General features: G+C 36.4%; 48 protein-coding genes and 1 pseudogene (1 of these 49 running past the window's edge). 32 read left to right on the forward strand and 17 right to left on the reverse strand.

What is annotated here, in order from left to right; all coding sequences use genetic code 11:
- Window positions 1–1,898: polymer-forming cytoskeletal protein (locus tag M4Z11_RS00490; protein WP_249674321.1), on the reverse strand; the 1,898-nt coding region annotated here is incomplete at its 3' end.
- Window positions 1,899–2,302: 404 nt separating this feature from the next.
- Here M4Z11_RS00490 and tsaD point away from each other — a divergent pair.
- Both tsaD and M4Z11_RS00500 read left to right on the forward strand, forming a co-directional pair.
- Window positions 2,303–3,397 (forward strand): tRNA (adenosine(37)-N6)-threonylcarbamoyltransferase complex transferase subunit TsaD, encoded by a 1,095-nt coding sequence (tsaD, locus tag M4Z11_RS00495; protein ID WP_249674323.1) that lies wholly within the window; start codon window positions 2,303–2,305, stop codon window positions 3,395–3,397.
- A gap of 37 nt (window positions 3,398–3,434) precedes the next feature.
- Window positions 3,435–3,863 (forward strand): EVE domain-containing protein, encoded by a 429-nt coding sequence (locus tag M4Z11_RS00500; protein ID WP_249674325.1) that lies wholly within the window; start codon window positions 3,435–3,437, stop codon window positions 3,861–3,863.
- Here M4Z11_RS00500 and M4Z11_RS00505 read toward each other — a convergent pair.
- A complete protein-coding gene (locus tag M4Z11_RS00505) occupies window positions 3,860–4,423 on the reverse strand; it encodes a L,D-transpeptidase family protein (protein ID WP_249674327.1) in 564 nt (187 codons plus the stop codon). The genes M4Z11_RS00500 and M4Z11_RS00505 overlap by 4 nt on opposite strands.
- Window positions 4,424–4,490: 67 nt before the next feature.
- Between M4Z11_RS00505 and M4Z11_RS00510 the strand changes: the two genes are divergently transcribed.
- The gene (locus tag M4Z11_RS00510; protein ID WP_249674332.1) at window positions 4,491–5,174 is read left to right on the forward strand and encodes a response regulator transcription factor; all 684 of its coding nucleotides are present in this window, start codon (window positions 4,491–4,493) and stop codon (window positions 5,172–5,174) included.
- A 64-nt stretch (window positions 5,175–5,238) separates the two neighbouring features.
- Here the strand turns inward: M4Z11_RS00510 and M4Z11_RS00515 are convergent, their stop codons facing one another.
- From M4Z11_RS00515 to argH, 5 genes and pseudogenes are all read right to left on the reverse strand, one after another.
- Entirely contained in the window at window positions 5,239–6,003 is a 765-nt protein-coding gene (locus M4Z11_RS00515) for a class I SAM-dependent methyltransferase (RefSeq protein WP_249674336.1), read from the reverse strand.
- Between the two features lie 232 nt (window positions 6,004–6,235).
- A complete protein-coding gene (locus M4Z11_RS00520; RefSeq protein ID WP_249674340.1) occupies window positions 6,236–8,653 on the reverse strand; it encodes a TIGR02302 family protein in 2,418 nt (805 codons plus the stop codon).
- Between the two features lie 116 nt (window positions 8,654–8,769).
- A complete protein-coding gene (gene lysA / locus M4Z11_RS00525) occupies window positions 8,770–10,044 on the reverse strand; it encodes a diaminopimelate decarboxylase (RefSeq protein ID WP_249674344.1) in 1,275 nt (424 codons plus the stop codon).
- Between the two features lie 9 nt (window positions 10,045–10,053).
- Window positions 10,054–10,233 (reverse strand): hypothetical protein, encoded by a 180-nt coding sequence (locus tag M4Z11_RS00530; protein WP_249674348.1) that lies wholly within the window; start codon window positions 10,231–10,233, stop codon window positions 10,054–10,056.
- Between the two features lie 13 nt (window positions 10,234–10,246).
- Window positions 10,247–11,686, reverse strand: a pseudogene (argH, locus tag M4Z11_RS00535) (argininosuccinate lyase).
- A gap of 60 nt (window positions 11,687–11,746) precedes the next feature.
- On the opposite strand from argH, the gene M4Z11_RS00540 reads away from it, so the two are divergent.
- Window positions 11,747–12,445 carry a TlpA family protein disulfide reductase gene (locus tag M4Z11_RS00540; RefSeq protein WP_249674351.1) on the forward strand — a complete coding sequence of 233 codons (699 nt, stop codon included), beginning with the start codon at window positions 11,747–11,749 and terminating at the stop codon, window positions 12,443–12,445.
- Window positions 12,446–12,935: 490 nt separating this feature from the next.
- Here M4Z11_RS00540 and M4Z11_RS00545 read toward each other — a convergent pair whose 3' ends face one another.
- Entirely contained in the window at window positions 12,936–13,793 is an 858-nt protein-coding gene (locus M4Z11_RS00545; RefSeq protein WP_409337876.1) for a YihY/virulence factor BrkB family protein, read from the reverse strand.
- A gap of 682 nt (window positions 13,794–14,475) precedes the next feature.
- Between M4Z11_RS00545 and M4Z11_RS00550 the strand changes: the two genes are divergently transcribed.
- The 3 genes from M4Z11_RS00550 to M4Z11_RS00560 all read left to right on the forward strand — a co-directional run bounded on the left by M4Z11_RS00550 (window position 14,476) and on the right by M4Z11_RS00560 (window position 18,079).
- A complete protein-coding gene (locus M4Z11_RS00550) occupies window positions 14,476–15,648 on the forward strand; it encodes a COG4223 family protein (protein ID WP_249674357.1) in 1,173 nt (390 codons plus the stop codon).
- 12 nt (window positions 15,649–15,660) lie between these two features.
- The gene (locus M4Z11_RS00555; protein WP_249674360.1) at window positions 15,661–17,205 is read left to right on the forward strand and encodes a heme biosynthesis protein HemY; all 1,545 of its coding nucleotides are present in this window, start codon (window positions 15,661–15,663) and stop codon (window positions 17,203–17,205) included.
- A gap of 88 nt (window positions 17,206–17,293) precedes the next feature.
- On the forward strand, window positions 17,294–18,079 hold the full coding sequence (locus tag M4Z11_RS00560) for a glutamine amidotransferase (protein WP_249674363.1): 786 nt from the start codon (window positions 17,294–17,296) through the stop codon (window positions 18,077–18,079).
- A gap of 309 nt (window positions 18,080–18,388) precedes the next feature.
- Here M4Z11_RS00560 and M4Z11_RS00565 read toward each other — a convergent pair whose 3' ends face one another.
- Window positions 18,389–23,104 carry an NAD-glutamate dehydrogenase gene (locus M4Z11_RS00565; protein ID WP_249674365.1) on the reverse strand — a complete coding sequence of 1,572 codons (4,716 nt, stop codon included), beginning with the start codon at window positions 23,102–23,104 and terminating at the stop codon, window positions 18,389–18,391.
- Between the two features lie 256 nt (window positions 23,105–23,360).
- On the opposite strand from M4Z11_RS00565, the gene M4Z11_RS00570 reads away from it, so the two are divergent.
- From M4Z11_RS00570 to rpsP, 4 genes are all read left to right on the forward strand, one after another.
- A complete protein-coding gene (locus M4Z11_RS00570; protein ID WP_249674368.1) occupies window positions 23,361–24,041 on the forward strand; it encodes a carbonic anhydrase in 681 nt (226 codons plus the stop codon).
- 226 nt (window positions 24,042–24,267) lie between these two features.
- Window positions 24,268–25,827: a signal recognition particle protein gene (gene ffh / locus M4Z11_RS00575; protein ID WP_249674371.1), complete on the forward strand. Its 1,560-nt coding sequence runs from the start codon at window positions 24,268–24,270 to the stop codon at window positions 25,825–25,827.
- Window positions 25,828–25,852: 25 nt separating this feature from the next.
- Window positions 25,853–26,128: a chorismate mutase family protein gene (locus M4Z11_RS00580; RefSeq protein WP_249674373.1), complete on the forward strand. Its 276-nt coding sequence runs from the start codon at window positions 25,853–25,855 to the stop codon at window positions 26,126–26,128.
- A 67-nt stretch (window positions 26,129–26,195) separates the two neighbouring features.
- Window positions 26,196–26,564, forward strand: coding sequence for a 30S ribosomal protein S16 (rpsP, locus tag M4Z11_RS00585; protein WP_249674375.1), 369 nt, complete (start codon window positions 26,196–26,198; stop codon window positions 26,562–26,564).
- A 129-nt stretch (window positions 26,565–26,693) separates the two neighbouring features.
- Here rpsP and M4Z11_RS00590 read toward each other — a convergent pair whose 3' ends face one another.
- Window positions 26,694–26,909 (reverse strand): DUF1674 domain-containing protein, encoded by a 216-nt coding sequence (locus tag M4Z11_RS00590; RefSeq protein ID WP_249674377.1) that lies wholly within the window; start codon window positions 26,907–26,909, stop codon window positions 26,694–26,696.
- Window positions 26,910–26,990: 81 nt separating this feature from the next.
- On the opposite strand from M4Z11_RS00590, the gene htpX reads away from it, so the two are divergent.
- The 5 genes from htpX (at window position 26,991) to M4Z11_RS00615 (ending at window position 33,303) form a co-directional block, all read left to right on the forward strand.
- Complete coding sequence (htpX, locus tag M4Z11_RS00595; RefSeq protein ID WP_249674380.1) at window positions 26,991–28,052, forward strand: zinc metalloprotease HtpX; 1,062 nt, start codon at window positions 26,991–26,993, stop codon at window positions 28,050–28,052.
- A gap of 36 nt (window positions 28,053–28,088) precedes the next feature.
- Window positions 28,089–29,456, forward strand: a complete 1,368-nt coding sequence (locus M4Z11_RS00600; RefSeq protein WP_249674382.1) for an RsmB/NOP family class I SAM-dependent RNA methyltransferase — start codon at window positions 28,089–28,091, stop codon at window positions 29,454–29,456.
- 57 nt (window positions 29,457–29,513) lie between these two features.
- Window positions 29,514–31,226: a heparinase II/III family protein gene (locus M4Z11_RS00605; RefSeq protein WP_249674384.1), complete on the forward strand. Its 1,713-nt coding sequence runs from the start codon at window positions 29,514–29,516 to the stop codon at window positions 31,224–31,226.
- A 151-nt stretch (window positions 31,227–31,377) separates the two neighbouring features.
- On the forward strand, window positions 31,378–32,994 hold the full coding sequence (gene purH, locus M4Z11_RS00610; protein WP_249674387.1) for a bifunctional phosphoribosylaminoimidazolecarboxamide formyltransferase/IMP cyclohydrolase: 1,617 nt from the start codon (window positions 31,378–31,380) through the stop codon (window positions 32,992–32,994).
- Window positions 32,995–33,150: 156 nt separating this feature from the next.
- Window positions 33,151–33,303 carry a DUF1127 domain-containing protein gene (locus M4Z11_RS00615; protein ID WP_249674389.1) on the forward strand — a complete coding sequence of 51 codons (153 nt, stop codon included), beginning with the start codon at window positions 33,151–33,153 and terminating at the stop codon, window positions 33,301–33,303.
- A 277-nt stretch (window positions 33,304–33,580) separates the two neighbouring features.
- On the opposite strand, the gene M4Z11_RS00620 is transcribed toward M4Z11_RS00615, so the two are convergent.
- The gene (locus M4Z11_RS00620) at window positions 33,581–34,357 is read right to left on the reverse strand and encodes an SURF1 family protein (protein WP_457851383.1); all 777 of its coding nucleotides are present in this window, start codon (window positions 34,355–34,357) and stop codon (window positions 33,581–33,583) included.
- A 250-nt stretch (window positions 34,358–34,607) separates the two neighbouring features.
- On the opposite strand from M4Z11_RS00620, the gene rpmB reads away from it, so the two are divergent.
- Both rpmB and M4Z11_RS00630 read left to right on the forward strand, forming a co-directional pair.
- On the forward strand, window positions 34,608–34,901 hold the full coding sequence (gene rpmB, locus M4Z11_RS00625) for a 50S ribosomal protein L28 (protein WP_249674395.1): 294 nt from the start codon (window positions 34,608–34,610) through the stop codon (window positions 34,899–34,901).
- A gap of 106 nt (window positions 34,902–35,007) precedes the next feature.
- Window positions 35,008–35,661 carry a queuosine precursor transporter gene (locus tag M4Z11_RS00630; RefSeq protein ID WP_249674399.1) on the forward strand — a complete coding sequence of 218 codons (654 nt, stop codon included), beginning with the start codon at window positions 35,008–35,010 and terminating at the stop codon, window positions 35,659–35,661.
- 168 nt (window positions 35,662–35,829) lie between these two features.
- On the opposite strand, the gene cobT is transcribed toward M4Z11_RS00630, so the two are convergent.
- The 3 genes from cobT to M4Z11_RS00645 form a co-directional block, all read right to left on the reverse strand.
- A complete protein-coding gene (gene cobT, locus M4Z11_RS00635) occupies window positions 35,830–37,707 on the reverse strand; it encodes a cobaltochelatase subunit CobT (protein ID WP_249674402.1) in 1,878 nt (625 codons plus the stop codon).
- 14 nt (window positions 37,708–37,721) lie between these two features.
- Complete coding sequence (gene cobS / locus M4Z11_RS00640; protein WP_249674993.1) at window positions 37,722–38,708, reverse strand: cobaltochelatase subunit CobS; 987 nt, start codon at window positions 38,706–38,708, stop codon at window positions 37,722–37,724.
- A gap of 187 nt (window positions 38,709–38,895) precedes the next feature.
- Window positions 38,896–39,516: a J domain-containing protein gene (locus M4Z11_RS00645; protein WP_249674405.1), complete on the reverse strand. Its 621-nt coding sequence runs from the start codon at window positions 39,514–39,516 to the stop codon at window positions 38,896–38,898.
- Between the two features lie 131 nt (window positions 39,517–39,647).
- Here M4Z11_RS00645 and M4Z11_RS00650 point away from each other — a divergent pair, with 131 nt between their 5' ends.
- A complete protein-coding gene (locus M4Z11_RS00650) occupies window positions 39,648–39,926 on the forward strand; it encodes a BolA family protein (protein ID WP_249674408.1) in 279 nt (92 codons plus the stop codon).
- Window positions 39,927–39,952: 26 nt separating this feature from the next.
- Here the strand turns inward: M4Z11_RS00650 and M4Z11_RS00655 are convergent, their stop codons facing one another.
- Window positions 39,953–40,918 carry a tyrosine recombinase XerC gene (locus M4Z11_RS00655; RefSeq protein WP_249674412.1) on the reverse strand — a complete coding sequence of 322 codons (966 nt, stop codon included), beginning with the start codon at window positions 40,916–40,918 and terminating at the stop codon, window positions 39,953–39,955.
- Between the two features lie 2 nt (window positions 40,919–40,920).
- Window positions 40,921–41,715, reverse strand: coding sequence for a SapC family protein (locus tag M4Z11_RS00660; RefSeq protein WP_249674415.1), 795 nt, complete (start codon window positions 41,713–41,715; stop codon window positions 40,921–40,923).
- 179 nt (window positions 41,716–41,894) lie between these two features.
- On the opposite strand from M4Z11_RS00660, the gene rimM reads away from it, so the two are divergent.
- The 7 genes from rimM to M4Z11_RS00695 all read left to right on the forward strand — a co-directional run bounded on the left by rimM (window position 41,895) and on the right by M4Z11_RS00695 (window position 47,975).
- Complete coding sequence (gene rimM / locus M4Z11_RS00665; RefSeq protein ID WP_249674417.1) at window positions 41,895–42,410, forward strand: ribosome maturation factor RimM; 516 nt, start codon at window positions 41,895–41,897, stop codon at window positions 42,408–42,410.
- Window positions 42,411–42,446: 36 nt separating this feature from the next.
- The gene (gene trmD / locus M4Z11_RS00670; RefSeq protein ID WP_249674420.1) at window positions 42,447–43,145 is read left to right on the forward strand and encodes a tRNA (guanosine(37)-N1)-methyltransferase TrmD; all 699 of its coding nucleotides are present in this window, start codon (window positions 42,447–42,449) and stop codon (window positions 43,143–43,145) included.
- A 201-nt stretch (window positions 43,146–43,346) separates the two neighbouring features.
- Window positions 43,347–43,784: a 50S ribosomal protein L19 gene (gene rplS / locus M4Z11_RS00675; RefSeq protein WP_249674422.1), complete on the forward strand. Its 438-nt coding sequence runs from the start codon at window positions 43,347–43,349 to the stop codon at window positions 43,782–43,784.
- 744 nt (window positions 43,785–44,528) lie between these two features.
- Window positions 44,529–44,930 (forward strand): succinate dehydrogenase, cytochrome b556 subunit, encoded by a 402-nt coding sequence (sdhC, locus tag M4Z11_RS00680; protein ID WP_249674426.1) that lies wholly within the window; start codon window positions 44,529–44,531, stop codon window positions 44,928–44,930.
- 15 nt (window positions 44,931–44,945) lie between these two features.
- Entirely contained in the window at window positions 44,946–45,332 is a 387-nt protein-coding gene (gene sdhD / locus M4Z11_RS00685; protein WP_249674428.1) for a succinate dehydrogenase, hydrophobic membrane anchor protein, read from the forward strand.
- A 4-nt stretch (window positions 45,333–45,336) separates the two neighbouring features.
- On the forward strand, window positions 45,337–47,181 hold the full coding sequence (gene sdhA, locus M4Z11_RS00690; protein WP_249674431.1) for a succinate dehydrogenase flavoprotein subunit: 1,845 nt from the start codon (window positions 45,337–45,339) through the stop codon (window positions 47,179–47,181).
- Window positions 47,182–47,195: 14 nt separating this feature from the next.
- Window positions 47,196–47,975: a succinate dehydrogenase iron-sulfur subunit gene (locus M4Z11_RS00695; protein WP_249674433.1), complete on the forward strand. Its 780-nt coding sequence runs from the start codon at window positions 47,196–47,198 to the stop codon at window positions 47,973–47,975.
- A 1,164-nt stretch (window positions 47,976–49,139) separates the two neighbouring features.
- Here M4Z11_RS00695 and M4Z11_RS00700 read toward each other — a convergent pair.
- Complete coding sequence (locus tag M4Z11_RS00700; RefSeq protein WP_249674435.1) at window positions 49,140–50,384, reverse strand: ubiquinone biosynthesis hydroxylase; 1,245 nt, start codon at window positions 50,382–50,384, stop codon at window positions 49,140–49,142.
- 190 nt (window positions 50,385–50,574) lie between these two features.
- Between M4Z11_RS00700 and M4Z11_RS00705 the strand changes: the two genes are divergently transcribed.
- The 6 genes from M4Z11_RS00705 to M4Z11_RS00730 form a co-directional block, all read left to right on the forward strand.
- Complete coding sequence (locus tag M4Z11_RS00705; RefSeq protein ID WP_249674438.1) at window positions 50,575–52,998, forward strand: FtsK/SpoIIIE family DNA translocase; 2,424 nt, start codon at window positions 50,575–50,577, stop codon at window positions 52,996–52,998.
- 90 nt (window positions 52,999–53,088) lie between these two features.
- On the forward strand, window positions 53,089–53,709 hold the full coding sequence (locus tag M4Z11_RS00710) for a LolA family protein (protein ID WP_249674440.1): 621 nt from the start codon (window positions 53,089–53,091) through the stop codon (window positions 53,707–53,709).
- 6 nt (window positions 53,710–53,715) lie between these two features.
- Window positions 53,716–54,534, forward strand: a complete 819-nt coding sequence (locus M4Z11_RS00715) for an exodeoxyribonuclease III (protein WP_249674443.1) — start codon at window positions 53,716–53,718, stop codon at window positions 54,532–54,534.
- A gap of 53 nt (window positions 54,535–54,587) precedes the next feature.
- Window positions 54,588–56,072: an efflux transporter outer membrane subunit gene (locus M4Z11_RS00720; RefSeq protein ID WP_249674445.1), complete on the forward strand. Its 1,485-nt coding sequence runs from the start codon at window positions 54,588–54,590 to the stop codon at window positions 56,070–56,072.
- Complete coding sequence (locus M4Z11_RS00725) at window positions 56,069–57,292, forward strand: efflux RND transporter periplasmic adaptor subunit (RefSeq protein ID WP_249674447.1); 1,224 nt, start codon at window positions 56,069–56,071, stop codon at window positions 57,290–57,292. The genes M4Z11_RS00720 and M4Z11_RS00725 overlap by 4 nt, the downstream gene beginning before the upstream one ends.
- Before the next feature lie 3 nt (window positions 57,293–57,295).
- Window positions 57,296–57,671 carry the beginning of a MacB family efflux pump subunit gene (locus tag M4Z11_RS00730; RefSeq protein ID WP_249674449.1) on the forward strand. The gene runs 1,607 nt beyond the window's last position, so the window shows 376 of its 1,983 coding nt (coding positions 1–376); the start codon lies at window positions 57,296–57,298; its stop codon lies beyond the right edge, outside the window.

The raw sequence follows: 57,671 nt of genomic DNA on the forward strand, positions 1-57,671 counted from the left end.
CGAGAAGGCTTAATACGAGGAGAAACTTTGGACACACTAAGGTCCTTGTTATCATTATTAATATTATTAGCTACATGAATCTCCTTAACTGTATGAACCTCGCCGCCTGCTTCAACCTTATAAACTACAACCTTTCTATCATTAAGATCTTCAACTTCAAGTACACTTTCATTAAAAGTTTTAGTTATGCTTCTATTAAAAGCTCGAATCTTTTTTGCATGAAAAGCGTTCTCTTCTTGTTTATGAAAAATTTCAATTTGTTTCTTATCAATAATTTCCATGTTGTGATCAAAAATAACATCTGTCGTGTAAATTGTTTCAAAACCAGAAAGCCGCGTATTATTAACTTCAGCATCACCGAAGATTTTGACTTGACCAGCAATTATGGAGCTACCTAAAATTTTTGCATCACCGAAAACTCGGGCACATCCATGAATTGTAGCATGACCATAAATTTTAGCATTTTCAGTCACTGCAGCAATTTCATAAACTTTTGCATCATTAGATATCTCACTATTACCGAAAACCTGAGCTTTTCCAAAAACAGAAGCATTTCCACTAATTTGGGCAGCATCCCAAATTTCTGCAGCTTCATAAATTTTGGCATATTGATAAACTTTGACTGCACCAGAAATTTTGGCATTATCGAAAACTTTAGCATTTCCGAAACATTTAACTTGCTCATTAATTATAGCATTTCCATAAACTTCAGCCCTATCATATACTTCAGCGTTTCCTCCAATTATAGATTTCCCAAAAATTCGAGCATCGTTATAAATTAAAGCGTGATTGCAAATTTGAGCACGGTTATAAATCTTGGCATCATCAAAAACTACACTGTAACCATGAACTTTGGCATTTCCCCAAATTTTCGCATTGCCTTTAATATGAGCATTTTGAAAAATCTTGGCTTTGTCATTAACTTTGGCGTTTCCATAAACCCGAGCACTATCATAAACGCTGGCTTTACCCGAAATTGTTGCAGTTTCATAAATCTTGGCGTTTCCATAAATCTTGGGGTCATCACGAATTTCTATATTACCCATAATTTCTGCGTTGCCGTAAATCTTACCACCAGAAATTATAGCATTTTGGTAAATATGAGAATTGCCGTAAATCTTGCAATTTCCATAAACCTTGGCATTATCATAAACGCTGGCAGAATCATAAACCCGGCTTTTGCCACGAATGTCACTGTTCCCACTAATATTAGCACTACCATAAACTACAGCGTGCTCATGAATTTTGCTTTTTCCATTAATATAAGCATTTCCAAAAATCCTAGCATTGCCAAAAATCTTGACGTTGCTAGTAATCTGAGCTCTTCCATAAACCTTTGCATTATCATAAATTTGTGCATTTCCATAGACATCGACGTATCCACACACTTCTGCTCTACCGCGAACTTTAACATTACCACTAATATGACACTTGCCATAAACTTTAGCATGATTATAAATTTCAACGCTTCCAGAAACCAGAGCTTTGCCATAAACTTGGGCATGTCCGTGAATCCTGACACTATCCTGAATCCTAGCATTCCCATAAACTCTGGCGTTTCCAAGAACCTCAGCGGCACCATAAATCCAACAATCACCCTCTTGCGATAAATTTTCTTCATTTTCAACAAAACCACCCCAATCACCTTCTGTTACATCTGCAAAGGATCTAATTGCTTTAATACGATAAGGTGCAGGACTTTTTCCTGTTAATACACAGACATATTTCAATTTTGAGGGATCTTTTAGTAGTAGCAAATTCTTTGTTAATTTTGGTATGAGAACCTTCTTTTGGTGTTCTGGTAAAGAAATTTCATTTTTTTGTCTTTTTGAAAGGACTGTACTTTTCAATTGTTTTAAAACTTCATTTGTAAAAAAATACTTTAAATCCTTAGGCATATCTCATTCTCCATGCCCCGCGGTAAATTCTAAGTTATTTAAATAATGAATTTTTTCAAGAATGAGTATATTAATTTTTTTTAATTTTTACTTATTGTGTTATTTAAGACACGTAATAATAAATGATTAATAGTCCATAATCAATAAAATAACACTTTAGATATAATTTGTAATCAAAGTTGAAGATAATTTTCATGAATTATTTATTTGTTTTTATTGTTGCTAAACTGATAGTAATTCATTGAAATGGTTTTAACCCATAAGTTGTATTGCTAATTATTTCAATGGGATAATAAGTAAAATCATTAACGCTTCTACTTGCAAAGTGAAATTCTTTGCATCTTTGTTTATTCATGATACATGTGTCTTTTAAAGATATTCTATAATGTAAGATTTGACCTAAGATGCGTTTGTTGGGAATAGAAACAAGTTGTGATGAAACTGCCGTCGCTGTTATTGAGCGCAATAATGAAGGAAAAAGCCGTATTCTTTCCAATATTATTTGGAGCCAAATTGATCACCATGCACCTTATGGTGGTGTTGTTCCTGAAATTGCTGCACGTGCTCACGTTGAAGTTCTTGATGGTTTGATTCTCCAAGCGCTTACAGAAGCCAATCTAAAACTTAAAGATATTGATGCCATTGCAGCAACAAGTGGTCCTGGTTTGATAGGAGGACTTTTAGTTGGACTCATGAGTGCAAAAGCATTAGCTTTTGCTACCAAAAAGCCTTTTATTGCAGTCAATCATTTAGAAGGACATGCTTTGACAGCTGTGTTAACGCATAATGTTAATTTTCCTTATTTATTACTCTTAGTTTCAGGTGGTCATACCCAAACAGTTCTTGTTCATAATGTGGGTCATTATCAGCGTTTAGGAAGCACTATTGATGATGCATTAGGAGAGGCCTTTGATAAAACCGCAAAACTCTTAGGTCTTTCCTATCCTGGTGGTCCAGCACTTGAAAAAGCTGCTTTATTGGGGGATAAAAATCGTATTTCCCTTCCACGACCTTTGAAGGGTGATAAGCGATTGGATTTTTCCTTCTCTGGCCTTAAAACTGCTGTTCGACAAGTTGCAACAGCTATGGCACCCTTGACAGAGAGTGATGTTTCCGACATTGCTGCAAGTTTTCAAGCAGCTGTTATCGATATATTGCAGGATCGGGTTAGTTTATCGTTGCAACAATTTATCTATCATTATCCTTTTTATCATCATGAAGCATCCACTCTTCCTGCTTTAGTAGTTGCTGGAGGAGTCGCTGCTAATCAGGCTATTCGTTCCAGTTTGCAAAAGCTTGCTCATAAACACGGCTTTGAATTTATTGCTCCACCTCTTTCTTTATGTACAGATAATGCTGCAATGATTGCTTTTGCTGGCGCTGAACGTTTAGCACGGGGACAAGTAAGTTCTCTTGATGTCGGACCTCGTTCACGCTGGCCATTAGATGAAAAATCTCTTCCTTTAATCGGGACAGGGCGTCGTGGAGTAAAAGTATAAACCTGTAAACTCATTAAAATTTATAAAAGGAGACTTCATGGCTTATTGGCTTTTCAAATCTGAACCGCATAAATGGTCATGGGACATGCAAAAACAAAAAGGAGGTGATGGTGAACAATGGGATGGTGTGCGCAATTATCAAGCGCGCAATAATATGCGGGCTATGAAATGTGGTGATAAAGGTTTTTTTTATCATTCAAATCAAGGATTAGAAATAGTTGGTATTGTAGAAGTATGTGCTGAAGCACATCCTGATTCTACTAGTTTAGATCCACGCTGGGAATGTGTAGATATTCGTGCTATTTGTGATATACCAAATCCCGTTTCATTAAAACAAATTAAAGCTAATCCAAGATTAAAAAATATGATGCTGGTTAAGGCTATGCGTTTATCGGTACAAGCAGTTACAGAAGATGAATGGAAAGAAATCTGTTCTATGGGAGGATTGAAACTAGCATATCTTTAACCTAAAATGATAATTTTAGTTTGCTGATTAATGTAAGGCAAGATACGTTGCATATCACGATATGAAAGTGCAATACATCCTTCTGTTGGCATATAATTGTTTCGTGCTAAATGTATAAAAATAGCACTTCCTTTTGCCATCTTTCGTTCTCTAATATTCCAATCCAGAATAAGTCCCATATCATAAAGGCCATCTTCACGTTGCATCTTTTCAGCACTTTTGGGATAAGGAAGACGTACCAAACGATTATAATTAGCATCTCCACTTGCATCACACCAACCATCGTGTGCTTGAATATGACGGATTGCTAAATTTGAACGTGGGAAATAACGGTAAAAATTATTGCGAAATCCCCCTAAACAACGCATATTTGCTAAAGGAGTAGCACCGTCGCCTTCACGTTTAAAAGCAGAAATACCAGCTCGCCCTAAAGCACAAAAAAAACGATGCTGACCGATACAAAAAATACCCCGTGTTTGCATACCTGTTTGTCGACGGATGACAATAGAAGAAACGGAAGTTTGTTTTATATATATTTTCTTTTTTAATGCCACTTGCATGCAATCCTATTTTTATGAAATTATTCTCTACCCAATTTTATTGTAAATATACCTTATAGGGAAAAAAATGAAGGACTATACCCTTTTAATCGTTGAGGATGATAATGATCTTCGTTCCATTCTTGTAGAACAATTGCAAATTCATAAAGAATTTGAAGTGCTTCAAGCAGAAACTGCTGAAATAGGGGTTACAGTAGCTCAAAAAGAAAATGTTGATCTAGCTATTTTTGATGTAAAACTTCCTGACCTTGACGGTCGTGAAGCCGTAAAAAAATTACGTTTCCAAGGATTTCGCGCTCCTATTATTATGATTACTAATTGTGATACAGATTGCGATACTATTTTAGGTTTTAAAATGGGTGTTAATGATTACGTGACAAAACCTTTTCGTTTTTCAGTGTTGTTAGCTCGTATTCGCGCCCAATTACGGCAATATGAATATAATGAAAATGTAATTTTTTATATTGGCCCTTACATTTTTAAACCTAGGGAAAAATTCCTTATTGATAAACAGAACGATAAAATCCACCTCACAGAAAAAGAAACAGCAATTCTTCAATATCTTTATGATAACAGAAATAAAATTGTAAATCGTGAAACATTATTGGAATACATTTGGGGCTATAACGCAGATATTATCACTCATACATTAGAAACTCATATTTATCGTTTGCGTAAAAAAATTGAAAAAGATCCTTCTAAAGCAAAAATTCTTGTTACAGATCATAATGGATATCGTTTGAATCTTTAATTGTTCTACACGCGCACTATTTAAATACAGTTTGGAGAACATTTCCTCTAAAATAAAAATCAGATTATTGTGATTTGTCTCTTTCACATGCTTGTGGTGTTAACGTAGGAATAAAAACGCGTCGCGACTGACGACGCTGCACAAAAGAACCTTGATAGACATGTTTTTCTGCTGAGCACACTAAAAGCCCACCAAAATAAGGAAAAATATGACTTGCTAATGATTCATAAAAGAATGAAAATAACCGCGATACATAGCTTAAAGAAGGCGTATAATGTAGAATTTCTTGTACTGGTCCATTAATAAAATTGGCTTCTTTAAATAAACGAACTACTTGTTGTCGACTATAAGATTCTCCATAGCCAAAAGGTGTGTGATCATTACGTGCCCATAATCCACAACGATTGGGAACAATAACAATAAGGCGGCCATTAGGAATCAAAACACGCCATATTTCGTTTAGTGTTTCGTGTGAATTTTTTGTATATTCAAGTGCATGCACCAATAAAACGCAATCAATCGAAGCATCAGGAAGAGGCAATTCTTCTTCAAAAACAAGCGCTGTAGCGACCTTATCAAGATAAGGCCAAGGTGATGCTCCTTGACTAGCAGGCATAAAAGCATAACATTGCTTCGCACGTTTACGCAATACAGAAAGATAAGGAAGTGCATAACCAAGGCCCATAACTCGTTTATCTATAAGATCAGGCCAAAAGATATTTAATTGATCACAAACTGTCGTTTGTACACGCATACCAAGCGTAGAAGTATAAAAATCTTTTAATGTAATTATGTCCAATTTTAAATACCGTTTAGAAGCAAATTTCAAGTATCGCAAGTTTTTACATACTTAAATTTATATGGAATTCTGCTTTTTTGTCTCAAGAAGAAAAATCTTAATCTTTAATTTTCTTCATGCGAATGATCTTAAAAGCACAGGAAAAAAGTTATTTTATAGTCTCCTTCATTATAAATAATTCACTTTATTATTATTTGTAGTGCTTTTCTTCCCATAATTATTTGCAATATATTTTTCAAAGGAGTAGCGAATAAATTATTCTTCAATTAAAATGAAGTAATCTTTCAAGATAATTCTTTTCTTCTTCTGAAATATGCTCATTGCTAAGGCGTTTGCGAATTTCATCCAAAATTTGCCGTGCGCGCATCTTATCATTTTCTTTTGGTTCAATTACACCTTCTTGTTTTTTGTTAATTTCTGAGGAAAGTGGACGCCCTAACGGATCTTTACGATTATGAATGGCATTCTGATTATTTTCTGCTTTGTTGAGAATTTCACGCATCTTTTTTAACACATTTTGTGCGCCTTGTCGTAAAGCTTCTAAAGCATCTGATTGATTTTGTATTGACAGCTCATGATCTTGTTTATCAAGAGCATCTCTTGCAGAATTCATTTTCTCTTCTGCTTCTTTCAGGGCATCACTTGGTTCAAATCCTTCTGCTGTCAATTCTTTTTTCAATATTGATAATTCAGATTGCAATTCATTTTGGCGTTTTTTCAAGGTTTCACTCTGTACTTTGGGCGTAATGTTTCCATGTCGCTGATCTGTTTCTAAATTGTGGGTATCATTAAGAATTTCTTGCTGACGGCGCATTAAATCACCAAGTTGATCTATTTTTTCTTTCATTTGTGTCGTTTGGTTCTTATTTTGCTCATTTGTTTGATGATTTTTTCGTATTTGCAAATGATCAAGTGTTTGTTCAATTTCGGCTAAAAGCTGTTCAGCTGCAGAAGAAGAGCCCATTTTAGCCATTTCCTCAATCGAATTCAGTTTGTTTTGTAATACATCTGTAGAAAGATTAGCTTCTTTCGAATCGTTATTTTCTGGTGCTTTTTCAGCTAAAGCATTGATGTAATCACTTACAGCTTGTCGTAAGTCTGCCATAAGTCGCTCGATTTCAGTAGTAGAAGCACCATGCCGCAACGCGTCACGGAGAGCAGCTTGTGCTTGTTTTAATCTCTGTTGAGCAGACTCGAACTGATTATCTTCAATACCTAAAGCAATTTCCCATAAATGATCAATGACATTTCGCAATTGATCCTCTGTTTGTGCCATAGAAAGCCTTGTCCATGCGCTCTGTAAAAGAAGAAAATGAGTTATATTTTGAAGACCATTTTCTGGACATAAAAGCAGAGCAGAAAGCATATCAAGCACATACTCGCGTTTAGATGCGTTAAGAGCCAACAAACGACGTTGTTCATTGATGGCACGTGCAACAGGATTCGCAAAAATACGCTGTGGTAATGTCATGATAAAAGTTTTACTGCGCCCCTGTTGGCCAGCTCCATCTTTTACTACCAAAGTGATTTTTACTTCTGAACCAGCCCATGGATGGCTTGATAAATCTTGCACTGTCCGCATTTTACCTTTTCCACCACGTGCTAAAAGAAGCTTTATTTCAGGTGCTTTATAAAGGGGAGGGCTATTTTTTTTCTGATCAAAAAAAGGTTCTATTTCAACAAAAGCATTTGTAACTCCATAATCATCATCCATTTCATACTTTAATTCTAATGATCCAGATAAAATTCTCTCTGGTTTTTCTAACCAATGAATCGTCGGTAATTGATCTTTAATCATGTGTAAATGCCATTGTTGTTGCTTATGGCGCGACGATAAAGATAAATATATTGAACGCTCTAAATGTGTTTCAAAACGAATAATTGAATTATTTAAAGTCGGTTGTTCATTCTTCTTAGTAAGTGGAATTTTCTGTCCATCTTCTTCAGAGATTGCTGTTACTGTAATACCAGCACCATTGACAATACGTACAACAACCTCACTGCCTTCAGGAACTGTAAATTGTGTTGTTTCATTTTGCGTTAAATAAATGGGTGCAACTCCTGTATAAGCAGGCGGTGTAACCCAAGCATCAATTCGCATTGATGTTTCATCAACGGGAGGACGAAAATCAAATGCATCTGCTAAACGTCCACCTGATGAACCAAAAGAAAAACTGAAAGCACAAGCACAAAATAGAACAAATAAAGCTCTAAGAGCCATAGGATCGTAGGAAGCACTTTTGAGGTGAATTAATCCGATTCGCAAATGATGCAATTGTTCCGCCATACGACGCTGATGTTCGCGCCAAATATTTGTAGTTGTATCTTCTTCATCTTCAAAGTGTAAACGATCCGTTTGAACATTTAGAGGTTGGTGTTTGAGATTATTTGTTCGTTCGATATGGTCATTAATATCTTTAATTTTAGGCAAACGGAAACCGAAAAGCAGAGAAAGACTCCCTGCTGCTATAAAAAGCACTAGCCACAGAAGAAATAAATGCGCCCAATAACCAAGAGCATTGAAAATGCCAAACCAACTAAGCGACAATAAAAGGCTTAGAGCAAGAAAAAAAGGTAATAATCGTGGCCATATTCGCTCACAAAACAGAATACACCAAACAAGAATGCGCACAAACAAAAGCTTTAGTTCTGAAAAACTTTTGATGTTTTTATTTTTCATAGATAAACATTTACCCTCTTTTTATAGCAGCGCGTTAAAATCATAAGATTCATACAAAATAATTATCAGAAAATAAATTGTTTCATTAGAGTTGAGTGAAAATAAGACCAAGATATTTAAAAATTCTCAATCCAATTTGGAATTTGATCGAGACCTATTAATTGTGCATAATCAAGACGTGGGCGAATAACTGCATAATGCATGTCTTGAACTAAAACCTCTGGTATTAAAAGCCGACTATTATAAGTATTTGACATTACCGCGCCATAAGCCCCCGCTCCTGTAATTACTAAAAGATCTCCTGTTGACAATATAGGCAAAGAACGATTCAAGCCTAAATAATCACCCGTTTCACAAATAGGACCAACAATATCTGCATTGATAAGTAAAGCATCTATTGGTTTCTCTTGTACCAGTAGCACATTTTGCCAAGCTTCATAAAGTGTTGGGCGAATGAAATCATTCATTGCTGCATCAACAATAACAAAATTTCGCTCTTTTCCCCTTTTAAAATGTATAACAGATGTGACTAATATACCAGCTTCACCAACAATACTGCGTCCAGGCTCTAGGATAATATTGATCCCTAAAGGAGCAATATGTTTTCTAACGAGTGCAGCATAATCAAAAGGAGAAGGCACGGAGTAATGTTCAGAACCATAAGAAATGCCAAGTCCTCCTCCAATATCAACATGCGTTATAGCATAACCATCATCCCACAACTGACGGACAAAATCTGCTGTAATAAGAAAGGCATCTTCAAAGGGTGTTAAATCACAAATCTGACTGCCAATATGTATATCTACACCACAAACATGTAAACCAGGCAACTGAGCGGCTTTTTTATACACTTCTCGTGCTGATGAGAGTGGAATCCCGAATTTATTTTCAGATTTGCCTGTTGTGATTTTTTTATGAGTTTTTGCATCCACATCTGGATTAATTCGTAATGAAATGCGTGCTGTTGTCGAAAGTGCAACAGCACGTGCGGATAATTGTTCAAGTTCTGGTTCTGACTCAACATTAAAACAATGAATATTTTGTGTAAGAGCAAAATCGATCTCTTTAACTGTTTTACCAACACCAGAATAAACAATTTGGTGAGTAGGGATACCGGCTGCAAGTGCACGTCGCAGTTCACCTTCTGATACCACATCAGCCCCTGCTCCGCTTTGTGCTAAGAGCCGTAAAATCGCTTGATTAGAATTAGCTTTAACCGCATAAGCAATCAGATAAGGCATATCTTGAAATGCTTGCTGATAATTTTTAAAATTTGTAATAAGTGTACGAACTGAATAACAATAAAAAGGTGTTCCTACCTCTTGCGCGAGCATAGAAAGTGAAAGATCTTCAGCATGAAGTTCACCTTGATAATAAGAGAAGAAATGCATAAAAAAAACCTATTGTATCAGCTGATCGAGAATAAAAGGCTTATCTGCTTTGCTTTCAGAAATAAATGCTTCTTGCGAAGGATTTATTATCGTTGAAGATGGTAAATCTAGTATTTCTCTACGTCCACACCCAACTATGATAACATTGCAGAAAAGAATAATTATTAAATTTTTCACAATGGTTATCATATATCTTTTCCTATTATATGGATATTGTTTCTGTTTTATTTTTTGCATTAAAAAATAAAATCACTTGAGCGGCTATAAGGCGCTTTTTCCAATAAGCAATCTGACGCAGTACTTTTGAAGGTGCTGTTCCACCAAAATTTTTTCGGCTTTCAACAGATTTCTCAACTGTCAAAATATAAAAAATAGCTGTATTGATATTTGGATGTATCGTTTGAAGTTCAACTAATGATAACTCATTAAGAGTACACTGTTTTTTTTCTGCTAATGCCATAATACATCCAGTGATATGGTGTGCCTCACGGAAAGAAAGTTCTAATTCACGAACAAGCCAATCAGCTAAATCAGTCGCTGTTACATATCTAAAATGAGTTGCTTCTTTCATGGCTTCTTTATTAACTTTAAAATCACCAATAATTCTTGTCATTGCTGCTAGCGATAATTCCAAACTCAAAGCCCCATCGAACACATATTCTTTATCTTCTTGCATATCTTTTGAATAAGCAAGGGGTAAATTTTCATTACCGTTAATAGTCCAATCAAGGCAGCATTTAACTGGCCTGCTTTAGCACGTATAAGCTTAGCAGCATCGCGATTTCTCTTGTGTAGCATGATAGGGCATAATAGATGAATTCGTTGAAAAAGCATCTGATAAATGAATAAAATGAAATTGTGTACTCGACCAAAGAACAATTTCTTCTGCTAAGTGCGAAAGATGCATGGCACAAAGAGTTCCAATGCTTAAAAATTCTAATGCAAAATCATGATCCGAAACACTATCAATTGAATTGCGTGTTGGCTCACGCAAACACAATGCTTCTGCTGTCATAAAACGGTCAATCGAAAAACTTGTACCTGCTAAAGCAGCAGCCTATAAGGGGGATTCATCCATTCGTTTAATCGCATTACACATACGCGATAGATCTTGACTAAACATTTCAATGTAGGCCATCATATAGTGACCAAATGTGACGGGCTGTGCATTTTGTAAATGTGTAAACTCTGACATAAAAGTATCGACATGTTGTTCTGCGCGAATCAGTAATTGTTTTATCAGCCTTTTTAAAGCTTATACCATTTTTTGCATTTCTTCTCGTACCTACAAACAAAAATCAACAGCGACTTGATCATTTCGTGAACGTTCTATGTGTAAACGCTCTGCAATAGGGCCAATTAATTCATTCAGTCGTGCTTCAATATTCATATATATATATATATCTTCAAGTTTTCGTGAAAATGTGAATGCACCCATTTCAATTTCTTGACAAATTTTCTTTAAGCCATGGGCAATTTCTTTATAGTCCGATTGCGAAATGATCTTAGTTTACGCTAGCATTGCTACATGACAAAGTGAACCTTCAATATCTTGTTTATAAAGTTTTTGATCAAAATCAATTGAAACGTTAATTTCTTCCGTAATTGCAGCAGATCCTGCTTTAAATTGGCCGCTCCACATCTGGTTTTTTTATTCCTTATCTGTCATACTTTAAAATACTTCTTGAGAAGGACAAAAATTATGATCCATCAAATTTTTATTAGCCGAAAAAATAAAAATAAAAAAACACAATACTTCTTTGTGTTTTTTACCATTGTTTTAAGTTTATACATAACCATCAATCAAAATAACAACAGAAGAGCACTCTTTCCAAATTTTATTTCAGAGGCAAGAGCTCAAGCAACAGATATTAATAAAAAACAGACGGAAAAAGTAGAAAAAATTAAAAAAGCAGCAAAGGGCTTTTTTACATATATACGATTTGCTGATACTTCCTATGATATGAATCAATTTTCTTTTAAAGATATTGAGGGAAAAGATCATAAATTGTCTGAATTTATGGGAAAACCAATACTCGTTAATTTATGGGCTTTTTGGTGTACACCTTGCCGTGCAGAAATGCCAGAATTAGCACAATTAAAACGTGATATGGGGGGAAATAATTTCGATGTTATAGCTATTAACATTGATAAAAATACTTCTGCTGAAAAAATTAAAAAGTTTTTAAGTGATGCTCATGCTGATAATTTGGTTTATTATCGGGATAACACAATGAATATTTTCCAGGATATTAGAAAAAAAGGACTTGCTTTAGGTTTGCCTATCACATTTCTCATAGGTAAAAATGGTTATCTTATCGCTTCATTCAATGGAGCTGCTCCATGGGCTGATGATGATGCAAAAGCGCTTATAAAAGCCGTTATTGAAGAGGATTTATAGCTTTATAATTTTTTAAACATAGTGCGATTAAATCTAATAATAATGAATAAAAAAAGGTGTATTTTTGCAATAAAAAAGATAAGCTTCACCTGTTAGATGGCTTTATTCCTAAAAATCTTTCATAAAATTGTTCATTATTAACAGCTTGACCAATCACAATTTCGCAGAAGAAAATATCTCATTGGTAAAAGGTACATTCACTTAGATTGTGCAACTTGTATTTCACACTAAAAAAGAGACCCCATTTGTAAAAATGAAATTAGTTTCATGATTATAATTTAAATTTTGTTATCTATATCAAGAGTAACAGTTGCTTCTATAATAAGGGATTTTTAGGAGAGAACAAACAATTAGGTACAATAAATATTTAGAACTGATAAAAGTTTTATACTATGGTCAATTTCAGACTTTTAAAAACTTAGCGTCAATACTATCTCCAAAAGTGATATGAGTTTTTTGTGTTTTTCTTTTACTTTTAATCAATAGAAGATTACTTTAATTTATCTATGCGTTTTGAATGATTACGGTAAAATATAATTGCTGCATTTATTTCTCCTCCTAAAATAAAAATTGCACTTAATATGTACAGAAAAATAATTGCAACCATAATAGAGGTTAATCCTGCATAAGTAGAAGTATAATTAAACATTATTAAATATTGTGCGAAGGCAATAGAGGCTAAAAACCAAACAAATATTGTCACTAAAATACCTGGTAAAATATCTATTACTTTTCGTTGTCCTGCCGGCAACCATTTGTGAACAATTAAAAGACTCGTAAAAAGAACAATTATCGCAATTACATAACGCCATAAACGAATCATACTAATATATTCAGTGATGTGGGAAGGGTAGTTTTGCATAATTTTAATCAGCAAAGGTGCTAAAACCAATAAAAAACTAATAACAACAAGACCTACTGTCCCAATAATCACGAAAAACAAACTTTGAAAACGACAAAAAAACAAGCTGCGCTGATCAATAACGCGGTAAGCTTTATTTAATGCTGTACGCAAAGCGCTCACACCATTTGAAGCAAAATAAGCTGCTCCAATAACTGAAAGCGTTAATAAATCTCCTCGTTGTGTGGTTAGGACAGTAATGATTTCTTTAGAAAGAGGTTCTGCAATTGCATCCGGCAACAATTGCACAAGTGCTTCAATTTTTTGCGGCGTATATGTAAATGCTCCGAGAAAACTAGCAAGAGATGTCCCAAAAATAAAGAAAGGAAAAAATGCTAAAAGTCCAGAAAGTGCAACATGGCTCGCAAAGGCACTCCCATTATCACGTAAATAATGGCTTACTGCATTACAAAAAATACTGTAGCTATACCACAATGCCCTTTTTATCAAATTTAAATACCTTTGGATAATATCTTCACAATTAGCACAGTTTTCTCGTTAGGGGTATATAAAAATGGAAAACATTTGCACAACAGGAACTGTTTACCAGAATGTTCGTATACGCTAGAAACAACGATTGTATACTTCTATTTTAGAACATTTTTTACTGTGGGGAATATATCGAAAATAAAAGGGGAAAATCGATTTTAGAGCGTGATAAGGTTCTAATAATAAGAAACATTCATAAACGAAACTGAATTATTTTAAAAGTAATGAAGTTATGAAGAAAGTTTTAAAGAGTTTATATTGTTCAACTATACTCATAAAAATATTAGATAGCATTCAACCCAAGTATTTTCTCGTATGCACTATGGAGAGCATTCTTTAAATTAAAATTAGAGGAATAAGGCTGTTTGGATGTTTATATTTTTGTGGCTTGTAAGAGTTTCCATTCTAAACTATTTCCTGATTGTTCGTAAAATATTATAGGATTGAATATATTCATCATTCTTATTTTAAAAAAGGATCTTCAATAGGGAAAATTTTAAAAGATTTTTCTACATTTATCATATATTGTTCACAAAAAACACTATGCGACAAAGGGTATTATTCGAAAAACATTTAATTAAAGTTTTTTTCATTTTGTTATCGTATTGTAAAAAAGCATGTGATAAGAAAAGTGATCATTATGGTAAATTCTTCAAGATCGAAAGAAAAATTAAAAAATCATAAGGCGTCTGTTGTTCAATCTGAAATTATAGATCATGACTCAGAGCAAGAAGCACAACATTTAGCAGAGCCAATAACAACAAAGCAAAGCAGTGTCGAGAGAAAAAACATATGCGGTGTTGGTATTGCTTTGACTTCTTTAGTGGTTTCAGGGATTATTGGTGGTCTTATCACTGTAAGTTTTTGGGTAGGCATTCAAAAAGCAGGTTTTCTTCCTTCTTTTTTAGTAGTTGATCGTTTTGAGGAGGAAAAAAATCTTCAGATTACTATACGCGCAAAAGAAAAAGCAGAAGAAACAGAAAAACAGTTGAATCATGTGCTTCAACAGTTTGATACATTGAAGAAAGATTTTTCTTCTTTTTCATCACAACGGGTTGAAGCTTTTCAGGAAGATGAATCTTTTCAAAAGGAGAGAAGCAAAGTTTTTACAATCTTAGAGAAAAAAGTAGATGCTTTCGAAAAGTATGTCCAAGCTTTGACTGGAATATCAGAAGATATAAAGACAGCTTTATTTGTTGGGCAAAGTAATAAAAATGATATTATCATCTTAAAACAACGGTTAGATAATATACAAAAGGAAATAGCCACTCAAAATAACAAAAAAGATGGAATAAATACTGCGATGTTTGTTGCAGTAAGTGCATTAAAAAACGCTATAGATCGTGGTGGATCTTATATGCGTGAATTGGAAACAGTGCAACATTTTTCACCTTCTATTGCGGGATTTGATTTGTTACAGAAAACAGCAAGTACGGGTCTTCCAAGTCCTGCAAAGCTTTCAGCTGATTTTGCTTATGTTGCAGATAAAATTGTTGGTACGCAAAATAGTATTGTACCGAATGCTGATTTTTTAAAGAAGGTTAAGGTATGGATAAAAAGTCTTATTGTTTCGCGTCCAATTGGATATGTTGAAGGGACAACAGTGCCTGCAGTTGTGGCTCGGATGGAAGTTGCTATTCAAGCTGGAGATTATGAAAAAGCTTTAGCTGAATGGCAAACTTTACCTCAAAATGCTAAAGATATTTCGGTAGATTTTATTGATCAGCTTAAACAACATCTTGCTGTCCACCACGTTCTTCAACAGATGTTGATTGTTAGGCCAAAAAGATCTTCCGAAGCTGCAAAGATGTAAATAGGATCAAAAATGATACGTATTTTTATTTATATTTTTGCCGTTTGTGCAATCGGTGCAGTTTTTAGCTGGGGTGCCAATAATAATAACTTTTTGGTCATAACATTTTTGCAGATGCGGTTTACTGTCTCATTGCTTACGATTATTAGTGGGCTTGTTATACTGTTGACGATATTAGTGTTTTTATGGAAGTTTTTTGGAATTATTTTTTCCATTCCTGGAACTTTATACAGCTTTTTTTCTGGATGTTACCAAGAATATGGACGCAAAGCTCTTATAAAGGGTTTGCTTGCAGTTTCCGCAGGTGATTATATAGCTGCACAAAAAATGGAAATACGCGCATTAAAATACCTTGTAAAAGATTATGAACCGTTGATAAAGCTTTTAAGAGCTCAAATCTTATCTTTGCAAAAAGATTCTATGAAAGCTATTGCTCTTTATGAAGAAATGCAAAAAGAAGAACCGACAAAGCTTGCTGGGCTTTATGGTTTGTTTCATGAAGCTATAAATACAAAAGCTTATGATGTAGCACAGCACTATGCAGAAGAGGCACTAGCTTTGTCGCCAGCTCTTTCATGGGCTCAACAGTTTGTTCTCGATCGATTGAGTGCTGAGGGGCAATGGAATAAAGCACTTGATGTTTTTCATCGAGCGCAAAGAGTTTTGCCACATTCTGAGCATTATACTTCAGAACGTAAGTATACTCATGCTCTTTTATTAAGTGGGTTAGCACTTCATCTTATTGAGACACAACTCGTGGAAGCACGTAAAGCTATTTTAAAGGCCCATAAATTGATGCCTGATTTTGTACCAATAACGTTGATTATGGTAGATATCCTTTATCGATTAAAAGAAGTTCGCAAAGCTGATAAAATGATTATTAAAGCTTGGCAGAAAAATCCTCATCCTGATTTTGGTGCACTTTATCTTAGGCGAGAAGAAAGTGCAGTTGGGCGTTTGAAAAGAGCTAAAATACTTGCTTCTTATAATAAAGATATATTTGAGTCAGCTTTTATTGTTGCAAAAGCTGCTCTGGATGCAGGGGAATTGGAATTAGCAAGAGAGCACGCACAAAGAGCACTAACTTATCATCCGCGTGAAAGCGTTTATTTATTGTTGGCAGATATTGAAGAAGCACAAGGTAATGGTCAAGGGAGTCATCAATGGTTGTCTTTAGCATTACGTGCAGAACGTGATCCAGCATGGGCTTGTGATGGTTCTTTCTTTCCTTTTTGGTCGGCAGTTTCTCCAATCAGCGGTCGATTAGGTCGTTGTGAATGGAAAGTACCTCCCCGTTGTCCTCCTATAACATTAGAAATTGATAACATGGTGCTGAAAAAAGAAGACAAAAGAGGGATCGTAAATGAAAAAAAAGTTATTAAAGATAAATCCTTTGAAGAAAAGTCATTGGTAGGGCCTGATTTTTTATTAAAGTCGCATACAAAAAAACAGAATAGAAAAAAAGTTGATCAGATATCTTTAAATGCTGAAGATTTAGAGAGTAAGGAAGAAGAAAAAAGGATTTCTTTACCAAGAGAGAAATTTCAATTATTTTAGAGGTGTTGTAGATATTTTTGATAAAAATAACGCTCTTATTCATTACAAAATTAAATTAAATCTGGTTGTAAAAATGATTGGTTGAAGAATGTTTTTCGCGAAAACATGTCTTGATAAAAAACAAAGAAACAGTAAACTAAAAATTGCGGTAGTTTTGCATCATCAATCTCCGCAGACTGGTTTTTTAGGGAAATTTTTACAAAGAAATGGTTTTGTTCTTGATTTTTATTATCCTATTTTAGGGCAAAAACTTCCTAAAACATTGAAATATCACGCTGGTGTTGTCATTCTAGGTGGTCCGATGAGTGTGAATGATAAGGATGTCTATATTCATGAGGAAATTGATTGGGTTTCATTATCTTTGAAAGACAATAAGCCTTTTTTAGGAATTTGCCTTGGAGCACAGATGCTTGCAAAAAATTTAGGTGGGTGTGTTGCTGCAAAAAGCGATAAAAGTGTAGAAATCGGTTGGTATCCATTGGAAGCAACTTTGCAAGGAAAGGCACTTATGAATTGGCCAGAAATGGTTTATCATTTACATAATGAAGGAATCTATGATTTGCCTAAAGAAGCTATTCTTTTGGCAAGAGGTCAGACATATCCCACACAAGCTTTTTGTTATGGTAATAATGCATGGGGTTTACAATTTCATCCTGAATTAACGCGTACAATGATACAAGATTGGTTAATACACTCAGCTCAAGAATTAACTAAAAAAGGTGCTCAGTCTGCTTTTACACATTTAAAAGGTTATTCACTCTATGGTCAAAGTTTACGCGAATGGTTTGACAATGCATTACAACAAATTTTCGGTGTTCCCACTGTTTGTAATATGGGAATTGAGAATTATACCGATTCTGAAAATTATTATTAAAAAAGAATTTTAATTTAATAAGTTATGTTGAACAATGTAATATCAAAAAATCCAAACAGGCATGATCATTATTATTTTCGTAGAAGAAAAGAGAGCAATAAAGAATAAGATTGGCCGAATTGCTTATTGTGCTTATTCCACTCTTAGTATGATTTAATATTGGTTATATGCATGGATAAGAATAATGCTAATAATCTTTTATTCTTAATTTTGAATTCTCTTTTCTTTAAAGCAGACGATCCTGCTTTTTTTCTCGCAGATTATGTGTGAGAAGATAAATAAAATTTTCTAAAGTTGGTTTTAATGACTTTAGGTTTGGAAAGCAGTATTTTTAAGTTGGGCAATCATACTTGCTGTAAAAGTAAAGCGTGAAACATTGAGATCACCTTCAATCAAGGCACTAACGCGGTTGATAATATTGTAAATTTGGTCTTCACCAGATTTTAACCAAGCTGCTAGAGGATCGCTTTTTTCATTATAATTTTTAAAGATTTTTATAACGATTTGTCGCAAGCTTTCAGCAATACTTTCTTTAGCTTCACTTAAGGCCATACCATCATAATAATCAAGGATAGGAATTGCTTGGCTTGCTTCATTAATACGATTTATACGAATAATCTGAGCAAGTGAGAAATAGATTTTTGCAGTTTTCATAAGGTCACTTTTACTTTGTTTCGCAATCAAGGAAATATCACAGATCATTGGAGCGACGTCTAAAAGAGCTAATTGTGTTGCCAAAGTTTTTGGTGTTCCTTCTTCATTGTATTGCGCTGATTTTTCCTCAATTTTTTGATTGATATCTTGACTATTGGTGTGCATAAGCTTTTTTTCAATCAAGGTACGAGCTGTTTTTATTGTTTGCACAATTTCCTCTAATGGCACTGAGAGATCGATATTACGCAAGCCCCAATTGGTTGCTTCAAAAAGCATAGAAGTGATTGCGGCATAAAATTTATTTTGATTCAATCCCGGTATTTTATTATCGAGATTATCAACTTGTTTTGCAAGCTGAGGAATTTCAAAACTATCTCGGATAACAATGAAAACACGAATGATATTTTCAGTTTTTTGACCTGTTATATCTTGTAAGTGATTAACAAAAGTAGGTCCACCACGATTCACAATATCATTAGCAATGAGGGTTGCAATAATATCACGACGTAATTGGTGTTCAATGATTTCATTTTTAAAATTTTGATGAAGTTGGGTTGGAAAATAATTCAACAAGGTTGTGTCGAAATAACGATTATCAACAATAGGATTATTTGCAATTTCTTCTTGCAGAGTTAATTTAGCATAAGCTAAAATAACCGCGAGCTCTTGGCGTATAAGTCCTTGATTTTGGCTCATTCTTTGGCGTAAAGTTTGTTCATTAGGGAGAACTTCAACTTTACGATCTAGAAGTTTTCTCTGTTCTAAGTCGTGCATAAAACGTATTTGATAAGGTAAATCAATGACACTTCTGTTTTCAGCTAAAGAAAGCGAAAGAGTTTGCAAATAATTATTACGCAAGACTAATTGTTCAACTTGTGGGGTCATTTGTTTCAACAATTCATCACGGGCTTCACGAGTAAGTTTTTTGGCGCGTAGAGCTGAGGCAAGAACAATTTTAATATTAACTTCAAGGTCAGAACAATTAACACCTGCGGAATTATCAATGGCATCGGTATTACAGCGTCCACCGTTTAAAACATATTCAATCCGACCGCGTTGTGTAAGACCGAGGTTGGCTCCTTCACCAATAACTTTTGCACGAACTTGTTCACCAGTGATGCGGATGGAATCATTGGTGCGATCGCCTACTTGAGTATCAGTTTCGGTTGTTGCACGAATATAGGTTCCAATGCCGCCAAACCATAAAAGATCTACAGGGGCTGTTAAAATGGCTGAAATAATTTCAAAAGGTGTTCCTGTTTGTTTTTCAAAACCAATAGCTTGTGCTGCTTCAGGAGAAAGGGTGATTGTTTTAGCTTTTCGTGAGAAAATACCACCACCTTTTGAGAGTTTTGTTTGATCATAATCTTGCCAGCTTGAACGAGGAAGTTGAAAGAGGCGCATACGCTCTGCATAACTTGTTACTATATTTGGTTTGGGATCGATGAAAATATCGCGATGATCAAAAGCGGCAATCAGCTTTGTTTGTTGAGAAAGTAACATTCCATTCCCAAAAACATCTCCCGACATATCACCAACTCCAATGCAGGTAAAAGGTGTTGTTTGAATATCGTGATTAAATGATTCTCGAAAATGTCTTTTTACAGCTTCCCATGCACCTTTAGCTGTAATACCAATCGCTTTATGATCATATCCCGCTGATCCTCCGGAAGCAAAAGCATCGTCAAGCCAAAAATTATTTGCTTGGCTAATAGTGTTAGCCGTATCAGAAAAGGTCGCAGTACCTTTATCGGCAGCAACAACAAAATAGGGATCATCGTCGTCATAACAGATTACATTTTGAGGCGGGTATATTTTACCATCGATTAAGTTATCAGTAATCGAAAGGAGTGCTGCAATATAGTCTGTATAAGCTTGTCGTGCCGCTTCTGTTACAATGGCACGATCATTTGTTTGAGGAAGGTTGTGGGGGAAAAATCCACCTTTCGCACCCACAGGAACAATAACGGCGTTTTTGACTTGTTGAGCTTTAACGAGATCTAATATTTCAGTACGATAATCCAATGCACGGTCAGACCAACGAATACCACCACGAGCAATAGGACCAAAGCGTAAATGGACACCTTCAACTTCAGGTCCGTAAACAAAAATTTCTCGATAAGGACGTGGTTCAGGTAAACCTTCAATTTGGCGTGGATTTAATTTGGTTGCTATGATGCGCCGTGGGCTTCCATCAGGAAGAGGAGAATAGGCATTCGTTCGTAAGCTTGCAACAATGAGATTACGATAACGACGCAAAATAAGATCATCATCTAAACTTGGCACTTTCTGCAGTTTTTCTTCAATACGTTGCTGAATGATTTCTTCATTGTTGAGTCGTTCTTTTTCTTTATGGCTTTGATGAAATTTCAAATAAAACAAAGCGTAAAGATCTCGAGTAATATCAGGATAAGCATTTAAAGTTTGAGCAACGCGTTTTTGTGAATAAGGAATTCCAGTTTGTTGGAGATAACGCCCGTAATGACGCAAGATAACAATTTCGCGCCAATCGAGTTGTGCTGTTTGTGTTAAGGCATTAAAGGCATCATTGTTAGTATTTTGTTTCCAAACGGCTTCAAATGTTTCAGCGTGCTTTTGTGCGTTTTTATCAAGATCAATATCGAGTTGGAAAGCACTTTCCAATTGCATGTCATGAAGATATACAGAATGCCCATAGCCGTCTGGGAGCTCCAATGTCTGTTCAGCAATAACACGAAAGCCCATATTTTCAAGAAGGGGTACACGCTTGGAGAGGGCAAGTGCTTCATTGCGATGAAAGAGTCGCAGAGAAATATTTTGTTTTTCTTTATTGTGGGCGCGGTAAAAAGTAACGAAAAGAGCTTTTTCGTTATTAAGGCTTAAAATACGGTCAGCATCTTTAATGGCATCTTCGGCTGAAAATAAGTCACGGTAACTATTGGGAAAGTGACTGGCTAAAAATATTTGCTGATCTGTTGCTTTATGAATAAGAGCTACGGTTTGGACGCTGTCTTCCCAATTTCGCGTTATAGAGCGAACATGATGTTCCAGTGTGGTCCGCTCAATCACAGGAGCACTGTGATTTCCTGTACAATGGATAATGTAATGGACGCGGATAAGCGTACTTTCTAAGAAAAGTGGATACGATTCAAAGAAGTCACCTTTATAGGTATCAACAAGGTATATTCCAATTTTTTCGCGGATATTACTACTATATTGGTCACGTGGTACGTAGACAAGAATCGAAACAAAGCGTCCAAAAGGATCGGTGTGAGCGAGTACTCGTAAGCGCGGACGTTCATCCAATTGCATGATAAGCTCTGCATTTTCTGTCAATGTATCTATATCAGAGCGAAACATTTCATCTCTTGGATAGGTTTCTAAGACACTCATCAATGCTTTTCCAGAATAGTCGGTCTGATTATATCCAAGGCGTTGAATAATGGTCTCAGCTTTTTCTTTTAAAAACGGAATTTGCAGAATAGAGTGCGTATAGGCTGAGGATGTAAACAACCCAACAATACGTAATTCTCCACAGAGAGACCCTTCTTTATCAAAAATCTTAATACCGATATAATCCAACCAAACAGGACGGTGGATTTTTGAGCGGCTATTGGCTTTTGTAACAATAAGCAAATTGTCACTTTCCATAAAAGATAAGACTTCTTTGGGGCGTTCTTCTACGCTTGCATCACCAATAATGCGAATAGAAGCATCAGTAAGAATACCTAGTTCAATACTACCGTTTTTAAAGGCTTTTTTGGGTTCTTGACCTTCGGTAAAGTTATAGGTTCGCATTCCAAGGAAGATGAAATTATTGTCCATAAGCCATTCGAGAAATTCAATGGCTTTTACTCCTTCACTTTGGTAATTCGGTGGAAGATTTGTTTGATAGGTATGAATATGCTTCTTGACTTCTTCAACCATGGGTTTCCAGTCTTGTACAGCCGCATTGACTTGTTCAAGAACCAGAGTGATTTCATCTTTAAGCTTTTTTGTCTTTTCTTGGTTTAATGGTTCAATGTGGATTTGCATCAAGCTGATACGTTGCCCAGAGGCACATTCAAGAACAGGGTGCGCGATCAGATAGATGTGATTTATTTGTTGTTTAAAAACATGTAAAATAGAATCAAGGAGGAAAGGTTTGTTGTCATTAACCAGTGTAATAACGGTTATAGATTTATCATTGCGCGTTAAAGTGTGTTCAAAATAAATTGTACTTTTACCTGGTTGGTGGGATTTAAATGCTTCGAGGGCTGCATTTATGGCTTTGTGAAGCTCATCTTTTTTATAGAAAGCAATATCTTCTTTATCGGTATGAGCAAAAAGAATTTGTTCTATTTTATTTTGAGTGCTCTTTATATCTAATGCTGTTTGTGTTGACACAATCATCCTCCCTTTGTTTATTGTGGCAACCTTTCCTTTAATATTAAGAGCAGGTCCTTATGCCATTTTTACACTGTAACATCTTCCTTTTGAAGTGAATAGCTATTTATTGTAGCTGATAATAAAATTATTTTCTACTTTGTAAGAAGTGTTTGGTTGTTTCAAGAAAGTATATTATGTGTTTAGCAAGAATATTTTCATTAGTTTTATTTTTGTGGAGTAAGAACATATTTTTAAAGTATATGATGAAAGTAAATATGTAATGACATATTTACCAGAAAAACTTTTAAACGGTTATCACTCTTTTATAACGAATCATTTTACACATAAAGTGGAACGTTATTGGCAATTAGCGGTGGAAGGACAGAAACCTGAAACTTTAGTGATTGCCTGTTGTGATTCGCGTGCGATGCCAGAAATTATTTTTGATGCGAGTCCTGGTGAAATGTTTGTGTTGCGTAATGTCGCTAATTTAGTTCCTCCTTTTTTTCCTGATCATCAATATCATGCAACATCAGCGGCTATTGAATTTGCAGTGCAATTGCTGAAAGTTAAGCATATTGTTATTTTGGGGCATGCGCATTGTGGGGGAATTAGGAATGTTCTTAATGGAAAATGTACATCTTTATCATCAGAATCATCAGACTTATCATCAGATGATTTTATTGGTCGATGGATGAGTCTTTTGTTTCCTGCTGGAGAAGCAGTAACCAAGAATAAATTAATCACTCCTTTAGAGCGACAGACTGCGTTAGAACGACTTTCTATTCGTTATTCATTGCAGAATTTGGAAACATTTCCATGGTTAAAGAAACGTAAGGATCAAGGACTTTTGACAATACACGGTGCTTGGTTTGACATTGCAAATGGTGAATTATGGAGTATGAAACGGGAAACAGGTGATTTTATACGTGTTGAGAGTGGAACTTTTGCGCAGGTATAAGTGATTTTTATTTTAGTTTTCATATAAAAAGATGCTGTGTGATATATCTTGACAAAGAAGGGTTTTTGTTGTTTGAAGAAAACAGCATTCAATGACAAGATTAATTTGGAGCCACCGCCTGGGACCCCGTTGTGGTATAAAAAGATCCCAGAGGTCAACATCCGACAACGCGTTGCGTCCTCGGGTGCCATGTTGATTTGTTTGTTATGAAGCAATGAGGTAAGTGATGTTTGAAACTTTGCAAGAACGTCTTGGTTCCATTTTATCTAGTTTGACGGGACGTGGCGTTTTATCAGATCAGGATATAACAACAGCATTGCGCGAAATTCGCCGTGCTTTGTTGGAGGCTGATGTTGCTTTAGATGTTGTTCGTTCTTTTACTGATAGAGTTCGTAAGAAAGCTGTTGGAGCTGCAATTGTTAAATCAATTAAACCTGGTCAAATGGTTGTGAAAATTGTTCATGATGAACTGGTTCATATGCTTGGGGGGGAGGGTGTTTTAAGTGATCTCAATGCGCCAGCGCCCGTTGTTGTTATGCTGGTTGGTTTACAAGGATCAGGTAAAACAACAACAACAGCAAAACTTGCAAAGCGTTTAACAGACAAGCACAATAAAAAAGTTTTAATGGCATCGTTGGATACGCGCCGTCCTGCGGCGCAAGAGCAACTCCGTCAATTAGGAGAGCAAGTGCAAATTGCGAGTTTACCGGTTGTTCCTGATCAATCTGCTGTCGATATTTCTGCACGTGCAGTGCAGGCTGCTAAATTAGGGGGGTATGATGTTGTGCTTCTTGATACAGCAGGACGTAACCATATTGATGAAGCACTTATGCTTGAATTAAAAGAAATCAAAGCATCTTCACAACCTTACGAAATTATGTTGGTGGCTGATAGTCTTACTGGTCAAGATGCGGTTAATCTTGCACGTTCTTTTGATGAGCGTATAGGGATTACGGGAATTATTTTAACACGTATGGAGAGCGATGGTCGTGGTGGAGCTGCTCTTTCAATGCGCGCAGTAACGGGTAAGCCGATTAAAGCAATTGGAACCGGTGAAAAAATGGAGGCTCTAGAAGAATTTCATCCCCGTCGTGTTGCAGATCGTATCCTCGGTATGGGTGATATTGTTTCTTTGGTCGAAAAGGCTGCTGAGACAATTGATCGTGAAAAAGTAGCAGCTTTTGCGAAAAAAATGCAGGCTGGAAAATTTGATCTTAATGATTTGGCTGAACAGTTGCATAAAATGAAAAAACTTGGTGGAATGGGTGGCATTATGGGTATGATGCCAGGATTGAGCAAGGTGAAGGATCAGATTGCAGCTGCAGGTTTTGATGATCGTCTTTTTAATCGACAATTAGCAATTATTTCATCTATGACGCATGCAGAGCGTGCTAATCCTGAAATTTTAAAACATAGCCGTAAACAAAGAATTGCTAAAGGGTCGGGGACAAGTGCAGCAGATATTAATAAGCTTTTAAAAATGCACCGCCAAATGGCTGATATGGTAAAAGCTATGCGAGGCAAAAATAAAGGCGGTTTTCTGGAGAAAATGTTAGGGGGGGTCGGTTCCAAAATGAGATTTAGTGGTATGAATGCTCCTGGGGCTATACCTGATTTATCAGAACTTGATTCAACTCAATTCTCAAAACTGCAAAAGCAGATTGAAAAGGGTCATTTAGGGAGTGGATTACCCGGACTTCCAGAGCGTGGATTAACATTTCCTAGTCTTTTAAATGATCTTTCAAAGGGTAAGGAGAGAAATTCTCCTTTTTCTAAGAAGAAATAAAAAGACAAAAAGAGAAGGAAGTGTAATGCAGGGAAAAGCACCCAATAATTTAGGGCATTTGCGGGCATATATTGGTAATTTTAATGCAGCACTTATTAATTTTTTAGCACAAAGGTTTTGTTGTACGCAAGGGGTGAGAGGGGATAAAGTGCGTTATGGCTTGCCTACAGTTGATCGTACGCGTGAGCAATGTCAGGTAGTACATTTGCAGCAATTAATGCTAGACAGTCATCTTACTCGGAATCTTGCTGAGAAATTTATAGTTCATTACTCAAGAAGTGAATTGATGAGTACAAAATGATTTCTAAAGAACACAAAGAAACAAATTAATTTAAACGACAAGTCACAGATGACAACAGGAGAAAGATATGGCATTAAAAATTCGTTTGTCCCGTGGTGGTTCAAAAAAGCGTCCTTATTATCATATCGTTATTGCGGATGTGCGTAGTCCGCGTGACGGGCGTTTTCTTGAACGTGTTGGTGCATGGGATCCAATGTTGCCCAAAGATGGAAAACGTGTGAAACTTAATGAAGAGCGTATCCAATATTGGCTTGGTCAAGGAGCTCAACCGACAGATCGTGTTCTACGGTTTTTAGATGCTGCTGGTTTAAAAAAGCGTTCAGCACGTAATAATCCTCATAAAGGTGAGCCTGGTAAAAAAGCACAAGAACGTATAGCTGCAGCAAAACAAGCTACTGAAGAAGCGTCAGAAAAAATTTCAAAAGAAGAAGCATAATTACATTAAACAAATCAACAGTGTGAACCTTAAAAGCTTACACAACGTAAAATTTCACTGTTGGTTTTGTTGTAAAAAGTTTATTTCTTTTAGAAGATGACTTGGTTTTTTTTTAAGTCAATAAAGACTTTAAAAGTCAATGGCTCGACCTTTCACTTCCCAGTCTCCATAACGCGCGGGATCTTTTCCGCCGCGTCCACCGTTTTCTAATGGCTGGTGTTCATTTGTTGCACATTTACGTCTTTCTTCAGCTTCTTGAAGAGCACGTTGTGCTTCAGGAGGAAACCATGTGTGTTGGGGAATAGTGGTATTTTTCTTACTCATTTTTTTGTCTTTTTTGTTCATTTTGTACCTCAATTTCATTGAAGAAATAACAAGAGAGCCCCATCCTATAACAATATAATATTCTATCATGGAGTTTTAATTATGAATAGAGTGCGTACAGCAATGCTTTTAGCTTTTATGACTGCTCTTTTTATGGGGGTTGGTTATCTCATTGGAGGAAGCAATGGTACTCTTATTGCGTTTTTAATGGCAGGGGGCTTAAATTTTTTTTCCTATTGGAATTCAGATAAAATAGTTTTGCGTATGTATGGAGCGCGTGAGGTTGATCAGTATTCTGCACCAGTTTATTATAATATTGTGAGCGAATTGGCTCAAAAAGCCTCTCTTCCTCAACCGAAGGTTTACATCATTGATAGTGCGCAGCCGAATGCTTTTGCTACGGGGCGTAATCCACAAAATGCGGCTGTTGCTGCTAGTACAGGATTGTTGGAAAAATTAAGTGCAGAAGAAATTTCTGGAGTTATGGCTCATGAATTAGCGCATATTGAACATCGTGATACATTAACGATGACTCTTACAGCAACAATTGCAGGAGCTATTTCAATGCTTGGTAACTTTGCTTTATTGATGGGAAGACAGCGTAATTCTTCAAGATCTTCTCAAGGTGCAGGGACATTTGTCAGTATTATTGCCATGTTGATAGCGCCTTTAGCAGCTATGATAGTGCAAATGGCTATTAGCCGTACCCGTGAATACGCTGCTGATCGGAGAGGTGCTGAAATATGTGGTAATCCTTTATGGTTAGCTTCAGCTTTGAGAAAGATTGCAGGAGGTGGACATACGGTCTATAATGAAAAGGCAGAACATCATCCAGCGACAGCTCATATGTTTATTATTAATCCTTTGAGTGGTGAAGGTGCGGATAGCCTTTTTTCTACACATCCAGCGACAGTAAATCGCATTGCGGCATTGCAACGGCAAGCCGTAGAAATGAATATATCAACAATTGATCAAGGCATTATCAAGCACTATGAGGGGGATGAATTGAAAGGGCTAAATAATATAAATATCTTGGACTCTGAAAATCTAAGTTTTAAGGATAAGAATAATACGTTGAGCTCTCAAGAGACAAATGTTTTGCCATGGGTGAGAAATCGTCCTGCTTGGCTTCGTCGTAAAAATAACAAGAAGTCTTCATCATAAAGATTAAAAAGAAAAAAGTAGAATAAAGGCATTGTTTTGAAAGATAAAAAAGCGGGGCATATGTTTGAGATAAATATGCCTGGGTTGGTTGTTCGGCAAGTTTGCGTTCGTTTATTAGGTGCTGTGCTTGATAAGCGTACATCTCTTGCTGGTTTGACAGATAATGAGTATGGTCATCCACAATATTTAAAGCTTTCATATCGTGATCGTTTATTATGTCGGGCTATTTTGGGAGCGGCATTACGTCATCGAAGTCAGATTACAGTGGCTTTATCACACTTTTTGGTGCGACCTTTGCCAGCACAAGCATTTTCATTGCATCATCTTTTACATATCAGTATAACTCAGATTCTTTATCTTGATATTCCCGACCATGCAGCAATTGATTTAGCGGTATGCGTGGCAAAGATTGATCCACGTCTGCGCCGTTTCTCGGGATTAGTGAATGCTATTTTACGTAATTGTGCACGTGAGGCGGCTATTTTGCGGATGCAAACGCCTACAATTAAAGCTATTCCAATGTGGTTCGGGCAACTTTTAGTATCAACATATGGAGCAGAGAAAGCTGATCAAATTTTAGCCATTCAAAGTATAACGCCTCCTCTTGATTTGACGGTGAAATCTGATAGCGTTGGTTGGGCAAAGCGGTTGGGAGGAATTGTTTTGCCTAATGGTTCAGTTAGGCTTGTTTCTTCGGCTTATTCTGTCGCTGATTTACCAGGTTATGCAGAGGGAGCTTGGTGGGTTCAAGATTTTGCAGCTGCTTTACCCGTTTGTTTGTTGGGAAATATTCATGACAAAAAGGTAGCAGATCTTTGCGCAAGTCCTGGAGGTAAAACAGCGCAATTGGCTTTGCAGGGGGCAGATGTAACGGCTATCGATATTTCAGCCAATCGATTAAAGCGTTTAAGAGAAAATATGGATCGACTCAATTTCTCAGTGCACTATTGGCATGGTGATTTAAGACAATTTCATCCTGATCAGCTTTTTGATGCTGTTCTTCTTGATCCACCTTGTTCTTCTACAGGGACAATACGCCGTCATCCAGATATTTTGTGGACAAAAACAATGGAGGATGTCACCAAATTAGCAGAGATGCAATATGATTTGCTTTTAGCAGCGATTGCTTTAGTGAAAAAAAATGGACGCATTGTTTTTTCTAATTGTTCATTGGCAAAAGAAGAGGGCGAAGATCTTGTTAAGAAAATTTTATCAACATGTCATCATATTGTCTTAGAGCCTATTTTAGCAGAAGAAATGGGTGCTATGGCACATTTGGTGTCAATGGAAGGTTTCTTGCGAACGATACCTTCTGATTGTTGTGATGAAAATTTTAATACAGAGGAAAAATTATTCTTGGGAATGGATGGTTTTTTTGCAGCACGCTTCCGAAAGGTACATTAATTAACGTTTCATTTACTCAAATAGTTGAAGTTGTATTTGATAAATGTAGACGGAGATATGGTTGTGGTAATTACAGAGATTGCTCCTCAGATAAAGGCATCAACCGTTTTATATGCAATACAACAATTTCTAAGACGTTTACGGACAGGACCACTCTTTCGTTGGCGATTTTCTGGTTTTCGTCCACAAAAGATTTTAGCGCATCCAATTGATTTGCATCTAGCTGATCCAATGATGGCGCATGAATTTTATCATGGTCGTTTTTCTTTTTTTGGTTGTACAGTACAATCGGGCGCTCTTTCGCCTTTTTCATTAGTGCCACCAATGTTGCAATGGGAAATAGCACTGCATGATTTTCATTGGTTACGCCATATGACAGCCGCACGGAGTGAGTTGGCAAAAGCTTATGCGCGTTCTTTGGTGGAAGATTGGTTGGAGCATCATAGTAAGAAGATAAAAGGGCCTTCTTGGAGTGGAGCCGTTGTGGCAAGACGACTCATTTCATGGATTTGTCATTCACAAATGCTATTAGAGGGGGTGAGTGAGGGCTTTAAAAAGCGTTTTTTACGTTCACTTGGTTTTCAGTTTCGTTATTTGCGCATCTTGATTCGTTGTATGGAAGCAAATGAACAGCGTTTACAAGCTGCAATTTCTTTAGTAGTTGCATCTTTAGCTTTGCCTGTTTCTGCGGCAGTGAAGAAAAAAGTACAAACTTATCTCATTTATGAACTTTCACATCAAGTTCTTATTGATGGTGGCCATATTTCCCGTAGTCCTGCTATTTTGCTCGATTTATTATCGGATTTATTATCTTTGCGTCATCTATATATGTACAGTAATGAAACAGCGCCGCGTATTTTAATTGATTCTGTTGAGCGTATGTTGCCTGCTTTGCGATTTTTTATTCATGAAGATCAAACATTAGCCCGTTTCAATGGCGTTGGGCCTATTATACCAGAACGTTTATCGGCTATTTTAAATTGTGATGAAACAGCTGGACATCCTTTTAGTCATGCCCGTTATTCTGGTTTTCAGCGTTTACAGGCTAATCAAACGATAGTTCTTGCAGATACGGGAAAATTTCCGCCACCTTCTGTTGCAGGATATGCATGTTCAGGATGTTTATCATTTGAGATGTCTTCGCAGGGAAAACGCTTTATTATCAATACAGGGATTGATCCTTATGGTTCTGCAGAATATCAACATTTTGGGCGTTTGACAGCAGCGCATTCAACAGCAACAGTGAATGATTGTTCAGTGGGAAATTTTCGTAAAAAACAGAACAATGGCGTTTCTCTTTTGCTTGAAGGACCAACAGATGTTCAAGTACAACGCATAGAAGATTTAGAAAAAATTGGCTTTATTGCATGTCATGATGGCTATGTGAAGCCTTTTAATCTTATGCATGAACGTGGCCTCATTTTAGCTAGAAATGGGGAAATGATTGAAGGTTTTGATCACTTTTTTACACCGAAGAAAAATCGATGGTATAAATATAAGGCAAATCATAGTGAAGGAGATAGTGTTGCTGTTCGATTTCATCTTAATCCGCAGGTTGAGGCCCATTATGATGGCAATTGCGTCCGCTTAGCTGTAGAAAGTGGCCAGGAGTGGCATTTTACATCATCTGATGCTGAAATTTTTCTCGAAGATTCAATTGATTTTGCTGATTTAAAAGGTCCACAACGAACACGGCAAATTGTTTTATATTTTCGTCCTGCATTACAAAGAAAAATTCATTGGCGTTTTATGCGTCATAGATTAGCATAATGTTCGCTTGGGAATATCAACCAAGATGATTCTATTATTTGTGGGTTGAAGCATTGGCTGGATGTCCTTTGGGTATGTTTTGGCAAAAGCTTATGCTATATCCATAGTGGCTTTTTTTGAATTTTAGCCATTTTATTTTAGGATTTCTATTATGGTTGTTATTGCAAAACAATTTTCTACGGTCGATCTTCGTCACATTCGTCGTGCTCTTCTTTCTGTCTCTGATAAAACTGGTTTGATTGAGTTTGCGCAAACACTGCATGCTTATGGAATTGAGTTAATTTCAACGGGAGGAACATCCAAAGAGTTAAGTGCTGCCGGATTACCTGTAATTGATGTTTCTGATATTACAGGGTTTCCTGAAATAATGGATGGACGCGTTAAAACACTCCATCCTTTGGTTCATGGTTCTTTATTAGGAATAAGAGACGATCCAAACCATAGAGCTGCTATGGAACAGCACGGTATTAATGAAATTGATCTTCTCGTTGTTAATCTTTATCCCTTTGAAGAAACTTCCCGGTTAGAGGTAAATTCGCAGACAATTCTTGAAAATATTGATATTGGTGGACCAGCAATGATCCGTGCAGCGGCTAAGAATCACGCTTATGTTGGTGTTGTGACAGCAGTTTGTGATTATGCGTTGGTCATGGATGAATTAAAGCAGCATGATGGGTGTTTAAGCTTTTTATTGCGGCGTCAATTAGCAACACGTGCTTATGAGCGTACGGCTGCTTATGACACTGCGATAGCAGCTTGGTTTGCAAAAGATTTAAAAATTCAAGCACCGTCTTGGCGGAGTTTTTCTGGTCATCTTGAAAGTGTGATACGCTATGGAGAAAATCCACATCAAAAAGCGGCATTTTATCTCTCTGGTGATAAACGTTTTGGTGTTGCTACTGCGACACTTTTGCAAGGAAAAGAACTTTCTTATAATAATATAAATGATACTGATACGGCATTTGAACTTATATCAGAATTTAATTCTCAAAAAAGCGCTGCCGTTGCCATTATTAAACATGCTAATCCCTGTGGTGTTGCAGAAGGGCAGAATTTAAAAGAGGCTTATTTGAAAGCTTTGGCGTGTGATAATATTTCAGCATTTGGTGGTATTATTGCTTTAAATCGGCCTCTTGATGAAGCCTGTGCAGAAGAGATTATTAAAATTTTCACTGAAGTAATTATTGCTCCTGATGCTACCAGGCCTGCACGTGAAATCATTGCTCAGAAAAAAAATCTTCGTTTATTAATAACAGGAGGAATGCCTGATCCACGTGATAACGGGTTCGTTGCTAAAACACTTTCAGGAGGACTATTAGTGCAAACGCGCGATAATGTGGTTGTTGATGATCTTGAGTTGCAAATAGTAACAAAACGAGCGCCAAGCCAAGATGAAATGCGTGATCTTAAATTTGCTTTTCGTGTTGTTAAACACGTCAAATCAAATGCTATTGTTTATGCAAAAAATAACGCGACAGTTGGGATTGGCGCTGGTCAAATGAGTCGTATCGATTCGGCAAGAATTGCAGCGCGTAAGGCTGAGGAAAGTGCGCAAAAAATGAACTTAACAGAAGCTTTAACCAAGGGATCTGTGGTTGCATCAGATGCATTTTTCCCCTTTGCAGATGGATTGCTATCCGTGATTGAAGCTGGTGCAACAGCGGTTATTCAACCAGGTGGATCGATACGCGATGAGGAAGTTATCGCAGCAGCCAATGCACATGGTCTAGCAATGGTTTTTACAGGAGTGAGACATTTTCGCCACTAAATTTGCGCTCTTTCTTTATTTTTATTCTCAAAGATAAGAAAAATATGCTTCTGTGTTATAAATGCAGATCAGTTATGCAATTATAACACTCCTCATTTTTGTAATTTGTTTTATCTTATTTGTTTAGGAATTTAATATAATGGTTTGGTGAAAAATATGAATATTTTCCGTTCTTATAGTCAATGGCGTCGTTATCGTCGGACGGTTAATGCGTTAAGTAGTCTTTCGATATATGAGCTTAGTGATCTTGGTATTAATCGTGCTGATATTAATTCGGTTGCATGGCGTTCTTCCCATAAATCATTGTAATATTATTGTTTGATAAAAATCTAGTTTATGAAATTGCCTAGCGTTTTAAAGAGCGGTGTTTTTGTTTATAGTGTTGTCAGTAAATTTTAGAGAAAGACATTATTTTCTGCTGGTCTAGAGGATGCAGTATGTTATCCTCTAGGGAGGAAGAATAACGGAAAAACAGAAAAATAAACTGTAATTTGTTCTGCTCTCGAGAAATGTTAGGCATGGTTTGAAGATAAGAATTAGGTATCTGCGTTTAAGTGTATAAGGGAGGAGAGTTTTTATGCTCTTTTCAGTTTTTATATCGCAGCAGAAGAAGAGATGTTCCTAAAACACCAGCAGCTAAAATAAACCATGTTATAGCATATGTTAAGTGGTTGTTGTGAAATTGCACAACAGTAAGGCCAGGAATGGGAAGATTTTCTTGTGAAACTGTTTGTGATTGAGCATCAATAAAGTAGGGAGCAACAGGAGAAACGTTTAGTTTTTTGGCCATAGCGGGGAGTTCGCGCGTATGCCATAAATTTTGGTCAGGTTTGTTTTTGCGTGGAAAAAACCCATTTTTTTCACTCATCCGTAAAAGGCCAGTAATTGTGATCTGATCCAGAGTATGTGCTTGATTGTTATCAAGCGGAGCGTTTTTTTCTTCTTGTTCAAATTGATGACGTGCTTCCATAGGAATAAAACCACGATTGACAAAAGTTACTGTGTCATCGGTTGTTTTTAAAGGAGTTAAAACCCAATAACCAGTGGTATTTTGTGTAACAGCGGTTACGAAAATATTTTTGTTTGTAAGAAGCTTCCCGGTGATTGTGACGGGACGATATTCATCTTTATTAAAAGTAATATCCGGCCATTGGTTGTAAGGTGGCGCTTTGATAGGTGTGAGATGGATACGTTGATTAGCACTAGTAATAAGATTTGTTTTCCATTTTAGTCGTTGTAGTTGCCATACGCCTAATGCACTAAAGATAACAAAAAGAAATACCCATAAAATGCTAAATAGAACAGAAACAAGACGGATGCTTTTGCGTTGGAGGTTTATTTTAGAATGATTCATTGTAACCATGATAAGAATGTCTTTTAACATGAAAGAAGCTAAAAGAAAGTATTTTATAGGCTTTTATCAAAAAAATGATAAAATAAACCGATAGAGGGGTTAAAATATCTCTAAAAGGCTTGACTTTTATAGCCAATAACTTATAAAGCTCGCTTTTCCAATAATGCTCGTTTAAAGTGATGGGTGGATTTGTTGTTTGCATCCATTTTATTTTTCTGGTATTGGAGTTTGGAACTTCTTAAGTTTAAAGGTGAAATCTATGTCTCGTGCCTGCGAATTGACAGGAAAAGCGGTTCAGTATGGTAATAATGTCAGCCATGCAAATAATAAAACCCGCCGTCGTTTTTTACCAAATCTTTGCAATGTGACATTGATCTCGGAATTGCTTCAGCAGAGTTATCGTTTGCGTGTTTCTGCAAATGCTTTACGTTCGGTTGAGCATCGCGGTGGTCTTGATAATTTTTTGATTAAAGCTGATGATAAAGAACTATCCCAGCGTGGGCGTTTATTAAAACGTCAGATTATGAAAAAAAAAGCTGAAAAAGCTACTTAATTCTTTATTTTTTGGTTTTGCTGCAGAATGTTTACTTTCGTTTAGGGAAAGAAAATGTTTGACTATTTAGATCCAATATTTTGATTCTATTCCCTAGGTTAAAAGAATGTCTTCAACATATAAATCTTTAGCTGCGCAAAAAGAGAGAAATTATCTTTTTTTTGCAAGCTTTGCAATGTGTGTTGCGGTAGTTGCTTCCAATATTTTGGTTCAATATCCTGTTGGTCTATTTGATTTGGATGCGCTATTAACCTATGGAGCTTTTACATATCCCTTTTCTTTTTTAATTAATGATTTGACCAATCGTTTTTATGGTCCGGATGCAGCAAGGCGTGTTGTGTATGTTGGTTTTATTTCTGCTGCTTTTATTTCTTGGATATTAGCTACACCACGTCTTGCAATTGCTTCTAGTACAGTGTTTTTATTTGGGCAATTACTTGATATAATAGTCTTTACACCTTTGCGTCGTAAAACATGGTGGAAAGCACCTTTAATAGCGGCGTTAGTTGGTTCAGCTTTAGATACAATTTTGTTTTTTTCTCTTGCTTTTGCAAGCAGTTTTTCCTTTATCGATAAATTGGTTGATTATTCTGATAGTTCTATTATTGACAGTGTTATTGTCATAGGTATTAAAATTCCTGTTTGGTTTTCACTTGCTTTTGGTGATTTTTCAATAAAAATTATTATGAGCCTATTTATGCTTGTGCCTTATGGGATAATTTTAAGGAGTTTTCGGACTCCTTTTTATCAAGGGCGTTGAGAAGAAAAGATATCTTTTGTTTATTCAAAATAATGATAGTTATTATATTATGCTCCTAAAATAGAAAATTTTTTATTCTATTCTCGGCAAAAGCTGACGTGTAATAGTATTTATGCAGGATGCAATGGTTGGTTGGAGTCTTTATCTTTTCAAATTCTGTTCTAAAAATTAAGGATTCTTATTAAAGAGTGCTATAAGCTGTTTTGTTATGGCATTCGCTAACTCTTCAGCATTGATGATTGTTACAGCGTGTTGATAATAACGTGTTACATCATGGCCTATACCGATAGCAATTAGTTCTATAGGGGAGTTTGCTTGAATTTCTTGAATTACAGCACGCAAATGTTTGTCCAGATAATTACTGGGATTAACAGAAAGAGTTGAATCGTCAACAGGAGCACCATCAGAAATAACTATCAAGATTCGACGATGTTCATGGCGCGATATAAGGCGCTGATGCGCCCAAATGAGGGCTTCTCCATCGATATTTTCTTTCAGTAGTCCTTCTTGCAGCATTAAGCCCAAATTGCGTCGAGCGCGGCGCCATGGTGTATCAGCACTTTTATAAATGATATGGCACAAGTCATTCAAGCGCCCTGGATGAGAGGGTTTATTTTGATTGATCCACTTTTCGCGCGATTGTCCTCCTTTCCACGTTTTTGTGGTGAAGCCTAAAATTTCTACTTTGACTCCACAACGTTCAAGAGTTTGTGCTAAAATATCAGCACAACTTGCTGCAACAGTAATAGGGCGTTCTCGCATAGATCCTGAATTATCAATAAGCAGAGAAACAACTGTATCACGAAATTGTGTTTCACATTCCATTTTAAAAGAAGGAGGATGCATTGGATCAATAATGAGGCGTGGAAGGCGTGTTGTATCAAGATAACCTTCTTCGAGATCGAAATTCCAAGCACGGTTTTGTTGTGCCATGAGGCGGCGTTGGAGTCGGTTTGCTAAGCGTCCAACAATGCTTTGGAGATGATTTAATTGTTGATCAAGATAATGACGTAAATGATCTAATTCTGTTACAGAATAAAAATGAGTTTCATCCAAAATAGTGTCAAATTCATGGGTAAAAATTTTATAATTCGCTAAATTTTCCATTTTCTGAGAAACATTAAGAAAGTATTTTGATTTTCCTGATTTGTTTTGTTGAGAATTCTCTTGTTCGTCTTTAGGTATGTCATGATTATTTGACTGAATGGCTTTTTCTTTTCCTTTATTTTGTGCATCGTTACTTTGTTCGGTTGTTTTTTGTTTGTCACTTTGAGATTTTTTTTCGTTTGCACTTTCTTCTTCTGTTTGATTTTGCGTATCGTGGTTGTTTTTTTGTTTTTTAGAAATTTGATTATCAGAGTTTACTTTTAATGGATTAGCCATTTCGAGTACAACGAGCATTTGACGTGCTATTTGTGCGAAAACACTTTGGTTATAAACATGAATTGTTAGCTCATGTAATTCTCTTGCAACTTTTTTTTCTATTGACTGACGCCATAACTCCAAGACAAGCCCGGCTTCTCGTGGGGGAAGGCGTTTTGTTATTTTTTCACGCAATAAAAGCGCGATCGCTTCTTGAAAAGGAGCTTCATTTTGATTCCTTATCATTTGATAACGGGCTTTTTTATATTTATCAGCGAGCATTATCTCAAGATTTTGTGCGATTCCTTTCATTGTTAACGTACCAATTGCTTCAATACGTGTTTGTTCAAGTGTGTCAAAGATAGCTCGTGCTTCTGGTTCTGTCGGGGCAAACTGGGTATGAATATGGCTATCATGCCATGCTTTGCGTAGTGCCATAGAATCGCCTAATCCACGAGTAACAGCGATATCATTATCTGTTATTTGTTGAGGTAATTCTGGTAAACGCGCGCAATTATTGCTTAATGATGGCCTGTTATGACTAAACATAACGTTAAGTTCGCGTATGTTAGCAATAGCACGAATACAAGTAGAAGTGGCTCTTTTAAAAGTTTCAATATCAAAGTTGCTATTAGAAGAATGTTTTGCTGAATTTTTGCTGTTATCGCCTACTTTTGCAGTCATGATTGACGCATTCCTTAAGGCAAGACCTGATGAATAAGTGATTCAGGAAGTTCATTTCCAAAGGCACGTTGATAAAATTCCGCAACAGTTGCTCGTTCAAGTTCATCACATTTATTGAGGAAAGTTAAACGGAAAGCAAAACCAATATTTTGAAAAATTGTAGTATTTTCTGCCCAAGTTATAACGGTACGCGGGCTCATAACTGTAGAAATATCTCCATTCATAAAAGCTTTGCGCACCATATCAGCAACATGTACCATTTGTGAGATAGTTTTTTTACCCTCAGTAGTTTGGAAATATTTTACCTTCGAGCAAATGATATCAACTTCTTTATCATGAGGTAAATAATTTAATATTGTTACAATCGACCAACGATCCATTTGAGCTTGATTGATTTGTTGGGTACCATGATACAGCCCCGTTGTATCGCCAAGACCAATAGTATTTGCTGTTGCAAAAAGTCGAAATGCTGGATGAGGAATAATAACGCGGTTTTGATCAAGCAAACTAAGGCGTCCAGAAGATTCAAGCACTCGCTGGATGACAAACATAACATCTGGTCGTCCTGCATCATATTCGTCGAAAATGAGAGCAATATTATTTTGATAAGCCCATGGCAAAATGCCATCTTTAAATTCGGTGATTTGCAAACCGTCTTTCAGGACGATAGCATCCTTTCCGATTAAATCAATGCGACTAATATGTCCATCAAGATTAATTCGAATACAAGGCCAATTAAGACGTGCAGCAACTTGTTCAATATGCGTTGATTTTCCTGTACCGTGATAGCCAGATATCATAACACGTCGGTTAAAAGCGAAACCTGCCAAAAGTGCTAAAGTTGTTTGTTGATCAAAAAGATAATCAGGATCTAAATCAGGAACATGAAGGCTTTTTGTACTAAAAGCAGGAACTTTCATTTCAGTATCGATATTAAATACATCCTGAGCCCAGACTGTTGTGTCAGGCATATTTGAGACTGTAAGATTTGTTGTTGTCATCATTTTTGGGAAGATATCCGCTGTTTATTATTTTGTTGTCAAACAATATAGAACATGGATCACTTATGCAAATGCTCTAATGGTAAAAGAGATTAGCTATGAAGGAGATGCTGTGTTGCATGATATTTTTCAAAAATCTTAAATATTTAATAATTGAACAATAGAATGGAGTATTTGAATATAGATTTTAGCATCTGCCAGATTTTTTCAGTAAATTATAGGCATGGAGCACATTACGAAAGCGTTCTTCTGAAGAACGATTCCCACCATTAGCATCAGGGTGATGTTTTTTAACAAGCTCCTTATATTTTGTTTTGATATCTTCAGCTGAAGCATTTTCTTGTAATCCCAAAGTCTCAAAAGCTTTGGCTTCCAAAGGTTTTAGTTTTCGTGTATCCGTATTCTTTGAGTGTTGTTGGGTAAAAAGTTTAAATGGATCACGCATACGATTTTGGTAAGCAGCGGTTCCAGATCGGATTTTTGCGTAATCGGAAGCTGTTTTTTTTGCCGTGCTATTATTAAGGCTTGCAGACCATGTTGGTCGATGTCCTGTAAGAGAATCTTTTTGAAATTTCGCAATGTCTTTGTCACTGAGACCTGAGAAATAATTAAAATTTTTATTATAAGCACGAATATGTTCAATACAAAAATATAAATATTGACCTTCGTGGTTTCGTCCTGCTGGTGCTTTGTGTGATCCTGTTTTTTCACATCCTTCCCATTGACATTGTTGTATTTGTAATTGACTCTGTTTTTTTTTGTTCGAGCTAATACGAATTGAGTCGAATAATTTAGATGTTGTTGTCATATTTTTGCCTTATGCAAGATCGATCTTTTTGATAAGAATTGACTCATAAAAAATTTATTTTCACACTTAATTCTCTTAAAGTTTGTACTAAAAAAATTAGCTGCAATATCCGTTTTTGTGAAGGGAAAAAAATGTCTTGTACGGTTTATACAATAATTGAAACAAAACTGCGTGATGCTTTCTTGCCGCAAAAGCTTGAAATAATTAATGAAAGCCATCTTCATGCAGGTCATCCTCATGATGAATATGCTTTTGATGGTAAGGGGGAAACACATTTCCGTGTGAAAATGCTTTCTTCTTCTTTTTCTGGTATGAAGCGTGTAGAAATACATCGGGCGATTTATAAAGTTTTACAGCAAGAGTTGGCAACAAACATTCATGCTTTAGCGCTTGAGATTGAAAGTATTTAACATATTTTTTCTCAGTTCAAAAGTTTTTAGGCACGTGGATGTGCTTTTTGGTAAATTTCTAATAAATGATTTGTATCAATATGGGTGTAGATTTGTGTTGTGGATAAGCAGGCATGGCCGAGAAGTTCTTGAATAGTGCGCAAATCTCCTCCCCGTGATAAAAGATGGGTGGCAAAAGAATGGCGTAATGCGTGTGGTGTAGTTGTTTCTGGTAAGTCAAGATGAGCTCGTAATTTTTGAACAGTTCGTTGAATAATAGCGGGTTGTAGAGGTTTTCCTCGGACACCACGGAACATTGGTTGATTGTTTACTAAAGGATAAGGACAGCATTTAAGATAATTCTCTATCGCTTTATAAACAATTGGTATCAGTGGGATAAGGCGCGTTTTCCCTCCTTTCCCAGTGATAGATAAGCTTTTTATATTAGGATCAGAAAATTTTTCTGGAGTGAGTGCTAAAGCTTCTGATATCCGCATTCCACAACCGTAAAGAAGGATCAAGATAGCGGTATTACGAGCAATAATCCAGGGTTCAGTTTCTTGTTGATTTTCTTCTTTGACTATACGGAGTGCTGATTCTATGGTCAAAGGTTTTGGTAATGATTTTGGATGTTTTGGTGTTCGTACAAGTTTTGCAGCAGGAACATTGACAAGTTTTTCACGGGATAAATAGTTGAAAAAAGAACGTAAGCTCGCCATGTTCCGACTTAAAGAGCGAGCATTTATGTTTTGTGTTCGACGATAAGCTAAATAAGCGCGCAAATCAGCTACACGCAAATCAGCGAAATCGTTGAGAGTTGGTTGATATCCTAAATGTTTACAAAGAAAAAATAAAAACTGCCTTGTATCACGCTCATAAGCAACGACTGTATGAACAGCCATTCGGCGTGTTTGTGTAAGATGATCCAGCCAATTCTTCCTCACAATGAGAAGAGTAGGATCAGCTGGAATTAAAGGAATTTTTTCATTTTTACTATCACATTCGAGGAGCATTTTTAGTTAAGGGCGCTTTTCTTTTTTTTAGCCTTTGTTTCACTTTCTTGACTGGCGAGTTGATTCTCGCTTTTCACAGAAAGAATTTTTAAGAGGTTATTCATTGACATAAGATGTGCAAAGATCCATCCTAGAAAGCCATTTTTGTGCAATTTAGCAAGTTGGTGAGCAAAGAGTTTGTTGAATTTTTCTTCATCAATCATCCAAAAGTCTTCTAATTGCGCTGATACTCCTTTGTCATTCTTTACATTAATTGATTTTTGACATAAAAGATCCATTTCTACAAGAGTATCGATAAATTCAGCGGTTTTTTCCATACTGATTTTAAAACTTTCAAGGAAATTAATACATTCTTCCATAAAGGGTGAAATAGATCCATCTGAATTGAAGAGATCTTTTCCTGAGACTTCATTAAACATACCTGATTGTTGATCAAAGCAAACAGAAAGTTCTTTTTCATTTTGCATTTTTGCAAGAACAAAAGGATAGCGGCGCACGAAAGCAGGAATATAAGTATCTTTTTTCCATTTTTTATCAGCAGTAATGTAATCGTTGTCGTTATTAGAAAGGCCTACGAGTGCAACGGATGTATAATGACGTTTTTGCTGTTCATCTTGTGCACTCATAAAGAGTATAGGATAATCTATAGCGGCTTGAAAATATTCAGCACTGGCTAAAGGAATCCAATGAGTGCCCTGTGCAAAAGACATATCGCTTGATGGGATAAATTTGAGGTTTTTATGAGTGACTTTATTAACTGGAATAACATTTTTGTAAAAGAGCATAACCTTTGCCATAATAATTCTCCTTATGATTAATTTCTATTTTGTCACCAAAATGAGCCTTTTTAGAAGATTTTATGTGGCAACAATATCGAATGCGAGTTACAGGATAAATGAGATTTTTGAGTTTATAATGATTCTTTCTTTTTTAATAAGAAAAAAAGTTTGATAATAGGAAATGTAATGGAAAAATTATGAAAAATAAAGTATATCTTGCCATTATTATTGCAGCGCATGGAATTAAGGGAGATGTTTTTGTTAAAGTATTAAGTACTAAACCTCATAGTTTAAAAGGTTATAGTGTTTTTTATGATGAAACAGGGCGTTCTTATGAAGTTGTTACATTTCGTGTACAAAAGAATAATGCAATTATACATTTTAAGGGAATAGAAGAGCGTAGTGCTGCAGAAGCTTTAAGGGGAATCAAACTTTATGTTGAAAGAAGTCAATTGGCTGATGATTTGGTTGAAGATGAATTTTATCAAATAGATTTGATAGGCCTCTGTGTTTATAATTGTGCAAAACAACTTCTAGGCAAAGTGAGTGGTTTCTTTAATTTTGGTGCTGGTGATTTAATTGAAATACAGTTAACTTCTGGTAAAAAGGTTCTTATTTCTTTTAGCAAGGCGGCTGTACCCAAAATTTGTGTTGCTTCTGGTTTTCTTATTGTGGATCCAATAGCTGCTGGTTTGTCTCATGGTCAAGAGTAATGTGCATAGATACAGAGGGGATGAAGGTTTATCAATATGGGATTTCATGCACGTATTTTAACACTTTATCCTGAAATGTTTCCGGGGATTTTAGGATATTCTTTAGCAGGACGGGCTTTAAAGCAAGGAATATGGTCACTGAATACATTACAAATTCGAGATTTTACTTTAGATAAACACCATAGTGTTGATGATACACCAGCTGGTGGTGGTGCAGGGATGGTAATGCGCGCTGATGTACTAGCGGCAGCAATTGATAGTTGTCCATTGGATACACCAAGATTGTTACTCAGTCCACGTGGACGACCTTTTGATCAAGCTTATGCGCGTTCTTTAGCTGTTGGGTCAGGGGTAACACTGATTTGTGGGCGTTTTGAGGGGGTAGATGAGCGTATCATTGAGGCACGGCAATTAGAAGAGATTTCTATTGGTGATTATATTCTTTCAGGGGGAGAAGTTGCTTCTCTTGTTTTGTTGGATGCAATTATACGGCTTTTACCCGGTGTGATAGGCAATAAGATTTCTGCAGAGTGTGAAAGTTTTGAAAATGGTTTACTTGAATATCCACAATATACACGTCCTCTTGTTTTTGAAGGACGAGGCATTCCATCGGTTCTAACATCGGGTCATCATAAAGCTATTGCTGATTGGCGGCGAGAACAAGCTGAATTGCTTACGCATCGACGTCGCCCTGATCTTTATGCTCTTTATAATAAAAAACATCAGAAAGCTTGATTTATCTCAAAAAATAATATACCGTTAGTATAATTTTCTTCAAAGAAATTTTCTATAATATTCTAAGTTTAAGTGTGTATTCCAAAATTAAGAAATGGTGTATTTGCTTTCTATATCCGACATAGCCTAAAGAGTATTTTAAATTTTTTTGGTGAGGGTTGAGCGCTCTAATTGTTCGAAGAGAACACGAAGGATAAAAAGATGAACATTATAGCACAGCTTGAGGCTGAACAGTGCGCAAAAATTGAAGCAAAACGTCAACTTCCTGTATTTCAGGTTGGTGATACAGTGCGTGTGATGGTTCGTGTGACAGAAGGTACACGGACTCGTATTCAGGCCTATGAAGGGATTTGTATCGCTCGTTCAGGGGGTGGTTTAAATGAGACTTTTACAGTACGCAAAATTTCTTATGGCGAAGGGGTTGAACGTGTGTTCCCAGTTTATTCTCCTTTAATTGAAGGCGTTGAGCTTGTTCGTCGGGGTAAAGTTCGTCGTGCAAAGCTCTACTACCTACGTGGTCTCAGAGGAAAAGCAGCACGTATTGCTGAAAAGAGAGAGTACCGTAAAAAAGATGAAAAAAGTGCCAAAAAAACAGAAGAGATAGTTGTTGCAGACAGTGTTAAAAATGTCTCAGAGTGAATTGCTTATAATTTATATAAATCAGATTTATTAAAAAATGCAGCTGTAAGGCTGCTTTTTTATTTTAATAATTAAGATAAAAAAGGAATAAAACTGCTTCTTTTGTTTTTTATTATTGATTTTTTCTCATTAAAAAGAATATTTACAGAAGAATATATTTTGTGAAAATAAAAGACTTAAGAATTTTTAATGAGAGATTATATTAAAATAGGAAAAAAAATTTAATATTTTCAGCGACGATAATTCAAATTTAAGCTCAAATTTTAGAAGAGCGCATGATGCATATAGCAGGCTGAGGATCTCTATCAGTTTTTATTCAATAAAGTTGGTAAGGACATAAATGTTCGATATTGGATTATAAAGAATGGCTGATTTGTCATAGAACCTTAAAAAAATTAAAAATGCATTTTTTAAAAGTCACAATCATAATTATTATAAAATATACCTACTGATCTTAAGTAAGAGTAGAGTGAAATATATGTAAAAAATATATTTATATTTAATAAATGATGTTAAACCTTTGACGTGAAGATAAAATTGTATTAAACGAAGAAAGTTTTATGGTTTATGGCTGTATAACAAATCGGTTTTTTTATGCGCGACCTTTAATCCGTTATTTTATAACCGACCTGTAATGTTAGTTCCTTAGGACTGAACAAGTTGAAATAATCGTGCACTGAATAATTTTACGTGGATTTCCTCGTAGTAGTAAGGTTGCAGTGAAAGCCAGGTCAGGATGTTTTTATGATAGAGACAACCACAACAAAAGATCGCCCTCGTTCTCCTCATCTGAGTGTTTATCGTTGGTCAATTACTATGGCAATTTCGATAGCACATCGTATCACTGGTATAGTGCTGTATTTTGGAATGTGTTTTTTGGCTCTTTGGTTAGTTTCAATTGCTTGTGGTGCTGATGCGTTCAAAATGGTTAACCAGATTTATAGATCTTTTCCTGGACTTTGTCTTTTGTTTTTCTATACATTGGCTGGAGTCCATCATATGGTTGGATGTATTCGCCATATTGTTTGGAATATGAATCCTCGTTGTTTAGCCAAAGAAAAAGCAACTTCAACTGCTTGGGCTACAGTTTTTATTTCTCTTATTGTAACAATTGCAATTTGGATCATTGGGTATGGTGTTGTTTAGCTAGGTGTAGAAAAAATGGAAAAAGATTTGCGAACAGAACTTGGAAAAGTGCGTGGCTTCGGCAGTGCACATACGGGAACAGAGCATTTTTGGTTAGAGAATCTGGTAAGTTTTGCCAATGTGCTTCTTTGGACATTTTTTATTATTCTTATTATGTCATGCGTGGGAAAGGATTATAGTGTTGTTTATTCGAGATTTTCACATCCTATAGTTGCAATTTTGATGGGGTTGATTATTTTTTCAAGTCTTTATTACATGAAACTTGGCATGCAGGTTGTTATTGAAGATTATATTCCAAATGAAGGTATGCGAATATTCTTTTTAGTATTGAATATTTTATTTTGTTTTCTTCTGGGCAGTATAATGATGTTTGCCCTTTTAAAAATTGCATTAGGGGCTTAACAATATGGTGAGTGCAATATCATCTCTAGGTGCTAGAGTAGGGCATGCTGCGTATAGCTATGTAGATCATAAATTTGATGTTGTGGTTATTGGTGCTGGGGGTGCTGGTTTACGTGCAACCCTTGGTATGGCTGAGCAAGGATTAAGAACAGCATGTATCACAAAAGTTTTTCCAACTCGATCACACACAGTTGCAGCACAAGGCGGTATTGCAGCATCTTTGTCAAATATGGGACCTGATAATTGGCAATGGCATTTATATGATACGGTGAAAGGATCTGATTGGCTTGGCGATACTGATGCAATGGAATATTTAGTGCGAAATGCACCGGCGGCTGTTTATGAATTAGAACATTATGGGGTTCCTTTTTCGCGTACGCAAGAAGGGAAAATTTATCAACGTCCTTTTGGTGGTCATACCACAGAGTTTGGTGAAGGCCCACCAGTCCAACGCACTTGTGCGGCAGCTGATCGTACTGGTCATGCGATTTTGCATACGCTTTATGGGCAAAGTCTTAAGCATAACGCACAGTTTTTTATTGAATATTTCGCGCTTGATTTGATTATGACAGATGGTGTGTGTACAGGTGTTGTGGCTTGGAATCTTGATGATGGTACAATTCATCGTTTCTCTGCAAAGATGGTTGTTCTCGCAACTGGTGGTTATGGGCGGGCTTATTTTTCAGCAACATCAGCTCATACATGTACAGGTGATGGTGGCGGGATGATTGCACGGGCTGGGTTACCACTTCAGGATATGGAATTTGTTCAATTTCATCCTACAGGTATTTATGGTTCGGGTTGTTTAATCACAGAAGGTGCACGTGGTGAAGGTGGCTATTTAGTTAATTCTGAAGGTGAGCGCTTTATGGAACGTTATGCACCATCTTTTAAGGATTTAGCTTCACGCGATTTGGTTTCACGTTGTATAACACTTGAAATTCGAGAAGGGCGTGGTGTTGGTGCGAAAAAAGATCATATTCATTTGGTGCTCAATCATATTGATCCCGCTATATTGCATGAGCGTTTACCAGGGATTTCTGAATCAGCCCGAATTTTTGCAGGGGTTGATTTGACCAAAGAGCCAGTTCCTGTTTTGCCAACAGTTCATTATAATATGGGTGGTATTCCTACTAACTACTATGGGGAAGTTTTAAATCCAACAACTGATTCTCCTGATCGTGTTCAACCGGGTTTGATGGCCGTTGGTGAGGCAGGATGTGCATCTGTTCATGGTGCTAATCGTTTAGGATCAAATTCATTGATTGATTTAGTGGTTTTTGGACGTGCTGCTGCAATTCGTGCAGGAGAAGTTATAGATCGCAATGCAGAGATTCCAGCTCTTAATGAAGCCGCAGTCGATGAAATTATAGCACGTTTTGACCGTTTACGTTTTGCTCAAGGACAGGTCCCAACAGCTATGCTGCGTGAAAAAATGCAGCGTGCGATGCAAGAGGATGCTGCGGTATTCCGTACGGCAGATTCTTTAGAACAAGGGTGTCAACGGATAAGTAAAATTTGGGATGAACTTTCTGACCTTAAAGTAACAGACCGTTCACTTATTTGGAACTCTGATTTAGTGGAAACATTAGAGCTTGAAAATTTGATGGCAAATGCAATTACGACTGTTTATTCTGCAGCTGCTCGTTTGGAAAGTCGTGGTGCTCATGCACGAGAAGATTATCCAGAGCGTGATGATAACAATTGGCGTCGTCATACACTTTCGCATCTATCACAGGATGGAAAGGTGACATTATCATATCGTCCTGTTCATGTTGATCCATTAACTCCTGAAGAGGATGGTGGTATAGATTTAAAGCGTATTATGCCTAAGAAGCGCGTTTATTAAGGGGAAAGTGAGTTATGGTACAAATTAGGCTTCCCAAAAATTCTCAAGTTAAAGCTGGAAAAGTTTGGCCTAAACCTGAAGGTGCTACGCACTTAACAGAATTTCATATTTATCGTTGGTCACCTGATGATGAGGATAATCCTCATCTTGATACTTATTATGTGGATCGTTCAGTTTGTGGCCCGATGATTCTTGACGGACTTCTGTTTATTAAAAATCATATTGATCCAACTTTAACACTTCGTCGATCATGCCGTGAGGGTATTTGCGGTTCATGTGCGATGAATATTGATGGAACTAATACATTAGCTTGTACTAAAGGAATGGATGATGTTAAACATCCAATTAAAGTGTATCCACTTCCTTCTATGCCTATTATAAAAGATTTGGTTCCTGATTTAAAGCATTTTTATGCACAGCATCGTACTATTGAGCCTTGGCTGAAAACTGTTTCTCCTAAACCTGCAAAAGAATGGCTACAAAGTTATGCTGATCGTCAGAAAATTGATGGTCTTTATGAGTGTATCCTTTGTGCATGCTGTCAGACGTCGTGCCCAAGTTATTGGTGGAATGGCGATCGTTATTTAGGGCCTGCTGTTTTACTGCAGGCTTATCGCTGGATTGTTGATTCTCGTGATGAAATGAGCGGTGAGCGCCTTGATAATTTAGAAGATCCTTTTCGGCTTTATCGGTGTCACACGATTATGAACTGTGCACAAACTTGTCCGAAAGGCTTAAATCCAGCTAAGGCGATTGCTGAAATTAAAAAGCTTATGGTTGAACGACGTCTTTGAAAGTTTATCAGCTAAAATAAAAAATAAGTGCATGCTAGTACTAGCATATGTGTATTTTTGAAAATAGATGAGGCAAACGAGGCTTGAGTGTAAAGTCTTTTCTGTAAGTTTATTCTTTGCAAATTGGTTATAGGTAGTTTGTAAAAGATTGTCATTATACCATTGCTTGTTAGTTAAGCTTTGCATTTGTTAAAAATGATATGCTGAAGCTCTAGATTTTATAGCTTAATTTCTATTTGAAACTGTGTTTGTAGTGAAATCTGATTTAGTTTGTTGATATTCTCTGAGATTGTTTCTCTTTTTGGAGAAAGAAAGTATTGCTGATTGTGCTTGCTGTACCATTTCGCTCTAAACAATGATGTTGTATCAATTTATGATATAATTCTTATGCATTGAAATACGTTTATAGTATAATACACTAGTCCATGAAATCTTCAGGTTTGAAGATTAACATTCTATATGCGAATGTTGTATATAATATTGACATTTATAGAATAGCGTTCTTATTGTAGAATGTTTTTCTCTTTGGTTGGATGGTGAGATGCAATCATCTCTGTGTTTTATACAGCAATCCTAAGGAATTGGATTATTCGTATCAATTTATATCCTCTCATTTTGTGAGGATTGCGTACTTTTTATTTTATTTTTAATTTTTCAAGCGCGTGATTACTTCTCACTATTCTTTCATTTGCTTTAGTTTCTGTCTTCGCTCATTCTAAAATTTCTACTCATTATCCCAGGTTTCTATAAATAGCGCTCTTTTAAAAAAGATCGGTGATATTGATTTTATGCATATTGATAATTTTAAGGATTTTTCTCTGTGCATTTCACTTGTCTTTGTTTCAGCAGTTTTGTATCGATTTGAGCACGTATTTCCCTTATTTATTAGGGATCATATTTTGAGGATTATATTCTTTTATTTTCTTTGCTAAAAAGAATTATGGTGAGTCATATTTAAATATAATCACAGCTCATTCTTAAATTATCTTTTAATTTTTTTATCAAAATTTCGATAATTATAGATACGAAGATACATTTTGATTTGTGTTAATTTCATTTTTTAAAATTTTGTCTATTCACGCTTGTACAAAAACTTTTGAAGTTTTGACTATTATGGTATAAAAATGATTTATATAGAGGATTTAAGGAGTCTATTTTAAGTTATTAGAGTGGGAGCCCACGGAGAAGACGTGGTGCATTGGAGGTGAGTCCAGAAGCTTCTTGAATAAAATATTTTTTTATTTTTGGCATTTGATTAATAAGTCCAAGGCCAACATCGCGAAATAGGCGCAGAAGTAAGATATCATTTGAAAAAAGTCTATTGATCCAGTCATTACTGAGAGCCATTCCTACAGTTTCAAAACGCCGCCAACTTTGATAGCGTTCGAGAGCTGTCATTGATCCGATATCAAGACCCAATCGTGCTGTTTCGATGATGACTTCGGCTAAAGCGGCACTATCACGTAGTCCTAGATTAAGCCCTTGTCCTGCAATGGGGTGGATTGTATGGGCGGCGTCTCCTACGAGAGCAAAACGAGGTTTGATGCAATGATTTGCTAAAGAAAGGACTAGAGGAAATGCTTGGCGTTCGCCATTCCAAGAAAGTTTTCCAAATTGGTGACCAATACGTTTTTCAATTTCTGCTTCAAAGATTAAAGTGTCGGCTTTAAGATAATATTGTGCGGTGTGGTGTTTTTCATTCCATACGATAGCTAATCGGTTACCTTTGAGAGGTAGGAGAGCAAAAGGTCCAGCGGGGAAAAAATGTTGGATTGCTTGACCGTAGTGTGATTTTTCATGTTCGATAATGCATGTAATTGCTGTTTGTGTATAAGAATGAGAAAAGCTTTTAAGACCTGCTTTTTCGCCTAGTGTAGAGTGTGCTCCACTAGCTGCAACCAGCAATTTTGTTTGCCAAATTTCTTTATTACTTAAGGTGACGGTTGTATGCTGGTTTTCTTGATGAAAATGAACGACAGTGGTCTTTTCGATAAAAGAGATATGCAAATCTTTTGCACGTTGTTTTAATGCACTGATGAGTCTTTTATTTTCAACCATATTCGCAAAAGGTTCGTTAGGTGTTATATCTCCTTCAAAGGTTAAAAGAGTTTGTTTGATTGGGTCATTGAGGCGTGAGTCGGTGATGATTATTGAATGAATAGGTTGAGCGTGAGGTTTGATATGTTTCCAGCACTGTAGTTGTTCAAGCATACGAATAGAAGCGGCAGAAAGAGCAAATGCTTGTGTATTTTTTGTAGATGTGCTGCTTTGGGAAGTGGTATCAACAACATTTATTCTTAGTTCAGGGGCGGCATGTTTGAGAGCCACGGCAAGAGCCAAGCCAACAGCTGCACCGCCTGCAATAATAAGATCACATTGTTTTATTGTTTGATCGGTGTAGGAAGTCACTCTGTTTCTTTCCCTTGTGGTCAGTTTATTTAATCTTAAATGATATAGCCATTGACCTTATTATCACTTTTTGTGCAGTCTTAAAGAGAAATTGTTGTATTTATATAGGTTTAAACTGTATTAATATTTTTTATGTTACAAATTTTAGATATAACTCTTGCGTTAAGAGTTTTACGTTCGGGATTGATGAATGCATCAGGGTTCTTCTCTTTATGATTTGCCAAAAAAGCCAGAATATCGAAATTCGCATTTTATTGAAATATTTTTACAACAAATAGGGGTTTTGATTGGGCTTAGCCTTCTAGGGCTTTTGATTTTTTGTATCTTAGCTTTAGCAACATGGAATTTTGCAGATCCATCATTGACTTATGCTAATAATAATGAGATCACAAATCTTATGGGGTGGCCTGGTGCGGTTTTTTCAGATCTTGCTATGCAACTTTTTGGTTTGGCAAGTCTTGGTATTTTGTTGCCTCCATTATTTTGGTCACTTTTGTTACTTGCACAAAAAAGCATCCATAATTTTGTTTTTCGCCTTTTTTTATGGTTGGTTTCAATAATTTGGTTTACAATTGCGTTTGCTTTAATGACCCCTTTTGCATCTTTTACAAATTGGCCATTGCCGATTGGTCTTGGGGGTGTTTGGGGAGATAAAATTTTAAATGTTGTTTCTTTATTTTTATTTTCTTTTTCTTCGCCGGTAGAGAGCGTGTTGTGGGGTGTTGCTTTAGCGTTTGTTAGTTTTGTAATGGCTATTTTTTCTGGCAATGTAGTATGGCGACGTCAGACCGTTAAAAATGAAAGCGGTCCAGTGCGTGTGGATCCAATTTTTGAAACATTAGAAAATGAAGAGTATTCTAATAATGAAGTCCATAGCGGTTTTTTCTCTACAGCTTTTGGAGCAGTTTTGCATTTTCTTTATTTTTTACAAGCTCGTTTTGAGCGTTTTTTTTCGTTCATGAGTTGGTTTAGAAAAACGGAAAATTCATTTAATCGAATTGAGCCGGTTTTTTTTAATGAAAAAACAAATTTTCAGGAGTTCCAAAATAAAGCTGTTTCTGCTTCTGAGAACTCCGTTTTAAAAACTTCAAAAGCGCGTTCAAAGTATCGTTTTACCTTTCCGCTGTTAGATTATCTTGCTATTCCTTCATCAACAGTAAAAAATATGCGACTTTCTCCTGCTACTTTAAAAGCCAATTCTCAGGAACTTAAAAATATTTTATTAGATTTTGGGGTTAAGGGAGAGATTATTGATGCACGTCCTGGTCCAGTTGTAACTTTGTATGAATTTGAGCCGGCTGCTGGTATTAAATCTTCTCGTATTATTGGGTTAGCAGATGATATCGCTCGCTCTATGCGTTCTATTTCAGCACGTGTTGCTGTAGTTCCAGGACGTAATGTTATTGGAATAGAATTGCCTAACGCATCTCGTGAAATAGTTTATTTGCGGGAAATTTTACAGGCGCGGGAATTTTTTGATACTGAAGCAAAATTAGGTCTTGCATTGGGTAAAACAATAGGGGGTGAAGCAGTTGTTGCAGATTTAACGAAAATGCCTCATCTTTTAGTGGCAGGTACGACAGGAGCAGGTAAATCTGTTGCTATTAATACAATGATTTTGTCCCTTCTTTATCGTTTAACACCTGAGCAATGTCGATTAATCATGGTCGATCCTAAAATGCTCGAGCTTTCGATTTATGATGGTATTCCTCATTTATTGACGCCTGTGGTGACAGATCCTAAAAAAGCAGTCATTGCTCTTAAATGGGCTGTACGTGAAATGGAAGAGCGCTACACCAAAATGTCAAAAGTTAATGTTCGCAATATTGATGGATTTAATGCTCGCTTAAAAGAAGCACAAAAACAGGGTGAAGTGTTAACACGGACGGTTCAAATCGGATTTGATCACAAGACTGGCGAACCGTTGTATGAAACAGAAACCCTCGATTTAAATCCTTTACCTTATATTGTTGTTATTATTGATGAAATGGCAGATCTCATGATGGTTGCTGGTAAGGAAATTGAAGGAGCTGTTCAACGTTTAGCACAAATGGCACGTGCTGCTGGTATTCATGTTATTATGGCAACACAACGTCCCTCGGTTGATGTTATTACAGGAACAATTAAAGCTAATTTCCCTACACGCATTTCTTTTGCTGTAAGTTCAAAAATTGATAGTCGGACAATTTTGGGAGAACAAGGAGCTGAACAATTATTAGGGCAAGGGGACATGCTTTTCATGATGGGAGGGGGACGTATTCAACGTATTCATGGGCCTTTTGTAGCAGATGATGAAGTTGAACAGGTTGTTGCACACCTGAAAGAACAAGCAAGGCCTGATTATTTAGAGGCTATTACACAAGAAGTTTCAGATCATGAAAGTGATGTTTCATCTGTTTCTTCCTTAGGAGATGAGCCTTATAGAAAGGCTGTTATGGTGGTTCTGCGTGATCGTAAAGCTTCAACTTCTTATATTCAGCGTCGTTTGAGTATTGGCTATAATCGTGCTGCTTCATTAATTGAGCGGATGGAAGAAGAAGGAATTATTAGCCCAGCTAATCATGCGGGAAAACGAGAAATTTTGGTTCCTGCTACAGAAGAACCATTTAAATAAAGTTTTTAAAGCATATTTTAGAAAGTTCTTGTCATCTATTGCCTATGTAAAAATCAATAGAGTATAGTAAGCATATGAGGAGCATTGTGTATGAGGGGTTATTTTTTTTTGTTGAGAAGAATAGTTAGTATTATTTTGTTATTTTTTCTGTTGAGTAGTCCTGTTTTTTCGCAGTCAGCGAAACAGTTAGCTCGGGCTCAGAATATTATTAATCATTTTGTAGCTATCAAAACAATGACAGGTGATTTTATTCAATTTAGTCCAAAGGGAAAAATAACTAAAGGAACATTTTATTTAGAGCGTCCAGGGAAAATTCGTTTTAGTTATAAAGGAGTGCCGTTGCAGATTATCGCAGATGGTAAATCTGTAGGAATTAATAATCGTGCTTTAAATACATGGAGTTTTTATCACCTGTCTCAAACACCAATGAAATTTTTATTAGGTAATACGATTAATTTATCGTCAAGCAATTTGTTAGCATTTCGAGAAGATCCGAAAACAATCATGATTATTTTACAGGATAAAACGATTGGAAAAGGACAGATAAAGATAATCTTTGATGCTCAAAGTTATGCGTTGCGGCAATGGGCAATTCTTGATCAACAAAATTTAGAAACGACTGTTCAAATCATGAATGTGCGTACAAACGTTAGATTTTCTGATGAAATGTTCGTAACTCCTTATAAAAATACTGTTACGAAATCGGAATAACAATTAATGCTTTTTCATATTGCTACTTGGAATATTAATTCTATTCGTCTCCGCCTTTCTCAGGTTCTTCAGTATTTGGATATTTTTTCTGTGGATATGTTATGCTTACAAGAAATAAAATGTCCAGACGATTTATTTCCACGTCAGTTTTTTGAAGCGGCAGGTTATCAGCATATCGCATTGAGCGGTCAAAAATCTTATCATGGCGTAGCGATTATTTCTCGTTTGCCTTTTGTCAGTATTGAAAAGCGTTTCTTTTGTCAAAAGGAGGATTGTCGTCACCTTTCAGTTGTTATTGAACTTCATGGGAGAAGAATTCGGATTCATAATTTTTATGTTCCTGCTGGTGGTGATGAACCTGATGTAAACAAGAATGAAAAATTTCGTTATAAACTCGATTTTTTAGAAGAAATGTCTTCTATTTGTTCGGATCAGGGAGATGGTTTAGCGTCTCTTTTGTTGGGTGATCTTAATATTGCTCCTTTGCCAGAGGATGTTTGGTCTCATAAGCAATTATTGAAGGTTGTTAGCCATACGCCGATTGAGACAGAGCGTTTACAAGCTTTATGTTGTGAAGGTGGATGGGTTGATTTGATGCGGATGAAATTTCCAATTCCTACCAAGCTTTATACGTGGTGGAGTTATCGTGCACGCGATTGGGCATTGGCTGATCGCGGTCGGCGGCTTGATCATATCTGGTCTTCACCAAATTTAGTGCCTTTCGTTAAAGAACTTTCAATTTTTCGTGATGCACGGGGATGGCCTCAGCCTTCAGATCATGTTCCAGTACAAACTTTATTTGATTTTTCAGGCAATTTAAAATAAGCATTGAATGAAGAAATCTAATGACTTGATTTTCGGAAAATGCAGAGGAATGAATGGAGACCAATAGTGTAAAACAGGTTTTATTAAAAGGACTTTTGTATCCTTTTTTTCTGTTTTTTTTTGTTCTGCCAGGGTGTGTTGTCGGCCCTGATTATCGTAAAACATCTTTTTCTGTTCCAGCAATTTGGGGGCAACATTCTTCTGCGCAAATTTCTGAACATCCGGTTGCACTTGCGGGCTGGTGGCGAAATTTTAATGACCCGGTTTTAGATGAGTTAATTAATGATGCAATTGCTGCAAATAACAGTATTGCTGTTGCTAAAGCACGGGTTCGTGAAGCACGGGCTAGTTTAGGGCAGGTGATTGGACATCTTTTACCAAGTGTTTCAAGTTCAATTGTGGGCAATCATAGTTCTAGCCAGTCGGATACTTCTTTGAGACAATATCGTGGTGGTTTTGATGCAAGCTGGGAGCTTGATCTTTTTGGAGGACATAAAAGAGCAGTTGAAGCAGCACGTTATGGTCTTGATGCGACTGTGGAGGATCTGCGGGCTACAATGGTTACTCTTTTAGGGGATATTGCAACGAATTATGTTGAAATGCGTGGTTGGCAAAAAAAACTGTCGATTGCACACTCCATTGCTGCGTTGCAGCGAAAAACAGCCCAATTAATAAAGGCTAAATTGGAAGCCGGTGATATCTCTGAGCTGGATAATTCAAATGCACAAGCGCAAATGATCAATACAGAGGCAGATATCATACAGATGGAAGTGAATTTATCGATGAGTATTCATCGTCTTTCCGTTTTAACTGGGCGTGTACCTGTAGCATTGCAGGATTTTTTGCAAAAAAGCGCTGAAAAGAAGCAGATTCCAAAGCCAAAATGGCCAATCTCTGTGGGAATTCCTGCTGATATTTTGTTAACACGTCCAGATTTACGACGTGCCGAGCGTCAATATGCTCAAGCGACAGCGCGAGTTGGTCAACGTGAAGCAGAACGTTATCCTTCATTAAGCTTAACGGGTAATATTTCTACAACAGCAGAATCCATTGGTCAATTAGCAAAAGGTTCAACGATTGGTTGGTCCTTTGGACCAAATTTTCGCTTTCCTTTTTTTAATGGAGGGCAGGTAGTTGCCTCTATTGCTGTAGGACGTGCTCAGCGTGATCAGGCTTTTATTGCTTATCGAGCGGCAGTGTTAGGAGCTTTAGAAGAAGTAGAGAATGCATTGGTGCGGTTGTATAAAGAACAACAGCGTTTAAAAAAATTGTTGGCTGCAAATGCAGCTTATTCACATTCATTGCAACTTTCGCAAGGCCTTTTTGAAAGTGGTAATACCAGCTTTCTTGAATTACTCAATGCTTATCGCTCTTATTATTCTTCACAAATGTCATTGAGTGATAGTCATATCATTCTAGCTAAGCATTATATTGCTTTGATGAAGGCATTAGGGGGGGGATGGGATGGTGTAGTTGATGTTTCTTTTCCAGAAGTCGTTGAGAAGATTACCAGTTCACATGTAAGGGTGAAACGATGATGAAATATTTTATGGAGAAATATTCAACTATAAAACGCAAAAAGCTTTTTTTATTTTGCAGTGTGGTGTTTATCATCTTTGTCTTTAAGATGCTCTTTGTCTTATTTGGGAGCAAAAATACACCAAATTATATGACAGCAGTGGTTACGCGTGGTGATATTGAAGAAACGGTTTTAGCTTCTGGAATTGTACGTCCTTATCGATTGGTGGCTGTTGGCGCGCGTGCAACAGGGCGTGTGGTTTCTGTTCGTGTTTCAGCTGGAGATGTTGTAGAAGAAGGAGATCTTATAGCAGAAATTGATCCTACGGATCAGGAAAATGATCTGAAACGAAAAAAAGCAGTTTTATCTTATTATTATGCGAGTTTAAAAGAGCATGAAGCTTATCTCATTTTGGCTAAACAAAACTTAGCACGTCAAAATAAAATGATTGCAGCACGAGCAGTTTCACGTGCTAATTTTGATGATGCAGTGACTCAAGTCAAAATACGTGAAGCTCAAATTGCTCAACTTCAGGAACAAATTGTACAAGCACAAATTGATGTGAAAAGTGCAGAAGTGAATTTAAGCTATACGCGGATAACAGCGCCTTCTTCAGGAACAGTTTTAGCAACCGTCGTCGAAGAAGGACAAAATATTAATGCAACTCAGTCAGCACCAACAATTGTTATTTTAGGCGATTTGTCAAAAATGACAATTAAAGCGCAAATTTCAGAAGCAGATATTTTAAAAGTTCATCCTGGACAAGATCTTTATTTCACAATTTTAGGAGATGTACAGCGCCGTTATGAGGGATCATTAGAGGCACTAGAACCTGCTCCTGAAGATATTCGTAGCGATATTAGTATTAATCCTAACATGTCAGGATCGAGTTCTTTAGCGTCATCGGCTATCTATTACAATGGGCTTATCCATGTTAACAATAACGATCGTTTTTTGCGCACTTATATGACAGCTCAAGTGCATATTATATTAGGACGTGCTCGAAATGTATTGTTGGTTCCAAGTGATGCTTTACGCAATGAGACGAAAGAGCATAAAGCATGGGTGCAGCTTTTGGTTGGTCGAGACAAAGTTATTGCAAAACAAGTAACCGTCGGACTTAATAATAAAGTAATGGCTGAGATTGTTTCTGGGCTCAATGAGGGTGATGTGGTGGTGGTTGGTGCACAAGATGGGTTACTAGTATCTTCTAATTTACAAAGTGAAAACAGGGTTTAAAACATGATAACAGAATCGAAGGATACTGTTCTTGTATTGGAAGATGTAGTTCGTGAATTTCGTGCAGGTGAGACATTGATCCCTGTTTTAAAAAACATCAATTTAACCATTAAGCGTGGTGAGATGGTGGCAATTGTAGGAGCGTCAGGTTCAGGAAAATCTACGTTAATGAATATTTTAGGGTGCCTTGATCGACAAAGTTCAGGGCGTTATTGGATTTCTGGTAAAGAAACAGCTTTGCTTTCAGCAGATGATTTGTCAGCTTTGCGACGCAATCATTTTGGTTTTATTTTCCAGCGTTATCATTTGCTCAAAGAATTAACAGCTCTCGGAAATGTTGAAATTCCAGCTATTTATGCAGGCTGTTCAGTAGAAATAA

Origin of the sequence: Bartonella bilalgolemi (assembly GCF_023500045.1) — a bacterium.
Lineage (GTDB): Bacteria > Pseudomonadota > Alphaproteobacteria > Rhizobiales > Rhizobiaceae > Bartonella > Bartonella bilalgolemii.

Bases quoted from the DNA above. Each gene is read 5' to 3' on its own strand.
- rimM (WP_249674417.1), top strand. From the start codon at position 41,895: ATGAAAAATAAAGTATATCTTGCCATTATTATTGCAGCGCATGGAATT.
- M4Z11_RS00590 (WP_249674377.1), bottom strand. From the start codon at position 26,909: ATGAACAAAAAAGACAAAAAAATGAGTAAGAAAAATACCACTATTCCC.
- htpX (WP_249674380.1), top strand. From the start codon at position 26,991: ATGAATAGAGTGCGTACAGCAATGCTTTTAGCTTTTATGACTGCTCTT.
- M4Z11_RS00705 (WP_249674438.1), top strand. From the start codon at position 50,575: ATGCATCAGGGTTCTTCTCTTTATGATTTGCCAAAAAAGCCAGAATAT.
- M4Z11_RS00620 (WP_457851383.1), bottom strand. From the start codon at position 34,357: ATGGTTACAATGAATCATTCTAAAATAAACCTCCAACGCAAAAGCATC.
- rpmB (WP_249674395.1), top strand. From the start codon at position 34,608: ATGTCTCGTGCCTGCGAATTGACAGGAAAAGCGGTTCAGTATGGTAAT.
- M4Z11_RS00555 (WP_249674360.1), top strand. From the start codon at position 15,661: ATGATACGTATTTTTATTTATATTTTTGCCGTTTGTGCAATCGGTGCA.
- M4Z11_RS00650 (WP_249674408.1), top strand. From the start codon at position 39,648: ATGTCTTGTACGGTTTATACAATAATTGAAACAAAACTGCGTGATGCT.
- M4Z11_RS00580 (WP_249674373.1), top strand. From the start codon at position 25,853: ATGCAGGGAAAAGCACCCAATAATTTAGGGCATTTGCGGGCATATATT.
- purH (WP_249674387.1), top strand. From the start codon at position 31,378: ATGGTTGTTATTGCAAAACAATTTTCTACGGTCGATCTTCGTCACATT.
- M4Z11_RS00605 (WP_249674384.1), top strand. From the start codon at position 29,514: ATGGTTGTGGTAATTACAGAGATTGCTCCTCAGATAAAGGCATCAACC.
- M4Z11_RS00500 (WP_249674325.1), top strand. From the start codon at position 3,435: ATGGCTTATTGGCTTTTCAAATCTGAACCGCATAAATGGTCATGGGAC.
- M4Z11_RS00655 (WP_249674412.1), bottom strand. From the start codon at position 40,918: ATGCTCCTCGAATGTGATAGTAAAAATGAAAAAATTCCTTTAATTCCA.
- ffh (WP_249674371.1), top strand. From the start codon at position 24,268: ATGTTTGAAACTTTGCAAGAACGTCTTGGTTCCATTTTATCTAGTTTG.
- rpsP (WP_249674375.1), top strand. From the start codon at position 26,196: ATGGCATTAAAAATTCGTTTGTCCCGTGGTGGTTCAAAAAAGCGTCCT.
- M4Z11_RS00560 (WP_249674363.1), top strand. From the start codon at position 17,294: ATGTTTTTCGCGAAAACATGTCTTGATAAAAAACAAAGAAACAGTAAA.
- M4Z11_RS00645 (WP_249674405.1), bottom strand. From the start codon at position 39,516: ATGACAACAACATCTAAATTATTCGACTCAATTCGTATTAGCTCGAAC.
- lysA (WP_249674344.1), bottom strand. From the start codon at position 10,044: ATGCATTTCTTCTCTTATTATCAAGGTGAACTTCATGCTGAAGATCTT.
- rplS (WP_249674422.1), top strand. From the start codon at position 43,347: ATGAACATTATAGCACAGCTTGAGGCTGAACAGTGCGCAAAAATTGAA.
- M4Z11_RS00720 (WP_249674445.1), top strand. From the start codon at position 54,588: ATGGAGACCAATAGTGTAAAACAGGTTTTATTAAAAGGACTTTTGTAT.
- M4Z11_RS00520 (WP_249674340.1), bottom strand. From the start codon at position 8,653: ATGAAAAATAAAAACATCAAAAGTTTTTCAGAACTAAAGCTTTTGTTT.
- M4Z11_RS00725 (WP_249674447.1), top strand. From the start codon at position 56,069: ATGATGAAATATTTTATGGAGAAATATTCAACTATAAAACGCAAAAAG.
- M4Z11_RS00530 (WP_249674348.1), bottom strand. From the start codon at position 10,233: ATGATAACCATTGTGAAAAATTTAATAATTATTCTTTTCTGCAATGTT.
- M4Z11_RS00630 (WP_249674399.1), top strand. From the start codon at position 35,008: ATGTCTTCAACATATAAATCTTTAGCTGCGCAAAAAGAGAGAAATTAT.
- M4Z11_RS00715 (WP_249674443.1), top strand. From the start codon at position 53,716: ATGCTTTTTCATATTGCTACTTGGAATATTAATTCTATTCGTCTCCGC.
- M4Z11_RS00510 (WP_249674332.1), top strand. From the start codon at position 4,491: ATGAAGGACTATACCCTTTTAATCGTTGAGGATGATAATGATCTTCGT.
- M4Z11_RS00565 (WP_249674365.1), bottom strand. From the start codon at position 23,104: ATGATTGTGTCAACACAAACAGCATTAGATATAAAGAGCACTCAAAAT.
- M4Z11_RS00540 (WP_249674351.1), top strand. From the start codon at position 11,747: ATGATCCATCAAATTTTTATTAGCCGAAAAAATAAAAATAAAAAAACA.
- cobS (WP_249674993.1), bottom strand. From the start codon at position 38,708: ATGACAACAACAAATCTTACAGTCTCAAATATGCCTGACACAACAGTC.
- sdhA (WP_249674431.1), top strand. From the start codon at position 45,337: ATGGTGAGTGCAATATCATCTCTAGGTGCTAGAGTAGGGCATGCTGCG.
- M4Z11_RS00505 (WP_249674327.1), bottom strand. From the start codon at position 4,423: ATGCAAGTGGCATTAAAAAAGAAAATATATATAAAACAAACTTCCGTT.
- M4Z11_RS00615 (WP_249674389.1), top strand. From the start codon at position 33,151: ATGAATATTTTCCGTTCTTATAGTCAATGGCGTCGTTATCGTCGGACG.
- M4Z11_RS00695 (WP_249674433.1), top strand. From the start codon at position 47,196: ATGGTACAAATTAGGCTTCCCAAAAATTCTCAAGTTAAAGCTGGAAAA.
- trmD (WP_249674420.1), top strand. From the start codon at position 42,447: ATGGGATTTCATGCACGTATTTTAACACTTTATCCTGAAATGTTTCCG.
- sdhC (WP_249674426.1), top strand. From the start codon at position 44,529: ATGATAGAGACAACCACAACAAAAGATCGCCCTCGTTCTCCTCATCTG.
- M4Z11_RS00660 (WP_249674415.1), bottom strand. From the start codon at position 41,715: ATGGCAAAGGTTATGCTCTTTTACAAAAATGTTATTCCAGTTAATAAA.
- M4Z11_RS00710 (WP_249674440.1), top strand. From the start codon at position 53,089: ATGAGGGGTTATTTTTTTTTGTTGAGAAGAATAGTTAGTATTATTTTG.
- tsaD (WP_249674323.1), top strand. From the start codon at position 2,303: ATGCGTTTGTTGGGAATAGAAACAAGTTGTGATGAAACTGCCGTCGCT.
- M4Z11_RS00570 (WP_249674368.1), top strand. From the start codon at position 23,361: ATGACATATTTACCAGAAAAACTTTTAAACGGTTATCACTCTTTTATA.
- M4Z11_RS00550 (WP_249674357.1), top strand. From the start codon at position 14,476: ATGGTAAATTCTTCAAGATCGAAAGAAAAATTAAAAAATCATAAGGCG.
- sdhD (WP_249674428.1), top strand. From the start codon at position 44,946: ATGGAAAAAGATTTGCGAACAGAACTTGGAAAAGTGCGTGGCTTCGGC.
- cobT (WP_249674402.1), bottom strand. From the start codon at position 37,707: ATGACTGCAAAAGTAGGCGATAACAGCAAAAATTCAGCAAAACATTCT.